This window comes from Gemmiger sp., assembly GCF_057431175.1.
The window spans coordinates 1-45,451 of record NZ_DBMDDV010000024.1; the positions used below are offsets into that span (position 1 = coordinate 1).

General features: G+C 59.5%; 45 protein-coding genes and 3 tRNA genes. 14 read left to right on the forward strand and 34 right to left on the reverse strand.

Annotated features, from left to right (window positions below; translation table 11 throughout):
* Positions 1-351 precede the first annotated feature (351 nt).
* Complete coding sequence (locus ACZO0A_RS09210) at positions 352-1,827, reverse strand: TrkH family potassium uptake protein (protein WP_337808959.1); 1,476 nt, start codon at positions 1,825-1,827, stop codon at positions 352-354.
* 10 nt (positions 1,828-1,837) lie between these two features.
* Positions 1,838-3,205, reverse strand: coding sequence for a Trk system potassium transporter TrkA (trkA, locus tag ACZO0A_RS09215; protein WP_337808960.1), 1,368 nt, complete (start codon positions 3,203-3,205; stop codon positions 1,838-1,840).
* 264 nt (positions 3,206-3,469) lie between these two features.
* Between trkA and rpsF the strand changes: the two genes are divergently transcribed.
* From rpsF to rpsR, 3 genes are read left to right on the forward strand one after another with little or no spacing between them, the layout of a single operon-like run.
* Positions 3,470-3,754, forward strand: a complete 285-nt coding sequence (rpsF, locus tag ACZO0A_RS09220; protein ID WP_078785370.1) for a 30S ribosomal protein S6 — start codon at positions 3,470-3,472, stop codon at positions 3,752-3,754.
* A gap of 13 nt (positions 3,755-3,767) precedes the next feature.
* A complete protein-coding gene (locus tag ACZO0A_RS09225) occupies positions 3,768-4,247 on the forward strand; it encodes a single-stranded DNA-binding protein (RefSeq protein ID WP_215691508.1) in 480 nt (159 codons plus the stop codon).
* Positions 4,248-4,284: 37 nt separating this feature from the next.
* Positions 4,285-4,527, forward strand: a complete 243-nt coding sequence (gene rpsR / locus ACZO0A_RS09230; protein WP_040917474.1) for a 30S ribosomal protein S18 — start codon at positions 4,285-4,287, stop codon at positions 4,525-4,527.
* Positions 4,528-4,762: 235 nt separating this feature from the next.
* Here rpsR and ACZO0A_RS09235 read toward each other — a convergent pair whose 3' ends face one another.
* The 3 genes from ACZO0A_RS09235 to ACZO0A_RS09245 form a co-directional block, all read right to left on the reverse strand.
* The gene (locus ACZO0A_RS09235; RefSeq protein ID WP_337808548.1) at positions 4,763-6,412 is read right to left on the reverse strand and encodes a protein kinase domain-containing protein; all 1,650 of its coding nucleotides are present in this window, start codon (positions 6,410-6,412) and stop codon (positions 4,763-4,765) included.
* 188 nt (positions 6,413-6,600) lie between these two features.
* Complete coding sequence (locus ACZO0A_RS09240) at positions 6,601-7,338, reverse strand: YebC/PmpR family DNA-binding transcriptional regulator (protein ID WP_256271769.1); 738 nt, start codon at positions 7,336-7,338, stop codon at positions 6,601-6,603.
* Positions 7,339-7,449: 111 nt separating this feature from the next.
* Entirely contained in the window at positions 7,450-8,823 is a 1,374-nt protein-coding gene (locus ACZO0A_RS09245; protein ID WP_302376142.1) for an RsmB/NOP family class I SAM-dependent RNA methyltransferase, read from the reverse strand.
* 103 nt (positions 8,824-8,926) lie between these two features.
* On the opposite strand from ACZO0A_RS09245, the gene ACZO0A_RS09250 reads away from it, so the two are divergent.
* Positions 8,927-9,064, forward strand: coding sequence for a hypothetical protein (locus tag ACZO0A_RS09250; protein WP_291231868.1), 138 nt, complete (start codon positions 8,927-8,929; stop codon positions 9,062-9,064).
* Between the two features lie 106 nt (positions 9,065-9,170).
* Here ACZO0A_RS09250 and ACZO0A_RS09255 read toward each other — a convergent pair whose 3' ends face one another.
* The 8 genes from ACZO0A_RS09255 to ACZO0A_RS09290 form a co-directional block, all read right to left on the reverse strand.
* Positions 9,171-9,575, reverse strand: coding sequence for a Mini-ribonuclease 3 (locus tag ACZO0A_RS09255; protein WP_215691513.1), 405 nt, complete (start codon positions 9,573-9,575; stop codon positions 9,171-9,173).
* Between the two features lie 12 nt (positions 9,576-9,587).
* A complete protein-coding gene (gene obgE, locus ACZO0A_RS09260) occupies positions 9,588-10,871 on the reverse strand; it encodes a GTPase ObgE (RefSeq protein WP_215691514.1) in 1,284 nt (427 codons plus the stop codon).
* 60 nt (positions 10,872-10,931) lie between these two features.
* A complete protein-coding gene (gene rpmA, locus ACZO0A_RS09265) occupies positions 10,932-11,183 on the reverse strand; it encodes a 50S ribosomal protein L27 (protein WP_007047068.1) in 252 nt (83 codons plus the stop codon).
* A 14-nt stretch (positions 11,184-11,197) separates the two neighbouring features.
* A complete protein-coding gene (gene rplU / locus ACZO0A_RS09270; protein ID WP_078785378.1) occupies positions 11,198-11,509 on the reverse strand; it encodes a 50S ribosomal protein L21 in 312 nt (103 codons plus the stop codon).
* Between the two features lie 312 nt (positions 11,510-11,821).
* On the reverse strand, positions 11,822-12,673 hold the full coding sequence (gene folD / locus ACZO0A_RS09275) for a bifunctional methylenetetrahydrofolate dehydrogenase/methenyltetrahydrofolate cyclohydrolase FolD (RefSeq protein WP_302376140.1): 852 nt from the start codon (positions 12,671-12,673) through the stop codon (positions 11,822-11,824).
* Positions 12,674-12,776: 103 nt separating this feature from the next.
* Positions 12,777-13,814, reverse strand: a complete 1,038-nt coding sequence (gene lgt / locus ACZO0A_RS09280) for a prolipoprotein diacylglyceryl transferase (RefSeq protein ID WP_302376138.1) — start codon at positions 13,812-13,814, stop codon at positions 12,777-12,779.
* Positions 13,815-13,830: 16 nt separating this feature from the next.
* Positions 13,831-15,129 (reverse strand): EF-P 5-aminopentanol modification-associated protein YfmH, encoded by a 1,299-nt coding sequence (yfmH, locus tag ACZO0A_RS09285; protein WP_302376201.1) that lies wholly within the window; start codon positions 15,127-15,129, stop codon positions 13,831-13,833.
* Positions 15,119-16,420 (reverse strand): M16 family metallopeptidase, encoded by a 1,302-nt coding sequence (locus ACZO0A_RS09290; RefSeq protein ID WP_302376136.1) that lies wholly within the window; start codon positions 16,418-16,420, stop codon positions 15,119-15,121. Before ACZO0A_RS09290 ends, yfmH begins: the two co-directional genes overlap by 11 nt.
* A 246-nt stretch (positions 16,421-16,666) precedes the next feature.
* Between ACZO0A_RS09290 and ACZO0A_RS09295 the strand changes: the two genes are divergently transcribed.
* Positions 16,667-17,947: an amidohydrolase family protein gene (locus tag ACZO0A_RS09295; protein WP_486846239.1), complete on the forward strand. Its 1,281-nt coding sequence runs from the start codon at positions 16,667-16,669 to the stop codon at positions 17,945-17,947.
* Positions 17,948-18,028: 81 nt separating this feature from the next.
* Here the strand turns inward: ACZO0A_RS09295 and ACZO0A_RS09300 are convergent, their stop codons facing one another.
* The 5 genes from ACZO0A_RS09300 to ACZO0A_RS09320 all read right to left on the reverse strand — a co-directional run bounded on the left by ACZO0A_RS09300 (position 18,029) and on the right by ACZO0A_RS09320 (position 24,724).
* Positions 18,029-19,234, reverse strand: a complete 1,206-nt coding sequence (locus ACZO0A_RS09300; RefSeq protein ID WP_294718430.1) for an aspartate kinase — start codon at positions 19,232-19,234, stop codon at positions 18,029-18,031.
* A gap of 23 nt (positions 19,235-19,257) precedes the next feature.
* Positions 19,258-20,148 (reverse strand): homoserine kinase, encoded by an 891-nt coding sequence (gene thrB, locus ACZO0A_RS09305; RefSeq protein ID WP_215691521.1) that lies wholly within the window; start codon positions 20,146-20,148, stop codon positions 19,258-19,260.
* Positions 20,149-20,163: 15 nt separating this feature from the next.
* A complete protein-coding gene (locus tag ACZO0A_RS09310; protein WP_215691522.1) occupies positions 20,164-21,393 on the reverse strand; it encodes a homoserine dehydrogenase in 1,230 nt (409 codons plus the stop codon).
* A gap of 156 nt (positions 21,394-21,549) precedes the next feature.
* Entirely contained in the window at positions 21,550-21,978 is a 429-nt protein-coding gene (locus ACZO0A_RS09315) for an ACT domain-containing protein (protein ID WP_215691523.1), read from the reverse strand.
* A gap of 358 nt (positions 21,979-22,336) precedes the next feature.
* On the reverse strand, positions 22,337-24,724 hold the full coding sequence (locus ACZO0A_RS09320) for a transglycosylase domain-containing protein (protein WP_486846240.1): 2,388 nt from the start codon (positions 24,722-24,724) through the stop codon (positions 22,337-22,339).
* A gap of 7 nt (positions 24,725-24,731) precedes the next feature.
* Between ACZO0A_RS09320 and ACZO0A_RS09325 the strand changes: the two genes are divergently transcribed.
* The 6 genes from ACZO0A_RS09325 (at position 24,732) to ACZO0A_RS09350 (ending at position 27,906) form a co-directional block, all read left to right on the forward strand.
* Complete coding sequence (locus tag ACZO0A_RS09325; RefSeq protein ID WP_417336751.1) at positions 24,732-24,926, forward strand: hypothetical protein; 195 nt, start codon at positions 24,732-24,734, stop codon at positions 24,924-24,926.
* Positions 24,927-25,063: 137 nt separating this feature from the next.
* Positions 25,064-25,369 carry a hypothetical protein gene (locus ACZO0A_RS09330; protein WP_291209612.1) on the forward strand — a complete coding sequence of 102 codons (306 nt, stop codon included), beginning with the start codon at positions 25,064-25,066 and terminating at the stop codon, positions 25,367-25,369.
* A 69-nt stretch (positions 25,370-25,438) separates the two neighbouring features.
* Positions 25,439-25,678 (forward strand): acyl carrier protein, encoded by a 240-nt coding sequence (locus ACZO0A_RS09335; RefSeq protein ID WP_215691527.1) that lies wholly within the window; start codon positions 25,439-25,441, stop codon positions 25,676-25,678.
* A 68-nt stretch (positions 25,679-25,746) separates the two neighbouring features.
* Positions 25,747-26,163, forward strand: coding sequence for a MaoC family dehydratase (locus tag ACZO0A_RS09340; protein WP_291209609.1), 417 nt, complete (start codon positions 25,747-25,749; stop codon positions 26,161-26,163).
* A 14-nt stretch (positions 26,164-26,177) separates the two neighbouring features.
* On the forward strand, positions 26,178-26,918 hold the full coding sequence (locus tag ACZO0A_RS09345) for an SDR family NAD(P)-dependent oxidoreductase (RefSeq protein ID WP_302376129.1): 741 nt from the start codon (positions 26,178-26,180) through the stop codon (positions 26,916-26,918).
* Positions 26,911-27,906, forward strand: coding sequence for a hypothetical protein (locus tag ACZO0A_RS09350; RefSeq protein WP_294781658.1), 996 nt, complete (start codon positions 26,911-26,913; stop codon positions 27,904-27,906). Before ACZO0A_RS09345 ends, ACZO0A_RS09350 begins: the two co-directional genes overlap by 8 nt.
* Before the next feature lie 110 nt (positions 27,907-28,016).
* On the opposite strand, the gene ACZO0A_RS09355 is transcribed toward ACZO0A_RS09350, so the two are convergent.
* The 5 genes from ACZO0A_RS09355 to ACZO0A_RS09375 form a co-directional block, all read right to left on the reverse strand.
* Positions 28,017-28,089: transfer RNA gene (locus ACZO0A_RS09355), tRNA-Pro, on the reverse strand.
* Between the two features lie 35 nt (positions 28,090-28,124).
* A tRNA-Gln gene (locus tag ACZO0A_RS09360) sits at positions 28,125-28,198 on the reverse strand.
* Between the two features lie 249 nt (positions 28,199-28,447).
* Positions 28,448-29,302 carry a YitT family protein gene (locus ACZO0A_RS09365; RefSeq protein ID WP_302376127.1) on the reverse strand — a complete coding sequence of 285 codons (855 nt, stop codon included), beginning with the start codon at positions 29,300-29,302 and terminating at the stop codon, positions 28,448-28,450.
* A 9-nt stretch (positions 29,303-29,311) separates the two neighbouring features.
* Positions 29,312-29,788 (reverse strand): pyridoxamine 5'-phosphate oxidase family protein, encoded by a 477-nt coding sequence (locus tag ACZO0A_RS09370; RefSeq protein ID WP_291232316.1) that lies wholly within the window; start codon positions 29,786-29,788, stop codon positions 29,312-29,314.
* A 78-nt stretch (positions 29,789-29,866) separates the two neighbouring features.
* Positions 29,867-30,595, reverse strand: a complete 729-nt coding sequence (locus ACZO0A_RS09375) for a MerR family transcriptional regulator (RefSeq protein WP_302377299.1) — start codon at positions 30,593-30,595, stop codon at positions 29,867-29,869.
* 204 nt (positions 30,596-30,799) lie between these two features.
* Between ACZO0A_RS09375 and ACZO0A_RS09380 the strand changes: the two genes are divergently transcribed.
* Positions 30,800-31,744: a hypothetical protein gene (locus ACZO0A_RS09380; RefSeq protein WP_302377297.1), complete on the forward strand. Its 945-nt coding sequence runs from the start codon at positions 30,800-30,802 to the stop codon at positions 31,742-31,744.
* Between the two features lie 150 nt (positions 31,745-31,894).
* Entirely contained in the window at positions 31,895-33,847 is a 1,953-nt protein-coding gene (locus tag ACZO0A_RS09385) for a replication initiation protein (protein ID WP_302377295.1), read from the forward strand.
* A 107-nt stretch (positions 33,848-33,954) separates the two neighbouring features.
* On the opposite strand, the gene ACZO0A_RS09390 is transcribed toward ACZO0A_RS09385, so the two are convergent.
* The 4 genes from ACZO0A_RS09390 to ACZO0A_RS09405 all read right to left on the reverse strand — a co-directional run bounded on the left by ACZO0A_RS09390 (position 33,955) and on the right by ACZO0A_RS09405 (position 37,383).
* Positions 33,955-34,887 (reverse strand): GTP-binding protein, encoded by a 933-nt coding sequence (locus ACZO0A_RS09390; RefSeq protein WP_302377294.1) that lies wholly within the window; start codon positions 34,885-34,887, stop codon positions 33,955-33,957.
* 3 nt (positions 34,888-34,890) lie between these two features.
* Positions 34,891-35,862 (reverse strand): Gfo/Idh/MocA family protein, encoded by a 972-nt coding sequence (locus ACZO0A_RS09395; RefSeq protein WP_294718452.1) that lies wholly within the window; start codon positions 35,860-35,862, stop codon positions 34,891-34,893.
* A 416-nt stretch (positions 35,863-36,278) separates the two neighbouring features.
* A complete protein-coding gene (locus tag ACZO0A_RS09400) occupies positions 36,279-37,235 on the reverse strand; it encodes a ketopantoate reductase family protein (RefSeq protein WP_486846243.1) in 957 nt (318 codons plus the stop codon).
* A gap of 74 nt (positions 37,236-37,309) precedes the next feature.
* Positions 37,310-37,383, reverse strand: a tRNA-Val gene (locus ACZO0A_RS09405).
* Between the two features lie 204 nt (positions 37,384-37,587).
* Between ACZO0A_RS09405 and ACZO0A_RS09410 the strand changes: the two genes are divergently transcribed.
* On the forward strand, positions 37,588-38,739 hold the full coding sequence (locus ACZO0A_RS09410; protein ID WP_486846245.1) for an FprA family A-type flavoprotein: 1,152 nt from the start codon (positions 37,588-37,590) through the stop codon (positions 38,737-38,739).
* Positions 38,740-38,882: 143 nt separating this feature from the next.
* Here the strand turns inward: ACZO0A_RS09410 and ACZO0A_RS09415 are convergent, their stop codons facing one another.
* The 7 genes from ACZO0A_RS09415 to ACZO0A_RS09445 all read right to left on the reverse strand — a co-directional run.
* Positions 38,883-39,731, reverse strand: coding sequence for an RnfABCDGE type electron transport complex subunit B (locus ACZO0A_RS09415; protein ID WP_486846247.1), 849 nt, complete (start codon positions 39,729-39,731; stop codon positions 38,883-38,885).
* Positions 39,732-39,749: 18 nt separating this feature from the next.
* On the reverse strand, positions 39,750-40,391 hold the full coding sequence (locus ACZO0A_RS09420; protein WP_417336617.1) for an electron transport complex protein RnfA: 642 nt from the start codon (positions 40,389-40,391) through the stop codon (positions 39,750-39,752).
* Positions 40,391-41,083, reverse strand: coding sequence for an electron transport complex subunit RsxE (rsxE, locus tag ACZO0A_RS09425; protein ID WP_215691541.1), 693 nt, complete (start codon positions 41,081-41,083; stop codon positions 40,391-40,393). The genes ACZO0A_RS09420 and rsxE overlap by 1 nt, the downstream gene beginning before the upstream one ends.
* Positions 41,084-41,085: 2 nt before the next feature.
* Entirely contained in the window at positions 41,086-41,661 is a 576-nt protein-coding gene (locus ACZO0A_RS09430) for an RnfABCDGE type electron transport complex subunit G (protein WP_215691542.1), read from the reverse strand.
* A complete protein-coding gene (locus ACZO0A_RS09435; RefSeq protein WP_215691543.1) occupies positions 41,661-42,617 on the reverse strand; it encodes an RnfABCDGE type electron transport complex subunit D in 957 nt (318 codons plus the stop codon). Before ACZO0A_RS09435 ends, ACZO0A_RS09430 begins: the two co-directional genes overlap by 1 nt.
* Positions 42,618-42,620: 3 nt before the next feature.
* Positions 42,621-43,919: an RnfC family protein gene (locus ACZO0A_RS09440; protein ID WP_374116779.1), complete on the reverse strand. Its 1,299-nt coding sequence runs from the start codon at positions 43,917-43,919 to the stop codon at positions 42,621-42,623.
* A 300-nt stretch (positions 43,920-44,219) separates the two neighbouring features.
* Positions 44,220-45,451 (reverse strand): Sapep family Mn(2+)-dependent dipeptidase (locus ACZO0A_RS09445; RefSeq protein WP_486846250.1); only part of this gene is annotated, 1,232 nt, incomplete at its 5' end.

The following is a 45,451-nucleotide window of genomic DNA, read 5'->3' on the forward strand; positions in this document are numbered from 1 at the left end:
ATATGAAAAATGGAGAACTATATAAATTCATTATTTTCAATAAATCACGCTTTGCAAAATGGTTTCAAGAGTATTCTCGATAAATACAAAGTGTCAAATTCCAGTTTGTGGGGGTACTCACATTTTTTCCCGCCTATAGCCCCCCCTTTAAAAACAGATGGCACCGCAAGGCAGTATGCCCCTTGCGGCGGCCAGAGGGCTGGCCGCCCTACATCCTATCCCCGAAACGTCCATACATAAACCAAAACCGGGCAGCTGCCGTAAAGATGGCAGCTGCCCGGTTCTATGATTGTATTGGTTTGGAATTTCTTTGGTTCTTTCTTTGTAAAGAAAGAACACCCGCCCTCCCCCTTACTTCGCTCTCGCCTCGTGCATCGCGTTGATGCGCTTGCGCCACAGACGCGGGGCGAAAAGGGCCAGCATCGGGTAAAGCTCCAGGCGGCCCGCCAGCATATCAAAGGCCAGCAGCAGCTTGACCGGGGCCGAGAAATCCGCAAAGCTGCCCATCGGGCCGACCATTTCCAGACCCGGGCCGACGTTGTTCAGGCAGGTCGCGACCGAGGTAAACGTCGTCACAATGTCAAATCCATCCAGCGAGACAAACAGCACCGACAGCGTCAGCATCAGCATATAAATGTTAAAGTAATTGTGTACGCCGCGCAGCGTTTTCTCGTCCAGGGGCTTGCCCTCAAAGCGCACGGTGGTGATGGCGTGGCTGTGCAGCATCTTGTTCAGGTCCTGCTTGGCAGCCTTGAAAAGGATGATAACGCGCGAAACTTTCAGGCCGCCCGCCGTCGAACCCGCGCACGCACCCACAAACGTCAGAATCACGATGACGACGCGGGAGTAGGTCGGCCAGAGGTTGAAGTCTGCCGTGGCGTAGCCGGTGGTCGTGACGATGGACGCCACCTGGAAGAACGCCGTGCGCAGCGCTGTACCGACGCTGTCATACATACTGGCAATGTTGGCCGTGATGGTCAGTGTCGAGAACGCCACGATACCCAAGTAGACGTGCATTTCCTCGGACGCAAATGCCTCTTTAAAATGACGCAGCAGCAGGAAATAATAGAGGTTGAAGTTGATGCCGAACAGCAGCATGAATACGCCGATGACGACCTCAAAATAGGGGCTGTTGTATGCGCCGACGCTCAGCGCCTTGTTGCTGAATCCGCCTGTGCCCGCCGTGCCGAAGGCGTGGATGAGTGAGTCAAACAGCGGCATACCACCCGCGCAGAGCATAATTACCTCAATGACGGTCAGCACCAGATAGATGGCATACAGAATCTTCGCACTGTCGCTCAATTTGCTGGAAATTTTCCCGCAGGTCGGGCCGGGGACCTCGGCGCGCATCAGGTGCATGGCGCGGCCGTCGGTCATGGGCAGCACGGCCATGGCGAACACCAGCACGCCCATACCGCCAATCCAGTGGGAAAAGCTGCGCCAGAACAGTGTGCCATGGCTCAGGGCCTCGACGTCGGTCAGAATCGTAGAGCCGGTCGTCGTGAAGCCGGAGACTGTCTCAAAGAGCGCATCCACAAAGGACGGTATCTCGCCGGAAATCACAAAGGGCAGCGCGCCAAAAACCGACATCAGCACCCAAACCAACGCCACGATAGCAAGGCCGTCGCGGGCGTAAATTTTTGTGTTTTTGGGCGTGCGCAGGCTCGTCACCAAGCCCAGTGCCAGCAAAATCAGCGCGGGCCACAGGAACGCGAGGATGATATTCCACTCGCCATAGATGGCGGCACACCCCATGGGAAAGAGCATGAGCACCGCTTCAATTAAGAAGATGCGCCCCAGCACAAACCCTACCATTTTATAGTTCATGGCTGTGCCCTCACTTTACCACAATATCGCGCAGCGAGTGCAGCGTCGTGTCGGTGGTGACGATGACCACGTCGTCGCCCTCCTGAAGGGCGTCGTTGCCGGAGGGAATAACCGGCTGGCCATTGCGGCGCACGATGCCCGCCACCAGCAGGCCCTTGCGCAGGATCAAATCTTTCAACGGTACACCGATGAAAGGCAGGCCCGGCGCAACGTTAAATTCCAGCGCCTCGACCCGGCCGCCCACCAGGCTGTGCAGCGTCTTGATGTTCTCGGACTCAAAGCTGTTCTGCATGGCGCGGACGTACATAGCGATGGCCTCCGACGTGACGGACGCCGTGGAAACAACGCTGTCCACCATGCCCTTGGCGGTCGCCAGCTCGGCAAAGGAGTTGCGGTTGATCTTGGCCACAACCTTGCAGGAGTTCATCTGGGAGGCGTACATGGCCAGGATGATATTCGTCTCGTCCAAGCCGGTCAGCGCCACAAAGGCGTCCATGTCGGTGATGCGTTCCTCGCTCAGCAGCTCGGCGTCGGCACCATCGCCGTGGATGACCAGCACACCGGGGAATTTTTCGCTCATCTCCTGGCAGCGAGCGGCGTTGCTGTCAATAACGGTCACGCGCTTCTGGATGTCCTGCAATTCCTTGACGAGGTAGTAGGTCATCCGGCTTGCGCCGACGATCATCACGTTGTTGGCCTTTGCTTTGAAGAGGTTCAGCTTGCGGAAGAAGGATTCCAGGTCGCGGGCCGAGGCCGTCAGGTAAATCTTATCCCCCGCCTGCAAGGTGGTCGAGCCGGTGGGGATGATGGTTTCGCTGCCGCGGGCGACAGCGCAGATCAGAATTTTTACACGGATGTTGCGGTAGAGATCGGCCAGCTGCAGGCCCACCAGCGGGTTGTTGTCGGCCAGGCGGTACTCAATCAACTCGAACCGCTGGCGGCAGAACTGCTCGCGCTTGATGGCCGTGGGAAAGCGCAGCACGCGGGCGATTTCCCGCGCGGTGGCCTTCTCCGGGTTGACGACCATCGACAGGCCCAGTTCGTCGCGCATAAAGTGCAGCTGCTTTTCGTACTCTGGGTTGCGGATACGCGCGATGGTGTGCTGGGTGCCCAGTTTTTTGGCGACCAGGCAGGCCAGAATGTTGATCTCGTCGCTGGACGTGGTGGCGATAAGCAGGTCTGCGCCATCCTCGAAGGCTTCCTTCTGGACCTCATAGCAGCCGCCGTTGCCGGGCACTCCGCGCACATCATAGATGTTTACGATATCCTCGATCAGTTCAGGATTCTGGTCGATGACAACGATATCGTTGTTTTCCGCCGTAAGCTGGGCGGTCAGGGCACGGCCGACTTTGCCGAGGCCGACGACCACGATTCTCATACGAACGCTCCATTTCTTTTATTGCAAGGGTAGTGCATTATAAAGCCTATTATAGCAAAGCAGGCGGAAAAAGCAATAGGACATTTTCACGGATTGTACAAGGTTTTTTAAAAAAAATCGCAATTTTGTACCGCACAGGGCAGATTTTGCGTTGACAAACGGCGATTTACCTGCTATAATTAGATGCTGTGTGAAATCACACGGTTATCCTTGTCTTTTCCGTTAAAAGAGAAGGCCTAATGTCCAAAAGGAGGTGCACAGAATATGGCTAAGTACGAAACCATGATGGTTACCACCGCGAACCTCGACGAAGAGGCTTCCAACGCTCTGATCAACAAGTTCAAGAACCTGATCGCAGCGAATGGTACGATCGATTCTGTTGATGATTGGGGCAAGAAGCGTCTTGCTTACCCCATCAACGATGAGACCGAGGGTGTGTACACGGTGATCAGCTTCACCAGCGAGCCCGATTTCCCGGCTGAGCTGGATCGCGTTTTCAAGATCACTGAGGGCGTTCTTCGCAGCATGACTCTTGCTGTTGAGGAGTAAGGAGTAAACCGAAATGCTGAATGTTGTTGCAATCATGGGCCGCCTTGCGCGTGACCCGGAGCTTCGCCAGACTACGACCGGCAAAAGCGTTGCCTCGTTCCGTATCGCTTGCGACCGCGGACGCCGCGATGCCAACGGCCAGAGCCAGGCGGACTGGATCGACGTTGTCGCATGGGATCGCCAGGCAGAGTTTGTCTGCAAGTATTTCCAGAAGGGTTCTTTGATCGTGGTCGATGGTCGTTTGCAGACCCGCACCTATCAGGATAAGAACACCGGCGCCAATCGCACGGCTGTTGAGGTCGTGGCAAACAACATCAACTTTGCCGGTCCGAAATCCTCGAGCCCCGCATCCAACGGTGACGCCGGTTACGGCGCCCCCATGGCAGCCCCCGCACCCCGCCCCGCCGTGCAGGCCGCACCTGCGCCGAGCTATTCTGCCGGCAGCAATGACGACTTTGCACTGATCGAGGATGAGGGCGACCTGCCGTTCTAACAATCGAAAGTATCATTCTAACAAGGAGGTTTCCACAATGGCTATGGATCGTTCTTCTCGTCCGATGCATCGTGGCCGCAAGAAGGTTTGCTCCTTCTGCGTTGACCGCGTCGAGCACATCGATTACAAGGATCTGCCCCGCCTGCGCAAGTACGTGAGCGAGCGCGCTAAGATCATTCCCCGCCGTGTGACCGGTACCTGCGCTTTCCATCAGCGTGAGCTGACGGTTGCCATCAAGCGTGCCCGCTACATGGCTCTGATGCCCTACGTCAGCGACTAATTCGCCGCGTCGGCATTGCCAAAATGCACTGAAAAAGAGCAGCCTCGCAAGAGACTGCTCTTTTTTGTTTTGCTCGCCTTCCCCCTTGGGGCTGCGCCCGCAGGCGCGTGTCGGAGCGCAACCGCCGAAGGCGGCTCTTAGCGCGTAGACTGAAAGGCGGCCCCGCAGGGCCGGATGAGGGGCGGCGTTCCTGTGGTCACCCATTAGCGGGGTATCACGGAGAACCTGCCCCTCATCAGTCACCTTCGGTGACAGCTTCCCCCTCGGGGGAAGCCTCATTGTTTTCCTGGCCCCCGCCGGTCTGCGCCACCAGCGTGTCATCCCGCTCACCGGCGATGCTGACAATGACCGTGACATTCTCGGTGTTGATCTTCGTCCCGGCCAGGTAATCCGTCTTGGCCACACACCCGGCCGCCATCGTGCCGTCGTTGTCCACCATGACCATCTTGTACTGGATGCCCAGGGCGTCCAGCTTTTTGCTGGCATTAGCCTGGGTGAAGCCGATGATGTCCGGCATCTCCACTAAGTTCGGGCCGCTGCTGACCGTGATTTGAATGATTTGGTCGTCCATCAGCTTTTCCGTGCCCGCGGGCGGATCCTGGCTGATGACAACGCCCTGGGCCACTGTGTCCGAGCTTTGTTCTACCATGACGATGCGGTAGCCGTCGTAGGCGGTGTTACCCTTGATATCGGTCGCGTACCGCAGGCCAACGAGGTTCGGCACCGTCGCTTTTTCGGTGCTGCTCTCTCCTGCTACCGTGGACGTCACCGTCTGCGGGGTGGATGTTGGCGTCGTGCCGTCCTTGCTGCCGCCCAGCAGGCTCCAGAGCAGCAGTACCACCAGCACAAAGATAACCACCAGCGACACACCCATAATTTTGCGGGTGCTGATCTGGTTGTCACCGCGCTCAAACATTGCGTTGGCAACGTTCGGGTCAGTCAGGGCGCTCATCAATTCGGGCACGGTCTGCATACGCTTGGCCGGATCCAACCGCATGGCGCAGGCCAGCACCTGGGAAAACCAGGTCGGCACGCCCGCTTCCAGGCTGTGGGCGGATTCCAGGCTGTCCCGCACGCGGCGCTGGGGCGCGGCCACCGGCGTTTGCCCTGTGACCATCTTGTAGCAGACCGCCGCCAGGGCGTACACGTCTGTGTAGCGGCCGCTGAACTCGGCGGCGGAGTACTGTTCCGGCGCGGCGTAGCCGGGGTAAAGCTGGCTTTTCAGCTCGCTGCCGCCGGTGCGCAGCGCCAGCGTGCCGTAGCCGGTCAGCCGGGCCGTACCGTCGATGGGCAGCAGGATATTGTCCGGGCAGATGCCGCGGTGAATCAGGCCCGAGCGGTGCAGCTGGGCCACGCCCTCCATGATGGGCTGCAAAAGCGTCCGCGCCTCGGCGGGGGTCAGCGTGCGGCTGCGCAGGTGCAGGTAGTGGGACAGGGTCATGCCTTTCTCGCTTTCCTCCACAGCGTAGACCGTGTTGTTTTCCTCCATGACGTCCAAAATCGTGGACAGGCCGGTGGCGGGGGTCAGGTTTTTCAGATCATCGTACAGGTCCTTGAAGTCCATGCGGCTGGTCTTGAACAGGACCTCTTTTTCCTCTTTGGGCATCAGGGCACCGGCGGCGCTGCGGCCATTGCAGAGCGTGACCGGGAAATATTCCTTGATGAGAACAAAACGTTTTTCGTCGTTCAGCACGCCGCGGTAGGCCAGGCCGTCACCGTCGGCGCTCAGGTACGCGCCCACGGTGTACTTGCCGCCCAGCTGGGTGCCAAAGGGCAGTGCACCCTCGGGGTTGCGGTTTTCTAATGTGCGGCCGCAGTGGGGGCAGTCGCCGTGGTAGCCGTCGTCCAGCGGCTGCAGGCAGTGCGGGCAAAGGAGTTTGGGCATAGTAACGCTCCTTTTCAATTAAAAATATGCTTGTAGGGGCCGGGCATGCCCGGCCCTGAACTTTGCGGCAGCCCGAAAGCCTCGGGTCATTTCTACGCTGCGGGCCGGGCACGCCCGGCCCCTACCGTTCTGCCGTACAAAAAAAGAGAGCAAAAGTTGCCCTTCACTCTCTTTTTGCATTCTGTGGTTTAGCGGTCGAGGTCTTCCTCGTTCTCCAGGGTGTGCCAGGCGTTCTGGACATCGTCATCGTCGTCCAGGGCATCCAGCAGCTTGCCCATCTGGACCAGCTGGTCGGGGTCGGTCAGCGTGGTGGTGGTGGAAGGCACCTGTGCCACGTCGGCGGAGATGAACTTGTAGCCCTTCTTCTCCAGCGCGTCGCAGACAGCGGTGAAGTTCTCGGGGCTGGTGGTGACCTCGGCGGCATCCTCGCCTGCATCGAAATCGTCAGCACCAGCGTCCAGCGCGTCCATCATCAGCTCATCGGGGTCCTTGTCCTCCAGGTCAACGACGATGACGCCCTTCTGGGTGAACATGAAGCCGACACAGCCCATCTGGCCCAGGTTGCCGCCGAACTTATCAAAGTAGTGGCGCATGTTGGCAGCCGTGCGGTTGCGGTTATCGGTCAGGGTCTCGACCATGACGGCGATGCCGCCGGGGCCGTAGCCCTCGTAGGTGATTGCTTCGTACTCGGTCTTGTCGCCGCCCTCGGCGCGCTTGATGATGCGCTGGATGTTGTCGTTGGGCACGCTGTTGGCCTTGGCCTTGGCGATCAGGGCAGCCAGCTTGGAGTTGGAAGCAGGGTTGCCGCCGCCCTCCTTAACGGCAACGGCGATCTCACGGCCGATCTTGGTGAAAACCTTGGCGCGGGCGCCGTCGGTCTTTTCCTTTTTACGTTTGATGTTATTCCATTTGCTATGTCCGGACATGGAAAAATCCCCCTAATTTGTATTCACACAGGCAACGGCGTTGCAGCCGATAATTACCAGTAAATTATTATAGCACAACAGGTCGTGCTTTTCAAGAGGGGCCGCAGCGGATTATTGCAGATTCCGCAGACCCTTTGGATAATGATTTTTGATGCGGCCGCCGCTGACCTTGCCGCCGCCCAGCGGAAAACCGTCCACCAGCACGGCGCACCAGCCGTTTTGCGCGGTGGCGGCGTCGATCTCCTCGCCCCGCAGCCAGGCGGCGGTGCGCGGATCGGCCAGGGTCAGCTCCTCGCGGTTCGTACACTGGGTACCATAGGCCATGAACAGCGCGTGGGCGGGCTGGAACCGCTTTTTCAGCACGCTGCCCACCAGCACGCCGCCGCGCACCACGCGCAGCTTGGCGGTGTTCAGCCCCTCGCTGCCCGGTGCGGGCAGCAGCAGCCACTCCCCCGCCCCTGCCAGCGGGCGGGATGCCAGCGCCGGGAAGTAGGTCTTGGCAAAGTCGAGCCATTCCGCCGGAGCTTTCAGCGCCTTGGGCGGCTTGACTTTCGGCGGGGCGGGCGCTTCAGCGGCGGCGGCTTTTTGCAGCTTCGCCATAAAATGCCCCTCGCCGCCGTCGGCAGGCCAGATGCGGCGGGTATATTCGGCGTGGAAGTCCGGGTGGTCCGGGGCGCGGTTGCCCTCGCCCGGGCGGCCAAAACCGCAGGCCGACAGGTCACAGAGGGTGAACTCGGGGTGCTTTGCAAGAAAGTTTGCAATCTGCCCTTCATCCTCATCCGGGGCAAACGTGCAGGTCGAATAGACCAATACACCGCCCGGGGCCAGCAGGGCCGCCGCATTTTCGAGAATTTCCGCGCCCAACTCGGCGCAGTGGGCCACAAGGCCGTCATTGTGCTGAGCTGTGGCGGCGGCCTCCTTGCGGAACATCCCCTCGCCCGAGCAGGGCGCATCGACGAGCACCCGGTCAAACCGGCCGGGCATGGCGGCGGCCAGGCGGGCCGTGTCCTCGTTGGTAATGATGGCGTTCGCCACACCCATCCGCTCCAAATTCTGGCGCAGAATTTCCGCGCGGGCCGCGACAAATTCATTTGCCAGCAGCAGGCCCCGGCCCTGCAAAGCCGCTGCCAGCTGGCTTGTCTTGCCGCCGGGCGCGGCGCAGAGGTCGGCCACCCGCATACCGGGCTGCACATCCAGCAGCGCTGCCGGGGCGGACGCGCTGGGTTCCTGGGCGTAGAGCACACCTGCATGGTGCCAGGGGTGGCGGCCCGGGCGGAAGTCTGGTGCCGTCGTAAAGGCGGCGGGACAGAATTTCGACGGTTCTGCAACAAAATCCATATGTTTGGCAAACCAATCCGGCGTGCAGCGCAGCGCGTTGACCGTGACACCTCGGGCGGGCTGCGGCGTGGCGTAGGCATACAGCTCGTCAAAGCGGTCGCCCAAGAGCGCACGCTCCCGCGCGGTGAAATCCTGTGGAAATTCCATGACCGTTCCCCCTGCATAAAAAAGCCATGGGCGGGCAAACTACCCTTGCAGTCCAAAAACGACTGTATATCGTTTTCTTACCTGCGAAAGGAGAATACCACCTATGGCAAAGAATCAGACTAACAATTCGACCAACCGCACGAGCGACAGCACCCAGAAAACGACGAACCGCACCCAGCAGAAAACCACTAACCGCAGCACCAACACCACCAACACCACCAACAGCAAGAACTGCAAGTGATGCAGGGCGGCGTTCCTGCTGCACCCCATTACCGGGCAATTGCGGGAAACGCGCCCCTCATCCGGCCTTCGGCCACCTTCCCCCTAGGGGGGAAGGCTTTTTTGTTTTACTCCGGCTTATACCCTTCCCACAGGGCATTGAAAAGCTCTTCGATGCGGTCATTCTTTCCTTGCAGGTACAGCCAGCCCAGCAGACATTCAAAGCCGGTGGAGGCGCGGTACTCCTGCACGGTGGCGTGCTTGGCCACCGTGGCCTTGCTGGCGTTTTTGCCGCGCCGCAGCACAGCGGCCTCGGCGTCGGTCAGCATCGGCTCGATGATGTCCAGCTCCAAATTCTGCGCGTGGGCGCTGACGTAGTGGGTCGCGACCGTGTGCAGGCGGTTGGGTTGCAGCCGGGTCGTGCCCACCAGGCGGGCGCGAACCAGCAGTTCCAGCACGGCGTCGCCCACAAAGGCCAGCGCCAGCGGCGACATTTCGTGAATGTCGACTTCCGATTTTTGTGTAAACAACATAGTTTTCACTGCTTAGTACAGGTAATCAAACTCGTACTCACCGATCTTGATGGTGTCGTCCTCTTCCACGTCCTGCGCGACCAGCTCGTCCAGAATGCCGGAATCACCCAGCTGCGTCTGGAAATACTGCAGGCTCTCGTAGTCCTCGACGTTGGTACCGGCCAGAATGCGCTCCAGCCACGGCGCATCGACGGTGAACTCGTGCTCGCCGGTGCGGGTGACGGTGAAGGGCCGCGTGGGCTGGGCGTTCTTGTCGGGGCGCTTATACTCGGCCTCGTAGACCTTGACCGGAGGCAGATCCTTCAGGCGGTTGTAGACCAGCGCGGGCAGGCCGTCCACCCCCTGCCGCGTTGCGGCGGAGATGGGCAGGAAGGTCAGACCCTTGGCCTCGATATACTGCTTGAACTCCTCGACCTGCTCGGGGGTGGCGATATCGCACTTGTTGCCCAGCACGATCTGCGGGCGGTCGGCCAGCTCGGCGCTGAACCCGGCCAGCTCGTGGTTGATCTGCTCAAAGTCAGCCTTGGGGTCACGGCCCTCGCAGCCGGAAACGTCCACGACGTGCAGCAGCAGGCGGCAGCGCTCAACATGGCGCAGGAAATCATGGCCCAGACCGACGCCGTCCGCCGCACCCTCGATCAGGCCCGGGATATCGGCGCAGACAAAGCTCTGCTCGGGGCCGACGCGGACAACGCCCAGCACCGGGGTCAGCGTCGTAAAGTGGTAGTTCGCGATCTTGGGGCGCGCGGCAGAAATAATGCTGATGAGCGTCGATTTGCCGACGTTCGGGAAACCGATCAGGCCGACGTCCGCGATGACCTTCAATTCCAGCTTGAGGTGCATATCCTCGCCGGGCAGGCCGGGCTTGGCGAACTTGGGGATCTGGCGGGTCGGGGTGGCAAAGTGGCTGTTGCCCCAGCCGCCGCGGCCACCCTTGGCCACGACCACCGGTTCGGATCCGGTCAGGTCAGCCACGACAAGGTCGGTCTCGGCCTCCTTCAGCACAGTACCGCGGGGCACGCGGATGACCAGGTCGTCGCCGTCGGCACCGCTCATGCGCTTAGCGCGGCCATTCTCGCCGTCGGGCGCGGTGTACTTGCGCTTATAGCGGAAGTCCATCAGGGTGGACAGGTTGTCGTCCGCCACAAAGATGATATCACCGCCGCGGCCGCCATCGCCGCCGTCCGGGCCGCCCGCCGCCACAAATTTTTCGCGGTGGAACGTCACCGCACCGTCGCCGCCCTTGCCGGCGTGCAGCCAGATCGTGGCGGTATCAATAAAATTACTGGTTGCCATAAAATACCTCTTTACTACAAAAAACGAGCGAGCCGCGAAGGCCCGCCCGTACCGGTTCTTTTACTGCTTGACCGTGCAGCGCTTGCGGTCACGGCCCATGCGCTCAAAGTGAACGCGGCCATCGACCAGAGCGAACAGGGTGTCATCGCTGCCGATGCCGACGCCCTCACCCGGATGGATATGGGTGCCGCGCTGACGGACCAGGATGTTGCCGGCCAGAACGAACTGACCGTCGCCGCGCTTGACGCCGAGGCGCTTGGACTCGGAATCACGACCGTTCTTGGTAGAACCTACGCCTTTTTTATGTGCCATTGTGATTTACCTCCTTAGCCGTTGATCGCGGTGATTTCCACCTTGGTGTAGGGCTGACGATGACCCTTGCGGACCATGCTGCCCTTCTTGGGACGATAGGTCAGGATGTTGAGCTTCTTGCCCTTGCCGGTCTTGACGACCTTGGCAACAACGGAAGCGCCCTCAACAACGGGAGCGCCAACCTTGACAGAGCCCTCCTCGCCAACGGCGAGAACCTGATCGAAGGTGACTTCGCTGTTGTCCTCAGCGTTCAGCTTCTCGACGTAGACGACGTCGCCGACCTTAACGCTGTACTGCTTGCCACCGGTTTTGATAACTGCGTACATAGTGGATAACCTCTTTCAATAAGTCTCGCTGGTTCGTAGGGCGGCATACCGATAAAAGCACACACTTACAGAGCCCATACCATGCGGCTCTAGTATTCTATCATAGAACTGCACAGCTTGTCAAGGGGTTTTCGGGCGTGGGAAGGTTAAAATTTCAGAATTTCTTTTGCCTTCCCCCCTGGGGGGGAAGGTGGCCCCGCAGGGCCGGATGAGGGGCAAGTCTGCGGTTGTATCCCATCAGTGGGCTGCAATGGCAAGGTTACCCCTCATCAGTCCGCTTCGCGGACAGCTTCCCCCAAGGGGGGGGAGCCTTTACATGGCCTGCCGCTTTGCGGCCTCCACTGTGTTCAGCATCAGCATGGCGCGGGTCATGGGGCCGACACCGCCGGGCACGGGGGTGATGTAGGCGGCCTTCTCGGCGGCTTCTTCAAAGTTCACGTCGCCGTGCAGCTTGCCATCCGCACCACGGTTGATGCCGACATCGATGACCACCGCACCGGGCTTGACCATATCGCCGGTCACAAAGCCCTCGCGGCCCACGGCGGCCACCAAAATATCCGCAGCGGCGCAGACCTCTTTGAGGTTTTTGGTCTTAGAGTGACAGATGGTCACGGTCGCGTTCTTCGCCAGCAGCAGCAGCGCCGCAGGCTTGCCCACGATGTTGGAGCGGCCGATGACCACAGCGTTTTTGCCGCCGATATCGATGCCGGTGGACTCGATCATGCGGATGCAGCCCGCCGGGGTGCAGGGCAGGTAGCACGGCTCGCCGATCTGCATACGGCCCACGTTGACCGGCGAAAAGCCATCCACATCCTTCTCCGGCGGGATGGCGTCAATAACGGCTTTCTCGTCGATCTGCGCAGGCAGCGGCAGCTGGACAAGGATGCCGTGTACGGCGGGGTCGGCGGCCAGCTTTTTTACCTCGGCCAGCAGGGTTTCCTGGGTCGTATCAGCGGGCAGGTTGATGGAACAGCTCTCGATGCCGCACTGGGCGCAGTCGTTGATCTTGCCGCGCACGTACACCTGGCTGGCGGGGTTTTCCCCCACCAGAAGGACCGCCAGACAGGGGTTGATACCCTGGGCTTTCAGTTCCTTGACCTTCTCTGCGGCTTCTGCCTTGGTGGCCGCGGCCAGCGCCTTGCCGTCGATGATAGTTGCTCCCATAATAGTTCCCTCTTTCAAATGTATTTTTTGTCCGCCGGGGCGGGCAAAACGGTGTCGGGTCTTACACCAGCGGCACCTATCGCCGTGCCGCAGAAGCGTCTGTTTATTCCTTCGGTTCTTCGATCTCTTCGATCTCGACCTCGTTCAGGTCCAGCGCGTCCAGCCGCTCGTTCATGGCGTCGGTCGCCTTGACAAACTCGGCGTGGGGCGCATTCGCAGGCAACGTATCCGGCGCGAAGCGGTCTCTTGCCTCGGCCTGCTTTTTGATATCCTTCACGGCCAGCGTGACGGTCAGCTCCCTGCCCTTGGCGCTGCGCAGACCGATGACCATAAGCATCGCCGCCACGATGACCGAGCCGATGGCCACCAGCTGGCTGGCCCGCAGGCCGGTATTGCCGATGAGCAGCGAGTCGGTGCGCAGGCCCTCGATCCAGGCGCGGCCCAAGCCGTACCAGATGATGTAGCTTAAGAAAATCTGGCCGTTGAAACGACGCTTTTTGAAAAAGTGGGACAGTACCAGAAACCCCAGCAGGCACCAGATGCTCTCATACAAAAACGTCGGGTGTACCGGTGCGGTGGGATCCACCGTAACACCTGCCTGCAGCGTGACCTGCACGGATTTGAGATACGCCTCGGTACCTTCGCTGTACATGCCCCAGGGCAGCGTCGTGTTCGTGCCGAAGGCCTCCTGATTGACAAAGTTGCCCCAGCGGCCAATGCCCTGCCCAATCAAAAAGCCCAGCGAAACGAGGTCAAACAACGGCAGCAGCGGCACCTTGCGCCATTTGGCGGCCAGGCCGCCGAACACAAACGCACCGATGACCGCTCCGTAGATGGCGATGCCGCCCTTGCGGATATCCACCATCTCCCACAGGCTTTGATACTCAAAAGGTGCCATAGCCACGTAATAAATGCGGGCACAGACAATGGACATGACCGCGCCGATGGCCACAACGTCCACCAGCCGGTCCGAGTCGATGCCGTAGTCCACGGCGTTGCGGAAGGCGTAGAGCATCGCCAGCAGCATACCTGCCGCGATGATGACGCCGTACCAATAAATGTTGAACCCGCCGATGGCCAGCGCCACCCGGTTCACGGTCAGGTCAAGGCCCAACCCGGGAAATTGCACATGATAGACCATTTTATACTTATCCTCGTTATTTTTCTGCCGGATCGATCTGCACGTAAGCACGGTTTTCTTCCCGCAGGGCTGTCTGCATCAAGGCATTGGCATCCTCGGCGGTCAGCTCGGCCAGCGCGGCGATCTCATCGGCCAGCGTACGGCCCTTCAGGCAGGCAGCGGCCGCTTCCTCGGCGGCATCGTCCACGGCTTCCACGTCGCCCAACAGCTCGCCGTACATCTGGTTTTTCACCAGCATAAAGACCTCGTGGTCCACACCCTCGCGGCGCATCCGCTCGATTTCCTCTTGCAGCAGATCCACGACCTGGCGCGGGGTGTCGCTCTCGCCGGTAAAGGCCACGGCGCAGGCGCCGCGCACCGCGATAAAGTCACCGGAGAACTCGGGGTTGACCAGCGCTTCATCATACAGGCGGCGGTAGAGCTTCGTCAAGCCGCCGACAACCAGATCGCCCAGCATATCCAGCAGCAGTTCCCGCTTCAAATCGCCCGGGGCCAGCGGCTCCTCACGGTAGGCCACGCCGAAGCAGGGCTTCGTGACCGGCATTGTGAAAAGCGCCTCTTTGTGGGGCAGCGGGCCGTCCTGGGCGGGAATGTCCCACTCGACCTCGTGCGGGGCGCGGGCACGGTAGAGGCCGTTGCGCTTGCAGGCGTCAACAGCCTGGGCCAGCGTGATTTTGCCCGCGACGCTCAGCACCATGTTGGACGGCGCGTAGAACGCCTTGGTGCAGTTGTAGAGCATCTGGGGCGTCAACTCGGCAATGCTCTCCACCGTGCCGGCGATATCGTCCCGCAGCGGGTGGTCGGCGTACAGGCAGCGGAACAGTGCGTTCAGCAGCCGCCAGTCGGGGCTGTCGTCGTACATCTTGATTTCCTGGCCGATGATGCCCTGCTCTTTTTCAATCGTGGCTTTCGTGAACCACGGCTTGCCCACCATGCCAAGCAGGATATCGAGGTTTTCATTGATTTTCTGGGTCGCCGAGAAGAGGTAGCAGGTGCGGTCATAGCTGGTAAAGGCGTTGGCCGACGCGCCGGTCTTGGCGTAGAAGGTGAAGGAGTCGCCCTTGGGCGTCTCGCACATTTTGTGCTCAAGGAAGTGCGCCGTACCGGCGGGCAGCGTGACCTGCTTGCCATCCAGCTTAAACGCGCGGTGAATCGAGCCAAAGCCTGTTGCATAGATGGCATGGACGCTGCTGTACCCGGGCATCGTGCGGCAGAGCACGGTCAGGCCGCTGGGCAGCACAACGCTCTCACAGTTGACGGCGGCAGCGGCGCGGGCCTGGGCGGCGGCAAAGTTTTTGTGGTCGTTATTCAACATCTTCACTGCCCCCTTTCCCCTGGGTACCCGGCTGGGCGGTCACGGCGTAGCAGACGGAATAGCTGTAACTTTGCAGCGTCTGGCGCACCTCGTCCAGCGTCACGGCGCTGGTCAGAACCTTGCCGTACTCGGGCGGGTAGAGCGGTTCGCCGCGGGTGATCTGGCCATAGTACCAGTTTTCCAGCGCGGCCAGGCTGTCGCCCAGGGCGTCCATGCTGGAAAGCAGGCCGCGGCAGCAGTCGTCCACTTCCTCCTGGGTGATGGGGCCGTTTTTCAGCCCCTCCAACTCGGCAATGATGGCGGCCTCGGCCTGCTGCTCCTTGCCCGGCTCAACACCGGAGTCGATCATCATAACGCCGGTGGCCCGCTGGGCGGCGCTGCCGCAGTAGTAGCACAGGGACTGCTTCTCGCGCACGTTGCGGAACAGGCGGCTGGTGGCGGAGCCGCCCAGCACGCTCATCGCCACGCGCAGGATGCTGACGCTGGGCGGGTTGGGGTGTTCCTCGCCGGTGGTAAACAGCATACACAGCTTGGCCTGGGTCAGGCCGGGGACTTCCTCTTTAAAATGGCGCAGCGGCGTGGCGGGCATGGCGATGGGCGCAGCGAAGGGGTGTGGGTCGCGGCGGATGCCATCCAGCTTTTTCAGCAGCATATCGGCCACGCGATCCTCGTCCACGCCCTGCACCATCACGTCAATGTACGCGGTGGAGAGGATGCGGTCATACTCGGCCTTGAGGCTTTGCGGCGTGACGTTGACCAACTCACCGGGGTAGCCGCCCAGCTCGATGCCCGCAGCGGTGTCGCCGTAGAACTTGCGGCGGGCCTGCCGCACGCAGTAGAGCCGCTTTGAGTTGAACTCAGCTTCCAAGCGGCGGGCCTGGGTTTCGGTCTCGATGCGCACGGCCTCGGGGTCGAACGCGCCGTCCACAAGGTAGGGGTCAAAGATCGTGCCGAACACGATATCCGCGTAGGCGTCGGTCAGGTTCTCCCCCGCCAGGGCGTAGGCGTCCTTGATGCCGCAGATATCGGCGGACAGCACGCGGTCGGTGCCCGCGCTGGCAAGGTCGACGCCCAAATCAGCGCCGTACAGTTCGGCCAAACGGCGGGACAGGGCGGTCATATCGGGGCAGGCCGCATAGCCGCGCTCCAGCACAAGGGCCAGCACGGCGGCATCGGTGGCGGACTCCCGCCGGGCCGGAAAACGCAGATGCAGCGTGATACGGCAGCGGTTAAATTTCGCAGCGTCCAGCGTCGTGATACAGACACCGGGCGCGAGTTGTTTACGTTCCAAATCGCTTTTCCTTTCAAACATCAATAGATATTGGTATTATACCGCTTTAACGGCATAAAGTAAACAAAAAACTTGCAACAGATACTATATATTGTTTATAATAGAGATTATGAAAGCCCTCTGGCCGCCGCGGCGGGGTGAGGGCACCCCGCCCTGCGCCCCCATGAAAAGGGGCATCCACCGTACACTTGCGGGCCGGGCATGCCCGGCCCCTACAAATCAATTTTATATAGAGAGGTCATTTCTATGGATTGTTTCGCCCTGAAAGGCACCTTTATAGACACCCCCACCCCCGACGCACTGCGCGTGCGCGAGGGCTATCTGCTGTGCGAGAACGGCCTGTGCGCCGGGTTCAGCCGCACCGCGCCCGCCGGGGTGGAAATCCTTGACTACACCGGCCGCATCATCACGCCGGGCCTGGTCGACCTGCACCTGCACGCGCCGCAGTACAGCTATTGCGGCACGGCCATGGATCTGGAACTGCTGGACTGGCTGCAGCAGTACACCTACCCCGAGGAAGCCCACTACGCCGACCCAAAGTACGCCAAGCTGGGCTACTCCTACTTTGTGCGCGATTTGAAAAACAGTGCCACGACCCGCGCGTGCATCTTTGCCACGCTGCACACCAACGCCACACTGGAACTGATGCACCAGCTGAAAGACGCGGGCCTGTCGGCCTTTGTTGGCAAGCTGGCCATGGACCGCAACAGCCCCGACACCTACCGTGAGCCGAGCGCAGCCGCGGGCCTGGCCGAAACGCGCCGCTGGCTGGACACCTGCCGCACCGAAGGCAGCCTGCACGCAGGCCCGGTGCGCCCGATGCTGACCCCGCGCTTCACCCCCAGCACCGGCGACGAATACATGAAGGGCCTGGGCGAGCTGGCCGCCGAATATAACGTACCTGCGCAAAGTCATCTCTCTGAGAACCCGGGCGAGATCGCATGGGTGGCCGAGCTTTGCCCCGACACAAAATTCTACGGCGAGAGTTACAGCCGGTTTGGCCTGTTCGGCAACGACGTGCCCACCGTGATGGCCCACTGCATCTACTCCCCCGACGCCGAGGCCGCGCTGATGAAGCGCAACCGTGTCATGATCGCCCACTGCCCCACCAGCAACGAGAACGTGATTGCGGGTATTGCCCCCGCCGCCAAGTACCTGCACGGCGGCTGGCGCATCGGCCTGGGCAGCGACGTGGCGGGCGGCCACACGCTGGACCTCTTCGCCGTGATGGCAGCGGCCGTGCAGGTCAGCAAGCTGCGCTGGCGGTACATCGACCAGAGCGAGAAACCGCTGACCATGACCGAGGCGCTGTATATGGCGACTGTGGGCGGCGGTGACTTCTGGGCCGATTTTGGCGAGAACGTCGGCCTGTTTGAGGACGGCTACACCTTTGACGCGCTGGTTTTGGACGACTCCGCGCTGAAAAATATGCGCACCTTCACCCCCGCCGAGCGCCTGGAGCGCTACGCCTACCTGGGCAGGGGTGCGCTGACCGCAAAGTTTGCGCAGGGCAAAAAGCTGCTGTAAACCTTTATACAACACCAACGGCCCCCATGCACCGCACTGTGCATGGGGGCCGACCCAATCCCTCTATATTGCTGAAAAAACTTAGTTGATGAATGCGTCGTGGATGGCGGCGACGGCCTTGTCGGCGTCGGCTTCATCGATGATGACGCTGATCTTGATTTCGCTGGTGGAAATCATCTTGATGTTGATATTCTGGTTGAACAACGCCTCAAACATCGTGGAGGCCACGCCGGAGTGGCTCTGCATACCAGCGCCGACGATGGAGACCTTCGCGCAGGTCTTGTCGACGGTGATGTCGCCGCCGCCGATGCGGCTGGTGGCGTTTTTCAGCGCAGACACAGCGTTTTCGGCGTCACCCAGGGGCACGGTAAAGCTCATATCCTTCTTGCCGTCGCGGCCGGTGGTCTGCAGAATGATATCCACGTTGATGTTCTTCTGGGCCAGCAGGCTGAAAATCTTAAACGACATACCGGGCACATCCGGCACATCCTTGACGGTCAAAACGGCGACGTCGGTGTCCTTTGCAACACCCTTGATGAGCATACCTTCCACTTTGGTTTCCTCCTTAACGATGGTGCCGGGCACCGGATTGATGCTGGAAATAACTTCCAGCTCGACATTGTACTTTTTGGCCAGCTCGACACTGCGGTTGTTCAGCACCTGTGCGCCCAGGGACGCCAACTCGAGCATTTCGTCAAACGTGATCTCTTTCAGCTTGGTGGCCTTGGGGATCTTGCGCGGGTCGGCGGTGTAGACACCTTCGACGTCGGTGAAGATCTGGCAGCGGTCTGCATGCAGGGCAGCCGCCAGTGCCACGGCAGAGGTATCGCTGCCGCCGCGGCCCAGGGTCGTGATATCGTCAGAGCGGTTCAAGCCCTGGAAGCCCGCCACGACGACGACGCGGTTGCGGGCAAGCTCACTCTCGACACGCTCGGTGTCCAGCCGCTTGATGCGGGCCTTGGAGTAGGCGCGGTCGGTGTTGAAGCCCGCCTGCCAGCCGGTCAGGCTGATGGCGGAGACGCCAAGTTCCTGCAAGGCCATCGTCAGCAGGGAAATCGAAATTTCCTCGCCTGCGGCCAGCAGCATATCCATCTCGCGGTGGGACGGGTCGGACGTAATTTCCGCCGCCTTGGTGATCAGGTCGTCGGTGGTGTCGCCCTGCGCCGAAACGACCACAACAACGTCGTTGCCGGCGTTGCGGGTGTTCATGACGATGCGCGCCACGTTGAAGATGCGGTCACGGTCTTTGACCGAGGAGCCGCCGAATTTTTGTACGATCAAGCCCATTGGTGTTATCCCTCTCCCCTATCTTAACTGACTACTGCGCCGACATTGTCGGCCAGCAGACGATGCACAGTAAAATGATGCAGCGGGCCATCCGCCGCCAGCGCCGCCTCGGCGCGGGTGAAAAACTCGGTGTCGTCCTTGTGGACAACGGCCATGATGGTAGGCCCTGCGCCCGAGATATACACCGCCTGTGCGCCCAAATCCTGCGCCAGTTCAAAGATATCGTCGCCGCCTTCGATAAGCGGCAGGCGGTATTTCTGGTGCAGCACGTCCTTGGTCGCCACGCCCAGCAGCGCGTAGTTGCCCTCGCAGAAAGCCGCTGTTGCCAGCGCCGCGCGGGACAAATTGTAGACCGCGTCCTTATGGCTGACCATGGCAGGCAGCGCCGCACGCGCTTTGCTGGTCAACAGGCGGAAGTCCGGCACGAACGCCGCAAAGGCGAGTTCCGGGTCGATATCCTTTTTGACGCTGTATACCTGGCCTTCGTCGATAACGCTGGTGACAAAGCCGCCCAGCATGGCGGGCGCAACGTTGTCGGGGTGGCCCTCAATGGCCGTTGCCAGCGTCAGCATCTGGCGCTCGGTCAGTTTATCGCCCAGCAGGGCGTTGGCGCCCATGATGCCCGCCACGATGCAGGCCGAACTGGATCCCAAACCGCGGGCCATGGGGATATCGTTGCGCTGGGTGATGCGCAGACCTTTCAGCGGGATGCCCAGCTGGTCATAGACGACGCGGGCCGAGCGGTAGACCAGGTTGTTGCTGCCCGCCGGGACGTGGGTGCCATCGACGGACGAGATCTGGATGCGGTCGGATTCCTCAAACGTGAAAACGTTGTGCATCGAGACGGCCAACCCCAGCGAGTCAAACCCTGCGCCGACATTGGCGCTGGTGGCCGGGACCGTTACTGTTACCATATGCCCTGTCCCCTCTTACTCTTCCAGTTTTTTCATGGCCAAGGCGACCTTGCCGCCCAGCACCTCAATTTTCTTGGTGATCTCAGCCACATCGGCGGCAGTGGCCTTGTCGATGAGGTAAGCGGCCTCGCCGTTTTCCTCAAAGACCGTGTGGCCCGCACCAGCCACGCTGGGCAGCAGCGCCGCTGCAACGCCGGTCACACGGATGTACCAAGGGTAGCTGTTCTTGTCCTCCAGCTGGCCCTCGGGCTTTTCGGCGGGTTTCCAAAACAGCGAGTCGTGGATCTTGACGCCCTCTTTCAGTGCATCGATGACATCCGCCACCACGGCGCTGGCGGTGGGCAGCTTGCCCGCGCCCTTGCCGTAGAACACGACATCGCCCAGCATATCGCCCTTCATCAGCACAGCATTGAACACATCGTCCACGCCCGCAAGTTGGTTCGCGTTGGAGACGAGCATCGGCTCAACACCTGCGGCCATGTTTCCATCCTCGCCCTCGTCGTACCAGGCGATCAGCTTGATGGCGCTGTCCAGCTTTTCAGCGGCCTTGATATCGGCGACCGTGATGTCGCGGATGCCGCGGGCCGGGATGTTATCCGGGTAAACGTGATGCCCGCAGGCCAGGCTGGCGAGAATCGCAATTTTGCGGCAGGCATCGCGGCCGTCCACATCGTCGCCGGGATCCTTCGTCTCGGCATAGCCGAGCTGCTGGGCGATTTTGAGCGCAGCGTCAAAGCCCATGTTCTCCCGCTTCATCTTGGTCAGCATGAAGTTCGTGGTGCCGTTGACGATGCCGCGGATCTGGCTGATGTGGTTGGCGGCCAGGCACTGGTGCATCGGGGTGATGATGGGCGTGCCGCCGCCGACACTGGCCTCAAACAGGAAGGCCGCGTTGTGCGCTTTGGCAAGGGCCAGCAGCTCTGCGCCGTAGGTAGCGACCATTTCCTTATTAGAAGTGCAGACGCTGCGGCCGCTCTCCAAACACTGGCGCACATACGGATAGGCGAATCTGGTGCCGCCGATGGTCTCGACCACGACTTTGATCTCGGGGTCGTTCAAAATCGTGTCGATGGAGTTGGTAAAAAGTGCGGCGTCCGGGGAGGCGGAGAAATCCCGCACATCCAGGATGTATTTGACCTCGACCGGCTCACCGACGCGGCGGGCGATGGATGCCGCGTTGCGGCGGCAGACCTCCAGCACGCCGGAACCGACCGTGCCGAAGCCCATGATAGCAATTTTAGCCATTGGAATTTTCCCCCTGTATTCTTACACTCGGTATCTGCCCGTGAAGCCGCCTTGTAGGGGCCGGGCATACCCAGCCCTCGGCCTAAAGCCAGAAGGCATCTTGCGGGAAGTTCGCGGGCGAGGCATGCCTCGCCCCTCCCCTGCGGCCAAGAGAAGTTACGCCCCGCGGTGAATCTCCACCACGCAGGGCTGGTGGGACAGGCGGGTCAGCATCTCATCCACAGGCATCTGCATCGTGCCGGTGCGGACCGTGACTTCCACCTGGGCCGCGCCGTTCTCCGGGCGGGACTGGGTGATGGTCACGATGGACGCGCCCGCCGCCGAAATACCGGACAGCAGGCTTTGCAGTGCGCCGGTCTTATCCAGCAGCGTTGCCACCACCGTGATGGACTCGCGGCCGGTCTCGGCATCGAAAACGGTATCCTTATATTTATAGAATGCGCTGCGCGAAATGCCCGCCTGCTTGGCGGCGGCGGAGATGTTGCTCACCGCGCCGGAGGCCAGCAGCTCCTTGGCTTGCAGCACCTTGACAAAAACTTCCGGCAGAACCTCTGCATCTACCAGCAGAAAGCGCCTTTCGGCCATTGGTGTTTCCCCCTTGTGTACAAATGTTTCTCGATGTGTCCCATGATACCACGGCCCGGGGCCTGTTGCAAGCCTTTTTGAGCGGTTTTTGTGCAATTTGTCAAATTGCACAGCCCACAGGGCGGAAAAGTCAATATCTTTTGTGCGGGTACAACTGTATCTCATACAAAAACAAAACCACCTCAACCGTTTTGCGGTTGAGGTGGTTTGATAGAGAGGCTTCCCCCCACGGGGGAAGCTGTCACCGAAGGTGACTGATGAGGGGCAGCTTTGCCTCTATTGCCCGGGAATGGGTCGCTGCGGCAAGCGCGCCCCTCATCCGGCGCTTCGCGCCACCTTCCCCCAAGGGGGAAGGCTTTTATTCGGCACCTGCCGCGGCATCCGCAGCGGCCTGTGCCAGGGCGGCGTAGGGGTCGTCCTCGGTCGAGACGACGTAGCTGCTGTCGGGCAGGTTATCCTCGGTGTAGTAACCCACCGCGCCGCCGCCAGAAACGATTGCGCCGGTGGAGGTGTCAAACCGCTTCTCCACGACGTTCTCGCCCTTGGCAAACTCCTTGACAGGCAGGTCGGCCTGCAGATCTTCCATCAGATACTTCCAGGCGTACTGGATGGGGCTTGCGTTCTTGCCTGCCTTGCCCAGCGTGTCCATCTCGGTCGGGCGGTCACAGCCCCACCAGATGGCGGTCACGTAGTACGGCGTCAGGCCTGCGAAGGTGTAATCCTTGTAGTTGCTGGTCGTACCGGTCTTGGCCACGGAGTCCATCTCGCCGTCGGGACCCTTGCCGTAGGCAGTACCCTTGCTGCTGTGCAGGACGTTCCACATCATGCGGTTCATGATGTAGGCCGTGTCAGCGCTGATGGCCTGGGTGGTGTTGATATACTTGTCGTTGTCCAGAACCATGTTGCCCTGGTAATCGGTGATCTCGGTGTAGTAATGCGGCGTGGTGAACGTGCCGGTATTGAACATCGTGTAGGCACCGGCCAGCTGTACGACCGTCAGGCCGCTGCTCTGGGAACCCAGCACCAAGGGGCCGAGGTCCATATCGTTCTCGGCGTTGATATAGCTGCATTCCAGCGTGTCATGCACAAAGTTGTACAAGTAATCCACGCCGACCATATCGCCGACCCAGACAGCCACCGTGTTGTAGGACTGCTGCAGGGCGTCATAGACGAGCATCGGGTTGCCCTGACCGCCTGCACCGCCGTAGTTGGTGGGCCAGGCGCGCCAGACATCGCTGCGGGACTGGGCTGCCTCGGAATAGGGACTCATCACGCCGATATACTGATCCTTCAGGACCTTCTTGTCCTCCGCAGAGTAGTACGGGGCATCGAGGATCTGGGAAGAATAGTTGATGAGCTTGTAGTCCAGCGCCAGCGCATACGCGCCGATGGGTTTCATCGTAGAACCGGTCTGGTGGGGAGAAGTCGCGCGGTTGAAGCCCAGGTCGTACTTCTTCTCGCCAATGCCGCCGCCGATGCCCAGGATGCTGCCGTCGTAGTCCAGCGTTGCCATTGCAGCCTGGGTGCGGACTTTCTCATACACGCAGAGGTAGACGGTGGTGTCGTTGGGGTAGTCGGGGTCGGTGGAAGTGCCCATCTTGAGAGTCGTGCCCTCCTCATCGGCGTAGATGGGGATAGCCTCCTGGCCGTAGACCGCATAGCCGTCCTTCGTGATGGGCAGACCGGTAGCCTCGTCGTACTGCACCTCGTCCCAGCTGCTGGAATCCGCAGGATAATCGCGCAGGCAGACCGGCTCCTCATGCCACAGGGCAGGAATCAGGTCGTCCTCGTTGTACATCGTTTTCTCGATGCCCGCCTGCACGGTGGGGTCAACGGTGGAGTAAATGCGCAGACCACCGGAGAAGATCAGTTCCTTCGCCTCGTCGGCGGTGTAGTTCAGATCCTCCTGCAGCTGGCTCAGCAGCTCGGTGTAGAGCGCATCGGTGAACCAGGAGTTGCTGGAAGAGCGAGTCGCGTTCTCGGTCGCGGCGGAGCTTTCCACCAGCGTGATGGTCTCGGCCTTCGCGGCTTCAAACTCAGCCTCGGTGATATACCCCTGGGACTGCATCTCGTACAGAACATGGTTGCGGCGCTTGATGAGTTCTTCAGGGTTGGTGGCAGGGTTGTACTTCGTCGGGTTCTTCGTGATAGAGGCCAGCACGGCGCACTCCGACAGGGTCAAGTCCTCGACATGCTTGCCGAAGTATTGCAGCGAGCCAGCCTCCATGCCGTGGACAATGCCGGTCAGCGGGATGGTGTTCAGGTACGCTTCAAGGACGGTCTCTTTGCTGTACTTGTTGTCCAGACCCAAGGCACGGAAGATCTCGCGCACCTTACGCATATTGTCCTGCTCGTTATCGCCGGTCAGGTTTTTAATGAGCTGCTGTTCCAGCGTGGACGCGCCGCGGTTGGTGCCCCAGATGCGGTTGCCGGTGAACGCGTTCAGCGCGGCACCGATGGTGCCCTTGAGGTTGATGCCGGGTTCGGTCCAGAAGTTCTTATCCTCGATGGCGACGACGGCGTTTTTCAGGTTGTCCGGCATGGCGGAAAGCTCGCGCCAGATGCGGTCCTCGCCGCGGGTCAGCTGGGCGTACTCGTCGCCGTAACGGTCGTAGATGATCGTCGTCTGCTTGTTTTTCTGGTTGTCCAGGTCAAGGGTCTCGGCGTCATCTGCCGTGACCTGCACGATATACATGGACAGCAGCACGCCGCCCACGCTGGCCGCCATGATGCACAGGCAGAGCATACAGCCGATGAAGCTGAAGATCCTGCCGATGATGCTGCGGCGCTTTTTCGGTTTTTTCTTTTTGTTCGGTGCGGGTGCGCCGGGCTGGCCGGTGGCACCTGCGGTGGTCTTTACGCCCTCGGTGGAGATATGGCGCTGCTGCTTGGGTTCTATGGGAACCGCCTCCTTTGGTCTGTATCAAAGCGCACGGCAAAGGCCGTAACACAGAATCGCACAATGTTATAGAATGAATTATACCACAAGTCGGGGCCAAAAGTACAGTATCGGACGTAAAATTCACAACTTTCGGTGTTTTTGTCTGCAATGGTGCCCATACTATCCACGCAAGGGGGAATTATTATGCAAAACAGACAAATCCGCAGGGTGTATCTTTCGCTGCTGGCGGCAGCAGCGGTGCTTTGCATCGCGGCGGGGATGGTGTGGTTTCTGCGCGGGCAGCCCTCCCCTGCCCCGGCGCGCTACCTTTTAAAAGACAGCGGCGGCCATGTGGCGCTGTACACCGCCGACGGCACCGGCCCGCTGGCGATCTATGAGGATATTTACACCCACCTTCTGCCCGAAAGCGACGTGCTGGCCCTGCAGCAGGGCGTGCAGGTAGCGGATGAGGTGGAATTGCAGAGACGGTTGGAGGATTATGGGCTGTAAAAATCTTGCGTCTGCTCTGCTTTTATGCTATATTATAGGTAACTACCATAATATAAAAGGAGTTACAGTATGACTGAACAGGAAATTCTGAACGCGGTACAGGATATTTTCCGCGATAATTTTGACGATGACACCCTTGAGATCACCCGCAGCACCTGCGCCGACGATATTGAGGACTGGGACAGCCTGGAGCAGATCAACCTGCTGACCGCCATCGAGAAGAAGTTCAACATCAAGTTCAAGCTGGCCGACGTCCGCGGCCTGAAGGACGTGGGCGACCTGCTGGACCTGGTTGCACGGATGGTGTAAATCTCAATATCGTTTTGGGGCGGCATCCTGCCGCCTTTTTTCAAATGCTTTTGCCAAAGGAGCCTGCCATGAACCACTACACGCTGGCGGAAATGACCCCCGGCCTGACCGAGGAGTTTACCGTGACCGTCACGCCGGAAATGATGGACGCCTTCCGCGCCATCACCGGGGACGTCTCCCCCATCCACATCGACGCTGACTACGCCAAGGGCCGTGGCTACCCCGGCCGCGTCGTCTACGGGATGCTGGGGGCGAGCTTTTTCTCCACGCTGGCGGGCGTCTACCTGCCCGGCGAGCACTGCCTGCTGCACGGCGTGGAGTGCAAGTTTGCCAAACCTATTTTCATCGGCGACACGCTGACCGTCAAGGGCACCGTCGTGAACGTCAGTGAGATCGGCAGCGAGGCCGAAATCAAGGCCGTCATCACCAACCAGGACGGCAAGCGCGTGACCCGCGGCATTATCAAGGCCGGGTTAGCGAAATAAAGAGGAGAAAAACCATGTCTTATACCTATCTTATCACCGGCGCTACCAGCGATGTGGGCCGCTCACTGATCGAGCGGCTGCTGACTGCCGCCCCCGACGCCACTGTGCTGGCCCAGGGCTGCGGCGACCTGGAAAAGCTGGCCGACCTCTGCGCCCGCTTTCCCGGCCAGGTGTGCCCCTTTGACGTTGACCTGTCCGACCGCGCCAAAGTCGATACCTTTGTGCAGGTGCTGGCGGCGTCTGCCCCCGCGCCGACGCATTTCATCCACCTGCCCGCGCTGCCGGTCGTCAACGCCAAGTTCAAGGCCTTTGACCAGACCCGTTTTGACCGCGATTTGGAAATTCAGGTCCACAGCGCCGTGCGTATCTGCCGCGCCGTGCTGCCCGCCATGGCCAAGGCCAAGTTTGGCCGCGTGCTGTTCATCCAGACCAGCTATACCATTGGCTGCCCGCCCAAAAACACCGCCGCCTACGTCATGGCGAAAAGTGCCATCGGCGGGCTGGTCAAGAGCCTGGCCGTCGAGTACGCCCGCTTCGGCGTCACGGTCAACTGCGTGGCCCCCAGCATGATGGAGACGAATTTCTTAAAGGATACCCCTGACCTCATCGTGCAGGCCGCCGCCGAAGAAAACCCCATGGGCCGCAACGCGACGCCCGCCGATGTTGTCCCCGCCATGGCGTTCCTGCTCTCCGACGAGGCACGGTTCATCACCGGCGTAACGCTGCCGGTCACAGGAGGGTCTGCCATTGTCTGAGACAACTTTCCGGCTGGCACGCCTGGGTGAGGATACCGCCATCATTGACTTCATCAACGAAAATTTTGATATGCGTCTGCCGCTGCTCAATCGGCCCGAGCTGTTCCATCACTACTATGCCGGCCGCAGCGGCATCCCACAGTTTGCCGTAGCGGAGGAGGACGGCCGGTACGTCAGCGCCGCTGGGTACATACTGGCCAACACCAAGCGCAAGCCTGATATCTGGGTCAGCGTTTGGGTGGCCGCCAAGGGCCACAACGGCGTCGGGCTGGAATTGATGAACGCCCTGCCCGGCCTACTGAACGCCGACGTGGTGGCCTGCAACAATATCCGCCCCAACACCTGCACGTTTTACCAGTTTTTGGGCTGGAAGGCCGAACGTCTGCCCCACTACTACCGCCTGGGCCGCCGCCGCGCCTACTATCTGGCAAAGCCGCTGCGGTATTCCCTGCCCCCTGTGCAGCGCGATTTAGGCCTTGCCAAGGTGGCGGACGCCGCCGACCTGATCTCGCTGGGGATGCCCGCCACGCCCCACACGCCCCGCAAGGATGTGTGGTATATGCGGCGGCGGTATTTCCACTACCCGCACTTCAAGTATGACGTCTGGGCCGCGCAGGAGAACGGCAAGCTGCTGGCCTACGTCGTGACCCGCACGGTCTGTGCCCAGGACACCGGCTGTGCCGCCGTCGTACGGCTGGTGGATTTCATCGGTGAGGACGCCGTGCTGCCCCGCCTGGGTGCCGCGCTGGACGCGATTTTAAACCACGCGGGTGCCGAGTACATGGACTGCTACAACGCCGGCATCCCCGCCGACGTCTGGCTTGCGGCCGGCTTCACCGAGCGCATCGAGGGCGACGGCTGCATCATCCCCAATTACCTGACCCCGCCCCTGCACGAGAACACCGAGTATTATTATTTCACGAATAAGCCCGAGAATTTCGTGATGTTCAAAGCGGACGGCGACCAAGATCGACCGAATTTGAAGTAAAAAAATGCACCGATGGCTTTTCCGGCTGGAAAGGCTATCGGTGTTTTTGATTTTATTTTAAATGCAAAATAAAAACCGCCAGACATCAAACGATATCTGGCGGTTTTCAGTCGGAGTGACGGGATTTGAACCCACGGCCTCTTGGTCCCGAACCAAGCGCGCTACCAACTGCGCTACACCCCGGAAAGAAAAACCGCAGCAGCTAAGCTGCTGCGGTGTGGTTGGGGATGAGAGGATCGAACTCCCACGGGCGGAGTCAGAGTCCGCTGCACTACCATTATGCGAATCCCCATCGGGTTTTGTTTTGGGCGTCTGCCCTCAACGCTCATATATTATAGCGTGCCCGGTGGGATTTGTCAACGCTTTTTTTGAAAAAACTCTCCTTTTTTTGCAAACTTTTTTATCTCTTCAGAAATTTTGCGATCCTGCGCTAAACTTCTGTCTCCCGCTCGCGGAAGATACGCGGGAAGATCTGCCCTTCGGCCAGCTGGGCGGTCATATCCTGCTGCGGTTTGGCAGCGGTTTGGGTTTGCATGGGGTTTCACACTTTCGGCCGATACCGTATGTCCGACACGGTGTAGACCGTGATGAAGGCCTGCGGATCCTCCTGGTTCATATAGTTCATCAATTTCTGGTATTCGCTCTTGTCCACGATGGTGATGATTTCCCGCCGCTTCTGCATATTGTAGGCACCGTAGGATTCATACACCGTCGCGCCGCTGTGCAGGTCGCTGAGGATGAAGCGGCGCAGCGCTTCCTCTTTTTCAGTGATGATGCAGACACGGCGCTTGATGTTGTGGTCATAGATAAAGTGGTCCAGCACAAGGCCATTGAAATAGGTGCCTAAAATGCTTAACACCACGGTCTTTTTGTCGTAGACCAGCGCCGCCGAGAGCGCCACGCACATACCGGACAGCGACATGGCGCGGCCAAGCTCCATATGCAGGTACTTGTTCATGATCTTTGCCACGATATCCAGCCCGCCCGACGATGCGTTGCGGTTGAACAGGATGCTCAATCCCACGCTGACGACAAGGATATAGCACAGCACGTCCAGTTCCTGGCTGTCGGTCAGCGAGCCGATATCCGGGAAAAGCCGCTCAAACAGGGCGATGAACACTGGCAGCATGACGCTGGTGTAGACGGTCTTGACACCGAATTCCCGCCCGCAGGTGAAAAAGCCGATGATGAGCAGCACGACGTTCAAAATCATCGTGATGGCGGACAGTGGCAACGGCACAAAGTTTGCCAGCACAATGCCCAAGCCCGAAATACTGCTGACCGACGCATGGCTTGGCACGAGGAAGAAATACACGGCAGCCGCAATGATGGCTACACCCCCGGTCAGGATGGCGGCTTCTTTTACCAGGGCCGCAGTGTCGATTGTCTTTTTCATCGTGTCCTATCAACTCTCCTTGATCCGCTTGCCGGTCATATGCTCAGGCGTCAGGGCCAGGCAGAGCACCCGGTCCCTGGCCGCGGCGATCTCGGCGTCGATATAAGCGGCATCGTCGGTGAACTTTTCGGCCAGGCGGCGGCAGGCGGTTTCAGTCAGGGCGGCATCCGTCACCGGGGCGATGCGCCCAAACACGATGACACTGCAAAAATGCAGCGGCCACTCCCCTGCCACGCGCTGTCCTTCGTCGTGTACGCAGAAGGACGCCTTATCGCAGGCGCGGATGGCGTCAATCTTGTGTCCTTCCTTCGCACCGTGGAAGTAGAGCTTTCCGTCAGTCTCATTGTACCAGTAGTCGATGGGCAGGCCGTAGGGGTAGCCATTCTCCCCCAGCAGTGACAGCACCCCGCGGGGCTGGCTGCGCAGAACGGCCAGGCATTCCTCCCGGGTAAGTTCCTGTTTAAAGCGGCGCATGGTTCTGAACATACCGGTTTCCTCCTCTATTGGCTTCTGCTATTGATACTAGCACAAATCGCGGCGGGATACAATGGGCAAGTTTGGAACTCACCCGCAGCAGTATCGCTCGATGGCTTTCCGGGCGAACTCCGCCGCGCCGGGACCGCCCGCCGCGTTGATGTTCGCGGTAAATTCGCCGCCCGCACCGTACATCTGGCCCAGGCTGTGCAAAATTTCTTTGGTGCAGGTGTAGTAATGTTCCGTGATGAACGCCTGCAATTTCTGCACTTGTGCCTGCACGGCCGGGTCAGCCGGGTCTTTCGTCTGCATGTGGCCGAACGCCGCGACCAGGGCCATCAACGCACGGGCGTTTTCCTGCTGGGCCTGTGTTGTCTCATGGGCGTTCTTTGTCTCGTACTCCTGGTAGGCCGCCGTTGCGCCCCACTGCTGTTTGGCCTTTGCGGCGTACTCGTCGAGCTTCTTCGTGTCAAATGCGGTAAAATCCATGGCATTTCCTCCTGTTTGTCGGATGTTTTCCGCGAGAGTGATGAGGCTTTCCAGATGCTGTTTTTGGAGGGTCAGCAGCTCGATTTGCTGTTCCAGCGCCTTTTCCCGGTCGAAGTGCGGGTTTTGCAGGATCACGGCGATCTCTTTTAACGAGAATTTCAACTCACGGAACAGCAAAATCTGCTGTAGGGTCTCCAGGGTGGCGGCATCGTAGAGGCGGTAGCCCGCCTCGGTGCGGGTGCCGGGGTGCAGCAAGCCGATTTGGTCGTAATATTGCAGGGTGCGCACGCTCACACCGGTCAGGCGGCTGACCTCTTTTACAGTCATCATAGCGCTTCCTCCTTTCGCGGTAGTTTCAGCATACAGTATCACGCAGCGTCAGGGTCAAGAGGAAATTGCAAAAAAATTCTGCCGTTATTGTAGCATACATTTTTAGAAAGGGGAAATCCGAATTGTGCGCAGCGTTACAACCCGGAAATTTTCCTGCTGGGGTTGTTATTCGCGGCACAATTCAGGAGCCGGGTGCAATTTTGGGTGTTGGAATCGCCGGCACAGTTTTCTACACACTGTATTGTTATCGGCAGCACAGTTCGGCTCAGGATTTTAGGGTTTGGTATTGTTATCGAGCGCACAGTTTGCGAAAAATGCTGTTGTTATTTACAGCACAGTTTGCCGGGGCAAGCGGCAGGATTTTTGCAAAATCTATTGTTATCCAGCGCACAATTCGGAAAAATTCACGGGCTTTTTAGGGTTGTTATCGGCGGCACATTTCCGTTGCCGGGCCAAAATCAAGGTTGTTATGTACGGCACATTTCCAAAAATTCTGCCTGCTTTTCCCATGTTGTTATTTGCAGCACATTTTCTGGGTGGGGGTTGTTATTCAGCGCACAATTTACAGTATGTATAATTTCATTTTTGCAGCGACGGGTGTTGTTATTCACGGCACATTTTGCAAAAAATCACTGTTTAGCGTACCTTCCCTGTTGTTATTCACGGCACAATTCCCGCAAAAATTTCTGTTGGAGTTGTTATTCAGCGCACAATTCCGCAAAAATTCTGCTTTTGCCGGGCAGATTGTTAGTCTCGACACAATTTCAAGAATTTTCGCCGGGTGTTGTTATTCACGGCACAATTTTATTTTTTGCAAAATTTCCGATTTTTCTGCCCCTGTTGTTATTCGCAGCACAATTCCCGCAAAAATCTTTTTTGGATTTCTGGGTGTTGGAATCGAGCGCACAATTTGAATGGTTCCCAGAATTTCAAAAATCCCGTCTCTGGGGTTGTTATTCAGCGCACAGTTCCCAAAATCCGCCAAATCGGCACCGCACGATTCTTGCCCAAAAAATAATTTTTTCGGGTTGTTATGCCCGGCACATTGTAGCTTTGCGCACAAAACAGTTGTTATTTACAGCACACCGCAGTTGGAATCCGCGGCACATTTCTGTTGTAATTTTCGACACAGCTACACATTATTTCTAAATATATATAAATAGAGAGTAAAAAGCCAAGAACGAAAAAGCAGGGATTTTGAGTGGCATCGTCAAAATGTGTCGGATATTACAATAATTGACACTTGACGCACAATCTGCTATCATACGTGTAATGTGTTGAAGAAGATGAGGTCACGCCATGGTACCCAAAGACAAAACTAGTTCCCCCATAGATTCGCTATACCCCAACGCCCCGATACGCGGACCGAAAAAATCCCCCGGCCGCCCGCCGAAGAAGGACCCCGCCAAAGCCCAGGTCGAGGCCCCGCTTGCCACATACAGCGGCCGCGGCAGCCAGACCATTGTGCGCAAATCCAATGACCTGATCCAGAACGCTATGTCCACCCTGACATTGAGCCAGCAAAAATTGATGCTGCACATTTTTGCAATGATCAAGCCGTCGGATACCGAGCTGCCCCGGTACGAAATGTCCATCTATGAGTTTCTGAAGCTCTGCGGCGTCGACCCGCACAACGGCTCGATGTATGCCCAGGTGCGCAACAACATCGACGCGATCGCTAACGCGAAGGTGCAGTGGATACGCCTGGCAGGCACGCAAAAGATTACGATGTTCCGTTGGCTTTCCGGTGCGACCATCGACGAGGGCACCGGCAAGATTGTCTTAACGCTGGACCAGGCATTAAAGCCCCACCTGATCCAGCTAAAAGAGTTCTACACCACCATGAACATCACCTATACGCTGCCGATGAAGAGCCAGTACAGCCTGAAAATTTATGAGCTGTGCAAGAGCTACCAGAACCTTTATCTCACGAAAAAGCAAAAAGGCGAGCCGCTGGTCTGGAACATCGAGACGCTGAAAAAGCAGGTGGACTGCAACGCCACCAACTGGGCCCACGTGCGCCGCACTGTGCTGGACAAGGCCAAGAGCGAGATCAACGGCCACACCGACATTTATTTTGACTACGAAGTCTACGAAAAAGACCGCCAGCGCGTCATTGCCGTGGCTGTCACGATCGAGCCTGTGGACAAGCAGGTGGCCGACGACAAGCTGAACGAGATCACGAAGTCCATGTCCAGCAAGTCCCGCGGCAAGAAGAAGCTGACCCCCGCCGAAACCGGCTCGCTGGACGACGATCCGAGCATCCTGACGCTGGAGTATGTCTCGGTGCCTGAGACGACGATCCCCTATTCCTACGGTGCTACGCCGGATCTGCTGCGCCAGGAGTTGGAGGTCAAAGCCGAGTTGGACAAGCTGAACCGCGAGCTGACCGCCGACGAGATGGAGGCCGTACACACGATGATCGGCGCGATGGTCAAGATGGCAGGTACGCCGCGCGGCAACGACAAGATGATCGATGGCGGCAACGCGCATTTCTTCCAGACCGTGAACAACGTCATCGACAACTGCGGCGGACTGCGCCGTTGGTTTGAGGGTGCGGCCGCCCGCTACGCGACCCGGGTCATCCCGGTGGCCCGCACGAAGAGCGCCCCCCTGCCTTATCTGTCCAAGGCCATTCTGGACGATTTGGAAAATTACCGTATGTACGTTACTTCCGGCGTGCCGGAGCCGCTGGACGGCTACGATGCCGCGCCCGAGCAGCCTGATATCGTTGAGACGACCGACTTTGTGGAGACCGATGCCGAGCCGGTCAACCAGCTGGTGCCCGAGGATGCCGCCACGAAAAAGCAGGTCACGGCGGCGTTGCTGCGCTACATCGACCGCGATGCTCTGTCCGCCCGGCTGACGACCGGCCAGATGGAGGCATTCGACGATATTTTGCAGATGACGGCCTATTTTTGCCGCCGCAACGTCAAAGGTAAGGACGACGGCATGATGGAAGGCAAGGCCAATATGCAGTTCCTTAACGCACTGAACAAGGTCATTGCCCGGTACGAGAGCCTGACCCCGCTGTATGAGGCCATGGCCGTGATGATGGACTATGACACCTACTGGAAAGACCTGATGAAGAACCCGAGAATCAAAAACCCCAAGCTGGTGTTCCAGTCTGAAGTGGAGCGTGCGCTGCTGATGCCCGCCGCCGTCATTGGCGAGTACACGGCCCGCAAAGCCCAGAACGACCCTCGCGCCGTCCACAAGGAGTACGATTGGGTCAAGGCGTTTGAGGAATAAACGCAGAATTTTTTGAAAATGTGCGCTGAATAACAACATCCCCCGCCAGAAAATTCCGGCGGGGGATGTGTTTTGGAAAGGCGCCCCCAAAGGGGAAGGCAAAGGAATTACCCCTTAATAACCCTCTCAATCGCCTCTTTCTCCAGACCTTCTCCAATCACGATGAGAACTTCCTGTCCTTGGGCGATTTTCTGCACGGTCATGGTATCCCGGGCGGCGTTCAGCTCGACCCAGCCGCCGCCATCGGGAATAAACCCCTTGATGCGCAGAATGTGCCCATACTTTGCATCGTGCAAAAGCAGCTGTGCGGCGGCCTTGATTTGCTCGACCGTGCGGCCCGCCTTGAGGAAATACAGCGAAGTAAATGCCTCATGCTCGTCGAAATGCAGCTTGACATAGCTCGTCTGCCGCCAGCCGCAGCCGTCAATGCGGGCAAAATCGGCGTCGGTCAGCGCGGCCCAGTCTTTGCACAGCACGTCTTCGCCAAAGCGGCGGGCGCAGTGGCAGCCTTCCAGCGCATGGTTCAGGTGATCCACCACGGCGGCACACTCCCTTGCCCCGGCCTGCTGCACCCGGCTCATGACCACCAGCCCGGCGCTGGCGGCCTCCGACGCCAGCAGGTAATCCGCCTGGGGCGAAAGCTCGCTCTCGAGCTTCGCGTCTACGATAGCAATGACGCTGCCCAAGCGGTACCAGCGGTCCAGGGGCTCATCCCGCAGGATGTCGTAGAACTCGTCCACGTCGAAAATACCGCTGGGCTCGATGACGACCCGGTCAAAGCCGCGCATTGCCATCGAGATGAGCTTGGTGCGCATACGGCGCTGGTGGGTGTCGCAGTCGCAGCCGCCGCTGATCGTTTCCAGATCGCAGTTGTCCCCAATGAGGTCCTGCAAAAGCATGGCGTCCACGTTCACCGCGCCGAAGTCGTTTTCCAGAATGCAGACGTTATGCCCCTGCGCCACAAGATACTGCACGTATTTACGCAAAAAAGTCGTCTTTCCGGAACCCAAGAACCCGGTGATGAGATCGACCTGTACCATCGCTTATTCCTCCTCTGGGTAGGTCATGCCCCACTGGCGGCGGATGTCGGTCATGATGCGCATGACGTCGCGGGTGTAGTCCAGGTGCATCGTGCCCTGCCCGGCCACGGCGCGCTCCATGTCCTCGACCTCGTAGAGCAGGGCGTCGGCGGTGCTGCCGCCCCGCAGCGTCTCCTTACTGCCGTCCTCGGTGTAGGTGATGACGGCCTCCTGCCCGCGGGGGTAGTCGTAGAATTCGACATAGCCCTTGTCAAAGGCGACCGTGCCGCGCTTGGGCTGCTTGGCGTGCAGCGAGAGAATGACCGACGCCATCTCCTGCTCCTTGTTTTTCAAAAGGATGCCCGCCTGTTCGTCCACGCCCGTGGGGGCAAACCGCACCTGGGAGACGACCTCGTCCGGTGCGGAGGTCATGAACCACCGCACGAAGGACAGCGCGTAGACGCCGATATCCAGCAGTGCGCCGCCCGCGAGATTGCGGTTGAAGAAGCGGTTGGACATATCATAGGGCTTGTAACTGCCAAAATTCATCTGGATAAGCCGCAGCTCACCCAACGCGCCGGTGTCGAGCTTTTCCTGCAATTTGCGGTAGATGGGCATATGGTAGAGGGTCATTGCCTCGGCCAGCACGACGTGGTGTTCCTCGGCAAGGCGGATGGCCTCGTTCAGCTCGTCAGAGTTCAGGGTGATGGATTTCTCGCACAGAACGTGCTTACCCGCGGCCAGTGCCTTGCGCAGGTACTGGATGTGGGTGTTGTGCGGAGTGGAAATATAGATGATATCCACGTCCGGGTCAGCGAACACATCGTCGATCTGGTCGTAGACTTTTTCAATGCCGTACTTCTCGGCGAAGGCCTCGGCTTTGGCATGGGTGCGGTTGGCGACGGAATACAGTGTTTGCCCGCGGCTGGCCAGCGCCTGCGCCAGTTCATTGGCGATAACGCCGCAGCCCAGGGTGGCCCAACGGTAGTTTTGCATAAACAAAATCTCCTTTCCCGATTCTGCCAACAGTATAGCGCAGTTGCGGGGAAATGTCCATCGGCCCCCAAAAGAAAAAGCCGCCCGGCATACACCGGGCGGCGAGAGGTGGGGTTACAGTGGGGCTGTTTAGCCCAGCAGTTGGCTGAGCAGCACGGCGGGGCCGGCGCGATAGCCAGGTACAGCACGGTGGCAAGGCCGCGCTTCTGGGCCTCATCCAGGCAGCCTTGTGGGTAAAAATACAGGCAGTTGCGCCCGCTGTCCCGCGCCAGGAACTTTACCATCAAAAAAACAGCGGGGGCAGTATAACAGGATTTGCAGGAATAACATAGGGGCCTCCCTTTAGCGGTAAAGAGATTTTTGGGAAGAATTTTTATTTATTATAGCAAATATTCGCAAAGAAAGAGGCTTGCCCATCAGATAGCCCACGTAGATCTACAGTTGGTTTTGTCGTAATCAAACAGCCCGTCGTTCTTTTCTTCCAGCGCCTTGATCATGTGGTAGGTATACTCGTTGTAGGGCGTGGGGATGCCGAGCTCTTTGCCCATGCGGATCAGCGCACCGGAGAACATATCGATTTCGGTGTGCCGCCCGGCGTCCAGGTCCTGCAAGGTCGAATAGCGGGCCGTCGGCGGGACGGCGCTGCCGTGGCGGGAAGATGCCTCCACAAGGCGCAGATCAAGCCCTTTGGCGGCGGCAATCGCTTCCAGTTCGGCCCGCAGCCCGTCGCTGATGGCCTTCATGTGGACGCTGTCCTGGTAGCAGCCGACCCCGGCACCCAAAATTGCCTGCGGGAGATTGTTGCAGACGTTCAGCCGGAACTTGCTCCACATTTCCTCGCGGATATGCGCGGTAACGCGGGCGTGCAGCCCGGCAGCGGCAAACAGCTCTGCCACGGCCTGCACCCGCTCGCTCTGGCAGGGCTCTTGCAGTTCACCGTAAATGATGCCGATGGTGGCTTCCGGGTCAAAGCGATAGCAGTTGCCGTCATGGCAGGAGGCAATCTTGATGAGCGAATACAACAGGTGCTCCGTGCCGACCGCGGCGGCGATACGTTCCTCGCTGTCCACGCCGTTCATCAGGCTCATGACCGTGGTGCTTTCGGTGACAGCGGTGCGGATGCTGCCCAGTGCACCGGGCAACGCCCCATATTTCAGCGCGACGATCAGCAGATCAGCCCCCTGTGCCTCCTGCGGCGTCCAGACGACGGGACGCAAGATTTCGCCATTGACTGCGCAGCCCTGGCGCAGGCGCTCGGCGCGGCTGCCCTCGGCAATGACGCCGAACTGAACGCCCGGGCAGCGGGAAAGCCCCCAAATCACGTAGGAGCCGACAGCCCCGGCCCCCAGCAGTGCAACTTTTTGAATCTTCATAGATGTCCCCTCTCCTCTCCCCAAAACGCAAAAAAGACAAAACCCCATACCATTACGGTATGGGGTTTTCCAAGTGGAGGATGGGGGACTCGAACCCTCGACCTCTGCGATGTGAACGCAGCGCTCTAACCAGCTGAGCTAATCATCCATATGCGATTGACAAATGATATTATATAGGATTTGCCTGCATTTGTCAAGCGCAAATTTTGAAATGTTTTGCACAGAATCTTGACCTGGACGCCTATTAAAATTTTTCCAAAAATTTTGCAAAAAACCGAGACAAATTCCTAAAGTTGTGCTATACTGTGTCAAGAATAACAACCCACACGGTTTTATCAGGAGGTTTGCAACTATGGAAATCACCAACGATATCTTTTATGTCGGCGTCAACGACCACCTTGTTGACCTGTTTGAGGGCCAGTACGATGTGCCCAACGGTATGGCCTACAACTCCTATCTGATCTGCGACGACAAGGTTGCCGTCATGGATTCCGTCGATGCCCACTTCACCGACGAATGGATCACCAAGATCGCCGCCGCGCTGGGCGAGCGCACGCCCGATTACTTTGTTGTGCAGCACATGGAGCCGGATCACTCCGGTTCGGTGGCCGCGTTCGCGCAAGCCTACCCCGGCACGACCATCGTTGCCTCCGCCCAGGCATTCAACATGATGAAGGCCTACTTCGGCACCGACTACGCCGACCGCCGCGTTGTCGTCAAGGAGGGTGACACCCTGCCGCTGGGCCGCCATACCCTGCATTTTGTCACCGCGCCGATGGTCCACTGGCCCGAGGTCATCATGACCTATGACGATGCGGACAAGGTGCTGTTCAGCGCCGATGCCTTCGGCAAATTCGGCGCACTGGACGTTGAGGAGCCGTGGCTGCCCGAGGCCCGCCGCTACTTCATCGGTATTGTGGGCAAGTACGGTGTGCAGGTGCAGGCCGTGCTGAAAAAGGCCGCCGGGCTGGATATCGAGACCGTGTGCAGCCTGCACGGCCCTGTGCTGCACAAAGAGCAGCTGGCCGATGTGCTGGCCGCCTACGACACATGGAGCGCCTACCGCCCCGAGACCGAGGGCGTACTGGTGGCGTACAGCAGCATCTACGGCCACACGGCCGAGGCTGCCAACCGCCTGGCCGAGGCCCTGCGGGAGAAGGGTGTCGAGACAATCGCCATGGACCTGGCCCGCTGCGATATGGCCGAGGCCGTGGCCCAGGCGTTCCGCTTCAGCAAGCTGGTGCTGGCTACGCCGACCTACAACGCCGACGTGTTCCCCTTCATGAAGGAGTTCATCCACCACCTGACCGAGCGCAACTACCAGAACCGCATGGTCGCGTTTATTGAGAACGGCTCCTGGGCACCGATGGCCGCCAAGGTCATGACCAAGATGCTGGAGGGCAGCAAGAACCTGACCTACGCCGCCACCACCGTCACCGTGCGCGGCGCACTGAATGCCGCCAGCGAGGCCCAGATCGCCGCCTTGGCCGACGAACTGAGCTAAGGCAATACCGCACCTCGCTCGCCGTATCGGCACTTAGAATTATGCGGTATTGCCCTAATAATATTCCTAACAGCAAAGCCCGCCCCGGGCCGCTTTCTCGCGGTTCGGGGCGGGCTTGTTTTTTTGCGTGGTCTTACCGCGAATTACACGCGGGTCTTGAGCACCTCATGCTCGGGCACGGGGGCGTCGATGGAGCGCGGGACACCCTCGACCCACTGGATGGCCTTCTTCGGGCACTTGGAAACGCAGGTGCCGCAGCCGTTGCACTTGGTGTAGTCGATGACAGCGACATTGTCCTTCAGGAAGATGGCCTGATTCGGGCAGTTGCGCACGCACAGGCCGCAGGCAATGCAGCCGACCTTGCAGATCTTGTTGACTAGTGCGCCCTTGTCCTTGTTGGAGCACTTGACCGCAGGCTGCGGGGCAATAGGCTTCATCTGGATGACGTGGCGCGGGCAGACCACAGTGCAGGCCGTGCAGCCGGTACACTTTTTGCGGTCAACGACGGCCACGCCGTTGATAACGTGGATGGCGTCAAACTTGCAGGCGCGAGTGCAGTCACCCAGGCCCAGGCAGCCATAGGCGCAGGCGCTGGGGCCGCCCGCGATGGAGGCTGCAGCAGCGCAGGTCTGGATGCCCTGGTAGTCAAACCGCTTGCCGCAGTTCTCGCCGCCCGCACAAATAACGGTGGCGCGCAGGCTGGGGCGGTCATCGGTGGCATTGCCCATGATGGTGTTGATGGCGTCGGCAGCCTTATCGCCGCCCGGCGCGCACTTGAAGGTGGGGGCACCGTTCTCAACGATGGCCTTGGCGTAGTCGGCACAGCCGGCATAGCCGCAGCCGCCGCAGTTGGCGCCTGCCAGACATTCGGTGATCTGCGCGATGCGCGGGTCCTCATACACAGCCATGAATTTGGAAGCCAGCACAAGGATCACGCCGCCGGCCAGGCCCAGCACCACCACGACAACGATAGCAAATACGATCGGGTTCATTCTCTCCATTCCCCTTTCTTAGAATATCGCGTTGATGATGTTTTCGACCAGGCCACCAAAGCCCATGAAGCTCATGGAGGTGATAGCGGCGGAAACCAGCGTGATGGGCAGGCCCTTGAAGCTCTCCGGCGGGTTGGAGTTTTCGACGCGGGAACGCACGCCGCAGAACAGCAGCATGGCGACCAGGAAGCCGACACCCGCACCGGCGGCGCAGACAAGCGCCTCGGCGTAAGCCAGGCCGAAGCCGTACTCGGCCACGATAGCGGAGTAGTCCTGCACGGCCAGGATGGTGACGCCCAGCACGCAGCAGTTGGTGGTGATCAACGGCAGATAGACGCCCAGGCTCTGATACAGCGCGGGGACGTACTTTTTCAGCGTGATCTCGATCAACTGCACGAGGACGGCAATGACGAGGATGAAGATGATGGTCTGCAGATAGCCCAAGTTATAGGCATCCAGCAGGAAGATCTGCAACGGGAAGGTCACGGCCGTGGCAATGACCATGACGACGATAACGGCAGCGCCCATGCCCGCGGAGGAATCCAGCTTTTTGGAAACGCCGAGGAACGGGCAGATGCCCAAAAACTGCACCAAAACGTAGTTATTTACCAGAATCATGCTGAAGAAGATGGTGGCAAACGTTGCGATATGTGTACTCATCATTTTGCGGCACCCTCCTTCTGCTCATCTTTAGCGGCGTCGATCTTTTCCAGCATCACGTCGCCGCAGCTCTTGCGCTCGATGGGCTTGTTCAGCTTGCGCTCCAGCCAGACGCAGCCGGCCATCAGGCAGCCAAAGACGAAGAAGCCGCCCGGCGCAGAGTTCATGACGGTCATGCGGTCCACGCTCTCGGGGATGAGGGTAATGCCCATCCAGGTGCCGCTGCCGATGATCTCGCGGATGGAGGACATCAGCACCATGGTCAGGATGTAGCCGATGCCCATGCCCAGGCCGTCCAGCGCAGAGTCCACGACGGTGTTTTTGCAGGCGAACATCTCGGCGCGGCCGAGGATGATACAGTTGACGACAATCAGCGCCAGGTAGACGCCCAGCGTCTTGTACAGGTCGGGCACGAATGCCTGCAAAACCATCTGTACGACGGTAACAAATGTTGCGATGATGACGATGTAGCACGGCAGGTGCACCTTGGCCGGGATGACCTTGCGCAGTGCCGAGATAACGATGTTGGAGCAGACCAAAACAAACGTCATGGCCAGGCCCATGCCCAACGCACCGGAAACGGTGGTGGTGACAGCCAGTGCCGAGCAGCAGCCCAGCACCAGGCGCAGAACAGGGTTTTCACGGATGATACCGGCCGTAAAAACTTTCCACTTGCTCGGTTTTTCGTTCATCCTTACTGCACCCCCTTGATCTCGTTATTGTAGCAGTCGATGGCTGCATTGATGGCGTTGAACGCGCCATTGCTGGAGTAGGTCGCACCGGCAATGCTGTCCACAGGGCTGCCGCTGCTGACCTCTCCCCCATTCCAGCCGATGAAGCCGGAGGCAAAGGAGTCGCCAGAAACCTTGGAGCCGATGCCGGTGGTCTGGGTGGAGCCATCGATGGAAATGCCGGAGACAGTGCCGTCGGCGCTGAAGGCGACATAGACGGTGACGTCCTTGCCGGAGTAGCCGGAGGCCGCAGCCTTGACGGCCACATCGCCGTTGGCGGTCTTGACGGCACCCTGCACATTGGCGGTGGTCAGGCCGTCGATGGCAGTCATGCTGTCGGTGGTCGTGCCCTCGGGCAGAACGGAGACATAGGCGGCCAGGGTCTCGGCCTGGGTGTTTTCTTCAATGATCGGTGCGGTGATGTCGTTCAGCACGGCCAGCAGGGCGCTGCAGACCAGGCAGATGACGACCAGCACGATGACAGGCAGCACAAGCTCCTTGAAGGCGCTCTGCTTCTCGGTATTCTGCTTTTCAGCCATTATTCAGCACCGCCTTTCTTGGCCTTTTTGGGCTTTTTGTAGCCCAGCGGCGTCTGGTGGCCCCAGGCGTTGAACCAGGGGGTCATCAGGTTGCCCAGCAGGATGGCGTAGCTCATGCCCTCATTCATTGAGCCGAAGTGGCGGATGAGGAAGGTGATAAGGCCGATGAACACGCCGTAGAACAGCTTGCCTTTGGTGGTGAAGGGGCTGGTGACGTAGTCGGTCGCCATAAAGACAGAGCCGAACAGCAAACCGCCGGACATACACTCGATGAGGGCAGTGTAGGGGCTGCCGGTGTTGAGGGCCGTCAGCACGAACACGGTCGCCACGATGGTGACAGGGATCGTGGCCTGGATGGTCTTAGTGGCAACGAGATAGGCAAAGCCAAGCAGAATTGCCAGTACGCAGACCTCACCCATCATACCGCCGTGCAGACCCAGGAACATATCCAGCAGGGACAGGCTCGTCTTGTCCGCCACGGCCAGCGGCGTGGCGGAGGCCAGCGCGTCCACGGCCATGTCGGGGTAGACGTAAGCGGTCATGCGGGAGGTGAAGCCCAGGAACAGCACGATACGGCCTACGAGGGCGGGGTTGGCAAAGTTGTAACCCAGGCCGCCGAAGAGCTGCTTGGTGATGACGATAGCCACAAACGCACCGACAACGGCGATCCACAGCGGCATACCGACAGGCATATTCAGCGCCAGGATGATGCCGGTGACAACGGCGGACAGGTCCCCCACCGTGTTCGGCTTTTTCAGCAGCATTTCATACAGGTATTCAAACGCCACACAGGCCAGCGTGGTCACAGCGACCAGCACAATGGCCTGCACGCCGAAGATCAGCCCGGCAGCCAGCACGGCGGGCAGCAGCGCAATGACAACATTGCCCATCAGCCCGCGGGTGGTGGATGCTTCGCGGATATGCGGCGAGGCGGTAACGATCAGACGATCTTCCATGGGTTATTTGCCTCCTTTCCGCAGCTCGGCCATGTACCAGCCCTTGGCAAGGCCCATCGTCTGGCTGACGGGGCGCTTGGCCGGGCAGGCGTAGGTGCAGCTGCCGCAGGCTACGCACAGATCGACGCAGCGTGCTTTCAGCGCAGAGAAGTCCTTGTTGGCAAAGTCCTGCGCAATGACCACAGGCTCCAGGCCCATGGGGCAGGCTTCGATGCAGCGGCCGCAGCGGATGCAGGCCGAAGGCTCAGGCAGGGCGGCAGCCTGCTTGCTGAACAGCAGCAGGCCGTTGTTCTGCTTGAGCACCGGGAAATCTGCGCTTGGGGCGGCGGCACCCATCATCGGGCCGCCGAAAATGATCTTGCCCAGCTCGACACCCTCTTTGATGCCGCCGCAGGCTTCGATCACGTCGCGGTACAGCGTGCCGATGGGCACCTCGATGTTCTGGGGCTTGGCGATGGCATCGCCCTCGACGGTGACGCGCTTCGACACCAGAGGAATGCCGGTCTTGAGGAACTTGCCCAGCGTGGACACAGAGGTCACGTTCATGATGACGCAGCCGGCATCCGCGGGCAGGCCCGGCTTGCCGGAAGGGCCGACCTGCGGCACTTCGCGGCCGGTGCAGGTCTCGACGAGCGTTTTCTCGGCGCCCTGCGGGTAGCGCATGGGCAGGCCCTTGACCTCGACGCCCTTCATCTCGCGGGTCAGCGAGGTGAGCAGGTCGATACACTCGGGCTTGTTGCGCTCAATGCCGATGATGCAGTGCGGGATCTCGCAGTACTTCATGACAGCGGTGATGCCGGAGATGATCGTGTCGCTGCACTCCATCATCTCGCGGCAGTCGGTGGTCAGGTACGGCTCACACTCGGCCGCGTTGATGAGCAGCGTGTCGATGGTGTTGGCCGCCAGCTTGACGTGGGTCGGGAAGCCCGCGCCGCCGACGCCCACCAGACCGCAGGCCTGGACAGCTGCCATCAGGCTTGCCTTGTCGGTGACGACCGGCGGCACGCAGGCCGGGTCAACGGTCTGTGCACCATCGGTCTTGATGGCAACGGCGGTAGCCATGCTGCCGTTGGCCATACGCAGCGGGGCGACATCCTGCACGGTGCCGGACACGCTGGAATAGATGTTGGCGGACACAAAGCCGCCGGCCTTGCCGATCATGGTGCCTACCATGACGGTGTCGCCTTTTTTGACGACCGGCTCTGCGGGCGCGCCGATGTGCATGGACATGGGAATGACAACGTGCTCAGGCACCGGCATCTTGTTGGTCGGCTGCCCGGCTGTCGCCTTCGTATGCGGCACAGCAGCACCCTTGGCAGAGCGCTTTAGGGACTTGAACAATCTGATTTCCCCCGTTTCTCTCATTTTTCTCGTCCGGCAGGTCAGGTTTGCTCCCCTGCACAGGCGGATAACAATACACTTTAATTGTATCATCTTTGGGGTTCAAGTCAAGCAATCAAATGGGATAAACAGGCTATTTTGCCCCGAACCCGCAAGATTTGCAACAATTTTCGCAATCGATGCAGGATAAGAAAGGTGTATAAAAATTAACAATCCAACAAAGAAAATGGACACCTGTCGAAACAAGTGCCCATTTCTTATTTACAGATCAATCTCCTGCAGCCGCAGCAGCGCCAGAATATAAATCTTCAGCGCCTCGATCAGCTTTTCAAACGGCGTGCCCTCGTTGGCACCGTGCATCGGGCCGGCAAAATCCGGGATGACGATGTCGGTGTGCTCGGGGCCGAAGCTGACTGCATACGGGAAGTGGCGCGCGTAGGTGCCGCCGCCCATCGTGAAGGGGGTCTTGCCCTCGCCGGTCACATCGTTGTAGGTGTTGATGAGCGTTTGGATGGCCGGGCTGTCCGCGTCGATGTAGAACGGCACACGGCTCGTCACATTCTCGATTTTTGCCGCTGTGCCGCAGACTTTCTCCATGGCGGCGGTCATCTTTTCAGGGTCGGTGTTCGTGGGGTAACGGCAGTCGAAGCTCTGGCGGATGATGCCGTCCTGCATCTCAATCGTGCCGCCGATGATGGTAAGCGGGTCAAACAGGCCGTCGTCTGCGGCAATGCCCAGGGCGCTGCCATCGGTGGCGGCGTGCAGGGTGTGCAGCACCTGCAGGTAGGCTTCCTCCTGCGGGGTGCAGACACCGCTCTTGAGCAGGCAGTCCACGATCAGGCTGATGGCGTTGACGGTGCCCTCGGGCATGGCAGCGTGGCCGCTCTTGCCCCAGCCGCGGATGACGGTGGAACCACCCTCCCCTGCCTCAAAGGTCACGCCTTCGGTCTGGATCAGCGCGCCAGCGCCCACCTGCACGGTGCAGGATGCGCGGTCAGGCACGGCGTTGTGGGCCACGCCGCCCTCAAAGGCGGTGATGATGCCCTTCTCAAACTTGGGGCTGACGATCTCGCCGTTAAAGCCGCCCTTTTCGCCGTTGCAGACCGGGAACTCGGCGTCGGGGGTGAAGCAGAATGCGGGCATCGGGTAATGCTCGGCGTAGTAGTCTACGTCGTGCATATTCGTCTCTTCGTTGGCACCCAGCAGCGCACGCACCGGGTATTTCAGCGCTGCACCGCTGTCTTTCAGGTATTTCAGCGCATACAGGCACAGGATGCTGGGGCCTTTATCGTCGGCCACGCCGCGGCCCAACAACCAGCCATCCCGCACGCGGACGGTGTAGGGGTCAGCGTCCCAGCCATTGCCCTCGGGCACAACGTCGGTGTGGGTGATGGTGGCAAGGAACTTCTGGCCGTCGGCAATCTTGCCGGTCTCGGCCCAGCCGATGTAGCTGTCGGCTTTCCGCGCCATAGACATCCATACGGGAAAAGTAA

Bases quoted from the DNA above. Each gene is read 5' to 3' on its own strand.
- ACZO0A_RS09210 (WP_337808959.1), bottom strand. From the start codon at position 1,827: ATGAACTATAAAATGGTAGGGTTTGTGCTGGGGCGCATCTTCTTAATT.
- trkA (WP_337808960.1), bottom strand. From the start codon at position 3,205: ATGAGAATCGTGGTCGTCGGCCTCGGCAAAGTCGGCCGTGCCCTGACC.
- rpsF (WP_078785370.1), top strand. From the start codon at position 3,470: ATGGCTAAGTACGAAACCATGATGGTTACCACCGCGAACCTCGACGAA.
- ACZO0A_RS09225 (WP_215691508.1), top strand. From the start codon at position 3,768: ATGCTGAATGTTGTTGCAATCATGGGCCGCCTTGCGCGTGACCCGGAG.
- rpsR (WP_040917474.1), top strand. From the start codon at position 4,285: ATGGCTATGGATCGTTCTTCTCGTCCGATGCATCGTGGCCGCAAGAAG.
- ACZO0A_RS09235 (WP_337808548.1), bottom strand. From the start codon at position 6,412: ATGCCCAAACTCCTTTGCCCGCACTGCCTGCAGCCGCTGGACGACGGC.
- ACZO0A_RS09240 (WP_256271769.1), bottom strand. From the start codon at position 7,338: ATGTCCGGACATAGCAAATGGAATAACATCAAACGTAAAAAGGAAAAG.
- ACZO0A_RS09245 (WP_302376142.1), bottom strand. From the start codon at position 8,823: ATGGAATTTCCACAGGATTTCACCGCGCGGGAGCGTGCGCTCTTGGGC.
- ACZO0A_RS09250 (WP_291231868.1), top strand. From the start codon at position 8,927: ATGGCAAAGAATCAGACTAACAATTCGACCAACCGCACGAGCGACAGC.
- ACZO0A_RS09255 (WP_215691513.1), bottom strand. From the start codon at position 9,575: ATGTTGTTTACACAAAAATCGGAAGTCGACATTCACGAAATGTCGCCG.
- obgE (WP_215691514.1), bottom strand. From the start codon at position 10,871: ATGGCAACCAGTAATTTTATTGATACCGCCACGATCTGGCTGCACGCC.
- rpmA (WP_007047068.1), bottom strand. From the start codon at position 11,183: ATGGCACATAAAAAAGGCGTAGGTTCTACCAAGAACGGTCGTGATTCC.
- rplU (WP_078785378.1), bottom strand. From the start codon at position 11,509: ATGTACGCAGTTATCAAAACCGGTGGCAAGCAGTACAGCGTTAAGGTC.
- folD (WP_302376140.1), bottom strand. From the start codon at position 12,673: ATGGGAGCAACTATCATCGACGGCAAGGCGCTGGCCGCGGCCACCAAG.
- lgt (WP_302376138.1), bottom strand. From the start codon at position 13,814: ATGGTCTATCATGTGCAATTTCCCGGGTTGGGCCTTGACCTGACCGTG.
- yfmH (WP_302376201.1), bottom strand. From the start codon at position 15,129: ATGTTGAATAACGACCACAAAAACTTTGCCGCCGCCCAGGCCCGCGCC.
- ACZO0A_RS09295 (WP_486846239.1), top strand. From the start codon at position 16,667: ATGGATTGTTTCGCCCTGAAAGGCACCTTTATAGACACCCCCACCCCC.
- ACZO0A_RS09300 (WP_294718430.1), bottom strand. From the start codon at position 19,234: ATGGGCTTGATCGTACAAAAATTCGGCGGCTCCTCGGTCAAAGACCGT.
- thrB (WP_215691521.1), bottom strand. From the start codon at position 20,148: ATGGTAACAGTAACGGTCCCGGCCACCAGCGCCAATGTCGGCGCAGGG.
- ACZO0A_RS09310 (WP_215691522.1), bottom strand. From the start codon at position 21,393: ATGGCTAAAATTGCTATCATGGGCTTCGGCACGGTCGGTTCCGGCGTG.
- ACZO0A_RS09315 (WP_215691523.1), bottom strand. From the start codon at position 21,978: ATGGCCGAAAGGCGCTTTCTGCTGGTAGATGCAGAGGTTCTGCCGGAA.
- ACZO0A_RS09320 (WP_486846240.1), bottom strand. From the start codon at position 24,724: ATGCTCTGCCTGTGCATCATGGCGGCCAGCGTGGGCGGCGTGCTGCTG.
- ACZO0A_RS09325 (WP_417336751.1), top strand. From the start codon at position 24,732: ATGAAGCTGAAGATCCTGCCGATGATGCTGCGGCGCTTTTTCGGTTTT.
- ACZO0A_RS09330 (WP_291209612.1), top strand. From the start codon at position 25,064: ATGCAAAACAGACAAATCCGCAGGGTGTATCTTTCGCTGCTGGCGGCA.
- ACZO0A_RS09335 (WP_215691527.1), top strand. From the start codon at position 25,439: ATGACTGAACAGGAAATTCTGAACGCGGTACAGGATATTTTCCGCGAT.
- ACZO0A_RS09340 (WP_291209609.1), top strand. From the start codon at position 25,747: ATGAACCACTACACGCTGGCGGAAATGACCCCCGGCCTGACCGAGGAG.
- ACZO0A_RS09345 (WP_302376129.1), top strand. From the start codon at position 26,178: ATGTCTTATACCTATCTTATCACCGGCGCTACCAGCGATGTGGGCCGC.
- ACZO0A_RS09365 (WP_302376127.1), bottom strand. From the start codon at position 29,302: ATGAAAAAGACAATCGACACTGCGGCCCTGGTAAAAGAAGCCGCCATC.
- ACZO0A_RS09370 (WP_291232316.1), bottom strand. From the start codon at position 29,788: ATGTTCAGAACCATGCGCCGCTTTAAACAGGAACTTACCCGGGAGGAA.
- ACZO0A_RS09375 (WP_302377299.1), bottom strand. From the start codon at position 30,595: ATGATGACTGTAAAAGAGGTCAGCCGCCTGACCGGTGTGAGCGTGCGC.
- ACZO0A_RS09385 (WP_302377295.1), top strand. From the start codon at position 31,895: ATGGTACCCAAAGACAAAACTAGTTCCCCCATAGATTCGCTATACCCC.
- ACZO0A_RS09390 (WP_302377294.1), bottom strand. From the start codon at position 34,887: ATGGTACAGGTCGATCTCATCACCGGGTTCTTGGGTTCCGGAAAGACG.
- ACZO0A_RS09395 (WP_294718452.1), bottom strand. From the start codon at position 35,862: ATGCAAAACTACCGTTGGGCCACCCTGGGCTGCGGCGTTATCGCCAAT.
- ACZO0A_RS09400 (WP_486846243.1), bottom strand. From the start codon at position 37,235: ATGAAGATTCAAAAAGTTGCACTGCTGGGGGCCGGGGCTGTCGGCTCC.
- ACZO0A_RS09410 (WP_486846245.1), top strand. From the start codon at position 37,588: ATGGAAATCACCAACGATATCTTTTATGTCGGCGTCAACGACCACCTT.
- ACZO0A_RS09415 (WP_486846247.1), bottom strand. From the start codon at position 39,731: ATGAACCCGATCGTATTTGCTATCGTTGTCGTGGTGGTGCTGGGCCTG.
- ACZO0A_RS09420 (WP_417336617.1), bottom strand. From the start codon at position 40,391: ATGAGTACACATATCGCAACGTTTGCCACCATCTTCTTCAGCATGATT.
- rsxE (WP_215691541.1), bottom strand. From the start codon at position 41,083: ATGAACGAAAAACCGAGCAAGTGGAAAGTTTTTACGGCCGGTATCATC.
- ACZO0A_RS09430 (WP_215691542.1), bottom strand. From the start codon at position 41,661: ATGGCTGAAAAGCAGAATACCGAGAAGCAGAGCGCCTTCAAGGAGCTT.
- ACZO0A_RS09435 (WP_215691543.1), bottom strand. From the start codon at position 42,617: ATGGAAGATCGTCTGATCGTTACCGCCTCGCCGCATATCCGCGAAGCA.